The organism is Allobosea sp. RAF48 (assembly GCF_052114025.1).
Lineage (GTDB): Bacteria > Pseudomonadota > Alphaproteobacteria > Rhizobiales > Beijerinckiaceae > Allobosea.
Genome location: NZ_JBFRDZ010000026.1, coordinates 1 through 46348, shown reverse-complemented (window position 1 = coordinate 46348; position 46348 = coordinate 1). Strand labels below are relative to the sequence as shown.

43 protein-coding genes are annotated in these 46348 nt (G+C 66.9%); 33 read left to right on the top strand and 10 right to left on the bottom strand.

From position 1 onward, the window contains the following. The coding region (locus tag AB4Z10_RS28320) for a HAMP domain-containing protein (RefSeq protein ID WP_441473734.1) at positions 1 to 1142 on the bottom strand (1142 nt) is incomplete at its 3' end. A gap of 380 nt (positions 1143 to 1522) precedes the next feature. Here AB4Z10_RS28320 and hslV point away from each other — a divergent pair. From hslV to trmB, 17 genes are all read left to right on the top strand, one after another. Then, complete coding sequence (gene hslV / locus AB4Z10_RS28315; RefSeq protein ID WP_441473733.1) at positions 1523 to 2092, top strand: ATP-dependent protease subunit HslV; 570 nt, start codon at positions 1523 to 1525, stop codon at positions 2090 to 2092. A 52-nt stretch (positions 2093 to 2144) separates the two neighbouring features. Continuing rightward, entirely contained in the window at positions 2145 to 3455 is a 1311-nt protein-coding gene (gene hslU, locus AB4Z10_RS28310; protein WP_441473732.1) for an ATP-dependent protease ATPase subunit HslU, read from the top strand. Next, a complete protein-coding gene (gene murJ, locus AB4Z10_RS28305) occupies positions 3455 to 5029 on the top strand; it encodes a murein biosynthesis integral membrane protein MurJ (RefSeq protein WP_441473731.1) in 1575 nt (524 codons plus the stop codon). The genes hslU and murJ overlap by 1 nt, the downstream gene beginning before the upstream one ends. 46 nt (positions 5030 to 5075) lie before the next feature. After that, a complete protein-coding gene (gene trpS / locus AB4Z10_RS28300) occupies positions 5076 to 6122 on the top strand; it encodes a tryptophan--tRNA ligase (protein WP_441473730.1) in 1047 nt (348 codons plus the stop codon). An 84-nt stretch (positions 6123 to 6206) separates the two neighbouring features. Continuing rightward, positions 6207 to 6701: a universal stress protein gene (locus tag AB4Z10_RS28295; RefSeq protein ID WP_441473729.1), complete on the top strand. Its 495-nt coding sequence runs from the start codon at positions 6207 to 6209 to the stop codon at positions 6699 to 6701. 186 nt (positions 6702 to 6887) lie between these two features. Then, on the top strand, positions 6888 to 7448 hold the full coding sequence (locus AB4Z10_RS28290; RefSeq protein WP_441473728.1) for a NifU family protein: 561 nt from the start codon (positions 6888 to 6890) through the stop codon (positions 7446 to 7448). A gap of 54 nt (positions 7449 to 7502) precedes the next feature. Continuing rightward, positions 7503 to 8186, top strand: a complete 684-nt coding sequence (tsaB, locus tag AB4Z10_RS28285; protein WP_441473727.1) for a tRNA (adenosine(37)-N6)-threonylcarbamoyltransferase complex dimerization subunit type 1 TsaB — start codon at positions 7503 to 7505, stop codon at positions 8184 to 8186. 104 nt (positions 8187 to 8290) lie between these two features. Further along, positions 8291 to 8734, top strand: a complete 444-nt coding sequence (locus tag AB4Z10_RS28280; protein WP_441473726.1) for a GNAT family N-acetyltransferase — start codon at positions 8291 to 8293, stop codon at positions 8732 to 8734. A gap of 78 nt (positions 8735 to 8812) precedes the next feature. Then, on the top strand, positions 8813 to 9613 hold the full coding sequence (locus AB4Z10_RS28275; RefSeq protein WP_441473725.1) for a lysophospholipid acyltransferase family protein: 801 nt from the start codon (positions 8813 to 8815) through the stop codon (positions 9611 to 9613). Between the two features lie 107 nt (positions 9614 to 9720). Next, on the top strand, positions 9721 to 11100 hold the full coding sequence (miaB, locus tag AB4Z10_RS28270) for a tRNA (N6-isopentenyl adenosine(37)-C2)-methylthiotransferase MiaB (RefSeq protein ID WP_441473724.1): 1380 nt from the start codon (positions 9721 to 9723) through the stop codon (positions 11098 to 11100). Between the two features lie 144 nt (positions 11101 to 11244). Then, entirely contained in the window at positions 11245 to 12426 is a 1182-nt protein-coding gene (locus AB4Z10_RS28265) for a PhoH family protein (RefSeq protein ID WP_441473737.1), read from the top strand. Beyond that, entirely contained in the window at positions 12423 to 13004 is a 582-nt protein-coding gene (gene ybeY / locus AB4Z10_RS28260) for an rRNA maturation RNase YbeY (protein ID WP_441473723.1), read from the top strand. The genes AB4Z10_RS28265 and ybeY overlap by 4 nt, the downstream gene beginning before the upstream one ends. Then, on the top strand, positions 13001 to 13990 hold the full coding sequence (locus tag AB4Z10_RS28255) for a hemolysin family protein (RefSeq protein ID WP_441473722.1): 990 nt from the start codon (positions 13001 to 13003) through the stop codon (positions 13988 to 13990). Before ybeY ends, AB4Z10_RS28255 begins: the two co-directional genes overlap by 4 nt. Continuing rightward, entirely contained in the window at positions 13990 to 15582 is a 1593-nt protein-coding gene (gene lnt, locus AB4Z10_RS28250) for an apolipoprotein N-acyltransferase (RefSeq protein ID WP_441473721.1), read from the top strand. The genes AB4Z10_RS28255 and lnt overlap by 1 nt, the downstream gene beginning before the upstream one ends. Before the next feature lie 129 nt (positions 15583 to 15711). After that, entirely contained in the window at positions 15712 to 16125 is a 414-nt protein-coding gene (locus tag AB4Z10_RS28245; protein WP_441473720.1) for a helix-turn-helix domain-containing protein, read from the top strand. Positions 16126 to 16281: 156 nt separating this feature from the next. Continuing rightward, complete coding sequence (gene metK / locus AB4Z10_RS28240; RefSeq protein WP_441473719.1) at positions 16282 to 17487, top strand: methionine adenosyltransferase; 1206 nt, start codon at positions 16282 to 16284, stop codon at positions 17485 to 17487. A gap of 193 nt (positions 17488 to 17680) precedes the next feature. After that, on the top strand, positions 17681 to 18376 hold the full coding sequence (trmB, locus tag AB4Z10_RS28235) for a tRNA (guanine(46)-N(7))-methyltransferase TrmB (protein WP_441473718.1): 696 nt from the start codon (positions 17681 to 17683) through the stop codon (positions 18374 to 18376). On the opposite strand, the gene AB4Z10_RS28230 is transcribed toward trmB, so the two are convergent. After that, positions 18351 to 19439, bottom strand: a complete 1089-nt coding sequence (locus tag AB4Z10_RS28230; RefSeq protein WP_441473717.1) for a DUF2336 domain-containing protein — start codon at positions 19437 to 19439, stop codon at positions 18351 to 18353. The two genes, trmB and AB4Z10_RS28230, sit on opposite strands and share 26 nt — an antisense overlap. A gap of 217 nt (positions 19440 to 19656) precedes the next feature. Here AB4Z10_RS28230 and rimP point away from each other — a divergent pair, with 217 nt between their 5' ends. From rimP to truB, 6 genes are all read left to right on the top strand, one after another. Then, on the top strand, positions 19657 to 20352 hold the full coding sequence (gene rimP, locus AB4Z10_RS28225; protein ID WP_441473716.1) for a ribosome maturation factor RimP: 696 nt from the start codon (positions 19657 to 19659) through the stop codon (positions 20350 to 20352). A 5-nt stretch (positions 20353 to 20357) separates the two neighbouring features. Next, a complete protein-coding gene (gene nusA, locus AB4Z10_RS28220; protein ID WP_441473715.1) occupies positions 20358 to 21950 on the top strand; it encodes a transcription termination factor NusA in 1593 nt (530 codons plus the stop codon). A gap of 14 nt (positions 21951 to 21964) precedes the next feature. Next, positions 21965 to 22657, top strand: coding sequence for an RNA-binding protein (locus tag AB4Z10_RS28215; protein WP_441473714.1), 693 nt, complete (start codon positions 21965 to 21967; stop codon positions 22655 to 22657). Beyond that, entirely contained in the window at positions 22654 to 25491 is a 2838-nt protein-coding gene (infB, locus tag AB4Z10_RS28210; RefSeq protein WP_441473713.1) for a translation initiation factor IF-2, read from the top strand. Before AB4Z10_RS28215 ends, infB begins: the two co-directional genes overlap by 4 nt. A 136-nt stretch (positions 25492 to 25627) precedes the next feature. Continuing rightward, positions 25628 to 26086 (top strand): 30S ribosome-binding factor RbfA, encoded by a 459-nt coding sequence (gene rbfA, locus AB4Z10_RS28205; RefSeq protein ID WP_441473712.1) that lies wholly within the window; start codon positions 25628 to 25630, stop codon positions 26084 to 26086. Next, positions 26076 to 27023 carry a tRNA pseudouridine(55) synthase TruB gene (gene truB / locus AB4Z10_RS28200; RefSeq protein ID WP_441473736.1) on the top strand — a complete coding sequence of 316 codons (948 nt, stop codon included), beginning with the start codon at positions 26076 to 26078 and terminating at the stop codon, positions 27021 to 27023. Before rbfA ends, truB begins: the two co-directional genes overlap by 11 nt. Before the next feature lie 123 nt (positions 27024 to 27146). On the opposite strand, the gene hemA is transcribed toward truB, so the two are convergent. From hemA to AB4Z10_RS28175, 5 genes are all read right to left on the bottom strand, one after another. Further along, positions 27147 to 28358: a 5-aminolevulinate synthase gene (hemA, locus tag AB4Z10_RS28195; protein ID WP_441473711.1), complete on the bottom strand. Its 1212-nt coding sequence runs from the start codon at positions 28356 to 28358 to the stop codon at positions 27147 to 27149. An 81-nt stretch (positions 28359 to 28439) separates the two neighbouring features. Further along, entirely contained in the window at positions 28440 to 29699 is a 1260-nt protein-coding gene (locus tag AB4Z10_RS28190) for an allantoate amidohydrolase (protein WP_441473710.1), read from the bottom strand. Between the two features lie 60 nt (positions 29700 to 29759). Further along, entirely contained in the window at positions 29760 to 30275 is a 516-nt protein-coding gene (locus AB4Z10_RS28185; protein WP_441473709.1) for an invasion associated locus B family protein, read from the bottom strand. A gap of 171 nt (positions 30276 to 30446) precedes the next feature. Next, the gene (locus AB4Z10_RS28180) at positions 30447 to 31193 is read right to left on the bottom strand and encodes an SDR family NAD(P)-dependent oxidoreductase (RefSeq protein WP_441473708.1); all 747 of its coding nucleotides are present in this window, start codon (positions 31191 to 31193) and stop codon (positions 30447 to 30449) included. Positions 31194 to 31362: 169 nt separating this feature from the next. Continuing rightward, the gene (locus tag AB4Z10_RS28175; RefSeq protein ID WP_441473707.1) at positions 31363 to 32472 is read right to left on the bottom strand and encodes an AbrB family transcriptional regulator; all 1110 of its coding nucleotides are present in this window, start codon (positions 32470 to 32472) and stop codon (positions 31363 to 31365) included. A gap of 212 nt (positions 32473 to 32684) precedes the next feature. Here AB4Z10_RS28175 and AB4Z10_RS28170 point away from each other — a divergent pair, with 212 nt between their 5' ends. From AB4Z10_RS28170 to AB4Z10_RS28150, 5 genes are all read left to right on the top strand, one after another. Further along, on the top strand, positions 32685 to 33749 hold the full coding sequence (locus AB4Z10_RS28170) for a DMT family transporter (protein ID WP_441473706.1): 1065 nt from the start codon (positions 32685 to 32687) through the stop codon (positions 33747 to 33749). A 134-nt stretch (positions 33750 to 33883) separates the two neighbouring features. Further along, positions 33884 to 34927: a GMP reductase gene (locus AB4Z10_RS28165; RefSeq protein ID WP_441473705.1), complete on the top strand. Its 1044-nt coding sequence runs from the start codon at positions 33884 to 33886 to the stop codon at positions 34925 to 34927. A 200-nt stretch (positions 34928 to 35127) separates the two neighbouring features. Beyond that, complete coding sequence (locus AB4Z10_RS28160; protein WP_441473704.1) at positions 35128 to 36159, top strand: amino acid ABC transporter substrate-binding protein; 1032 nt, start codon at positions 35128 to 35130, stop codon at positions 36157 to 36159. Between the two features lie 133 nt (positions 36160 to 36292). Further along, positions 36293 to 37456 carry an amino acid ABC transporter permease gene (locus AB4Z10_RS28155; protein WP_441473703.1) on the top strand — a complete coding sequence of 388 codons (1164 nt, stop codon included), beginning with the start codon at positions 36293 to 36295 and terminating at the stop codon, positions 37454 to 37456. Then, complete coding sequence (locus AB4Z10_RS28150; RefSeq protein ID WP_441473702.1) at positions 37453 to 38496, top strand: amino acid ABC transporter permease; 1044 nt, start codon at positions 37453 to 37455, stop codon at positions 38494 to 38496. The genes AB4Z10_RS28155 and AB4Z10_RS28150 overlap by 4 nt, the downstream gene beginning before the upstream one ends. A 190-nt stretch (positions 38497 to 38686) precedes the next feature. Here AB4Z10_RS28150 and AB4Z10_RS28145 read toward each other — a convergent pair whose 3' ends face one another. After that, entirely contained in the window at positions 38687 to 39235 is a 549-nt protein-coding gene (locus AB4Z10_RS28145; RefSeq protein ID WP_441473701.1) for a GcrA family cell cycle regulator, read from the bottom strand. Positions 39236 to 39778: 543 nt separating this feature from the next. On the opposite strand from AB4Z10_RS28145, the gene AB4Z10_RS28140 reads away from it, so the two are divergent. From AB4Z10_RS28140 to AB4Z10_RS28130, 3 genes are read left to right on the top strand one after another with little or no spacing between them, the layout of a single operon-like run. Beyond that, a complete protein-coding gene (locus AB4Z10_RS28140) occupies positions 39779 to 40999 on the top strand; it encodes an aspartate aminotransferase family protein (protein WP_441473700.1) in 1221 nt (406 codons plus the stop codon). Positions 41000 to 41037: 38 nt separating this feature from the next. Beyond that, entirely contained in the window at positions 41038 to 41958 is a 921-nt protein-coding gene (gene argF / locus AB4Z10_RS28135) for an ornithine carbamoyltransferase (protein WP_441473699.1), read from the top strand. Further along, positions 41958 to 42962 (top strand): Hsp33 family molecular chaperone, encoded by a 1005-nt coding sequence (locus AB4Z10_RS28130; protein ID WP_441473698.1) that lies wholly within the window; start codon positions 41958 to 41960, stop codon positions 42960 to 42962. Before argF ends, AB4Z10_RS28130 begins: the two co-directional genes overlap by 1 nt. Positions 42963 to 43154: 192 nt before the next feature. Here AB4Z10_RS28130 and argE read toward each other — a convergent pair whose 3' ends face one another. Beyond that, the gene (gene argE / locus AB4Z10_RS28125) at positions 43155 to 44333 is read right to left on the bottom strand and encodes an acetylornithine deacetylase (RefSeq protein ID WP_441473697.1); all 1179 of its coding nucleotides are present in this window, start codon (positions 44331 to 44333) and stop codon (positions 43155 to 43157) included. Continuing rightward, positions 44330 to 44722 (bottom strand): Co2+/Mg2+ efflux protein ApaG, encoded by a 393-nt coding sequence (apaG, locus tag AB4Z10_RS28120; RefSeq protein WP_149131783.1) that lies wholly within the window; start codon positions 44720 to 44722, stop codon positions 44330 to 44332. Before apaG ends, argE begins: the two co-directional genes overlap by 4 nt. 298 nt (positions 44723 to 45020) lie before the next feature. On the opposite strand from apaG, the gene AB4Z10_RS28115 reads away from it, so the two are divergent. Together AB4Z10_RS28115 and AB4Z10_RS28110 are read left to right on the top strand one after the other, a co-directional pair. Further along, positions 45021 to 46109 (top strand): 2'-deoxycytidine 5'-triphosphate deaminase, encoded by a 1089-nt coding sequence (locus AB4Z10_RS28115; RefSeq protein WP_441473696.1) that lies wholly within the window; start codon positions 45021 to 45023, stop codon positions 46107 to 46109. Positions 46110 to 46216: 107 nt separating this feature from the next. Further along, on the top strand, positions 46217 to 46348 hold a 132-nt coding region (locus AB4Z10_RS28110), incomplete at its 3' end, for an NAD-dependent epimerase/dehydratase family protein (RefSeq protein ID WP_441473735.1).

The window sequence follows — 46348 nt, the reverse complement described above, 5'->3', positions numbered from 1 at the left end:
GTGGTCTGGATCGTCGCCACCGTGGCCGAGAGGCGGTCGACCGTCTCGTTGATCGCGCCCTTCAGATCGGCGAAGCGCCCGCGATAGGCCGTCTCGACCCGGTTGGTCAGGTCGCCACCCGCGATCGCCGACAGCGTCTGCGCAAACTCTGTCGTCGCAGAATCAACCACCACGTTGATCTCGTTGATGCCGGCCACCAGCCGCTGCATCTGCTCGTCGGCGTCATCGATCTGCAACCGGGCGGAGAAATCGCCTGCCGCTGCCGCAGCGACAACCTCGCCGACATCCGACACCACCGCTTCCATCGACTGCGCCCGCGCCAGGCGGGCGGCCGCCGCGGCGCGTTCCTGCTCCTGCAGCAGCGCGACCTGCTCGGTGCTCTCGCGCAGCACCGAGACCGCGCGCGCCATGGCGCCGATCTCGTCCGGACGATCGGCATGAGGCACGTCGATGCGGGTATCGCCGGCCGTGAGCTTCTCCATCACCTCGCTGAGATCGAGGATCGGGCGCGTGATCGAACGCTGCGCGAAGACGAGGGCCACCCCAACGGACATCAGCAGGGTTGCGAGCAGGACGAGCGGCATGAGCCACTGGACCTGACGGGTAAAGGCCGTCGCCTCGTCGCCGACGAGGATGCCAGCCTTTTCGACGCGTTGGCTGAAGCCGATCAGCAGGTCGTTGAGGGCTTTCCGGTTGGCGCGATTGGCCTCGTTATTTCCCTGGACACTGGCCGCCTCCGGCGAAACCTGGCGTCCGAGCCGGGCTGTTTCAACGCGGAAGGCAATGAATTCCTCGACGGATTTGGTGATCTGCGCGATCGTCTCCCGCTCTTCGGCCGACGCGACCGTCTGCAGCTCGGCCACGAATTTGCGCAGCGTCGGAATGCGATCGTCGATCCCCTTGGCGTAAGCTTCGGCTTCCTGCGGCGTCTTGGCCATGTAGATGCCGCGCGACTCCATCACCACGGCCGTGACGACGCCGTTGATCCGCTGCGTCAGCAGCGCGACATTACCCTGGGTTTGAGAACGCGTATTCAGGTCATCCGCCTTTTGCAGACCGTAGATACTGATGATCGCGGAAATAATGGCTCCGCCCGCGACGATGGCGAGCATGGCGAGAATCTTCAGGCGGATGGATTTCATGACAACGGTCCCAAGGCGACCTCCTGAACGAGGCGGTCGTTTCCACAAGGCGACCATTCGTCGTTAACAATAAAAAACTGCTTAAAAATTGATCGATTCGATCGCCCTGATTTTGGGCTCGTTCACGCTCGAAATGTCCTCGACGTGTCGAAGAGTTTTCCTCTGGCAGCGAAGTCGATAGTCGGAATTAAAGCAGTTTACACTTGAACTATTCGATGGCTCATGCACCGGATTCCGGTGACCTGTCACGGGCGGCGCCCGCCGTGATCCGGCGCCAAAACCCTGCTTTGCAGGGACGGCGCGCGCGTGCCCCCTTGATAGAGCGGGCTCGCCTGAACATGTTGGCGTCTTCCGCAGTCCAGTTCCGGTTCACGATTGCCATGTCCGAACACAGCAATGTCCCTGTGATGCACGCCACCACCATCCTGATGGTGCGCAAGGCCGGGCGGGTCGTCATCGGCGGCGACGGGCAGGTCTCGCTCGGCCAGACGATCATGAAGGGCAATGCGAAGAAAGTTCGCCGCCTTGCCAAGGGGCAGGTGATTGCCGGCTTCGCCGGGGCGACGGCCGATGCCTTCACCCTGTTCGAGCGGCTCGAGAGCAAGCTCGAGCAATATCCCACGCAATTGCTGCGCGCCTGCGTCGAGCTCGCCAAGGACTGGCGCACGGATCGCTATCTGCGTCGGCTCGAGGCGATGCTGCTCGTCGCCGACAAGGAGGTTTCGCTGCTGATCTCCGGCACCGGCGACGTGCTGGAGCCGGAGGCGGGCGAGCACGGCGCGGTGATGGCCATCGGCTCCGGCGGCAACTATGCCCTGTCGGCAGCGCGCGCTCTGATCGATATCGAGCCCGATGCCGAGATGATCGTGCGCAAGGCGATGAAGATCGCCGGCGACATCTGCGTCTACACCAACCACAGCCTCGTCATCGAGACGCTGGAGGCGGCGTGATCGCCGTAGCCAAGGCGCTTCCCAAGGCATTTCACCCGGATATCGTACCGTAATGACCAGCTTTTCCCCCCGCGAGATCGTTTCCGAGCTCGACCGTTTCATCGTCGGCCAGAAGGACGCCAAGCGCGCCGTTGCGGTCGCGCTGCGTAACCGCTGGCGCCGGCAGCAGCTCGAAGGGCCGCTGCGCGAGGAGGTCTCGCCGAAGAACATCCTGATGATCGGGCCGACCGGCTGCGGCAAGACCGAGATCGCGCGCCGCTTGGCCAAGCTCGCCAACGCGCCCTTCATCAAGGTCGAGGCGACCAAGTTCACCGAGGTCGGCTATGTCGGCCGCGACGTTGAATCGATCGTGCGCGACCTCGTCGAGATTGCTATCGCGCTGGTGCGCGAGAGCCGCCGCAAGGACGTCCAGGCCAAGGCTCACCTCGCCGCCGAGGAACGCGTGCTCGACGCTTTGGTCGGCGCGAATTCCAGCCAGGCGACGCGTGATTCCTTCCGCCGCAAGCTGCGCGACAACGAGCTCGACGGGAAGGAGATCGAGGTCGAGGTGGCGGCGGGCGCCGGCGCGGCCACGCCGATGTTCGAGCTTCCCGGCATGCCGGGCGCTTCGATCGGCGCGATCAACCTCTCCGACATGTTCGGCAAGGCTTTCGGCCAGAAGGGCAAGCCGAAGCGCATGCTGGTCAAGGACGCCTACCAGCCGCTGCTGGCCGAGGAGAGCGACAAGCTGATCGACCAGGAGGCGATCGTGCAGGCCGCGATCCGCGAGGTCGAGGAGAACGGCATCGTCTTCCTCGACGAAATCGACAAGATCTGCGCCCGCGAGGGCAAGGGCGGCGCCGATGTCTCGCGCGAGGGCGTGCAGCGCGACCTGCTGCCGCTGATCGAGGGCACGACCGTCGCCACCAAGCACGGCGCGGTCAAGAGCGACCACATCCTCTTCATCGCCTCGGGTGCGTTCCACGTCTCCCGCCCCTCCGATCTTCTGCCGGAGCTGCAGGGCCGTCTGCCGATCCGCGTCGAGCTCAACCCGCTCGACATCGAGGATTTCAAGCGCATCCTCACCGAGACCGAGGCGAGCCTGATCAAGCAGTCGGTCGCGCTGATGGCGACCGAGGAGGTCAGCGTCGAATTCAAGCCCGACGCGATCGATGCCATCGCCCGCATCGCCGTCGACGTGAACTCCACGGTCGAGAACATCGGCGCCCGCCGGCTCCAGACCGTGATCGAGCGCATCCTCGACGACATCTCCTTCACCGCGCCGGACCGCTCTGGCGAAACCGTGATCATCGACGCGGCCTATGTCGAGGCCCGCATCGGGGATCTGGCGAAGAACGCCGATCTGAGCCGGTTCATCCTCTGATGGACGAGCCGGCCGCGTCTGCGCCGGAAGCCTCCTCCCGGCTCGCCCGCGATTCGGCCGTTGTCGGAGCCGCCACGGTCGCCTCGCGCCTGCTCGGTTTCGCGCGTGACGTGCTGATCGCGCGCCTGCTCGGCGGCGGGCCGGCCGCCGACGCCTTCCTCGCGGCGCTGCGCCTGCCCAATCTCGTGCGGCGCGTGCTCGGCGAGGGCGGGTTGAACGCGCCCTTCGTGCCGCTCTACCTGGCCGTCAAGGCGGACAGGGGTGAGAAAGCTGCGCGGCGATTCGCCGGTGAGGCGGCTGGCCAGCTCGGCCTGCTGCTGCTCGTGCTCGTCGCGTTCGGCGAGCTCTTCGCGCCCTGGCTCGTGCTCGGCCTTGCCGGCGGCTTCGCCGACGAGCCCGAAACGCTCGCAATGGCCGCCTCCTATACGCGGCTGATGCTGCCTTTCCTGCTGCTGACGACGCTTGCGGCGCTGCTTGCGGCGCTGCTCAACGCCGAGCGCCGCTTTGCGGTCGCAGCCCTCGCGCCCGCGCTGATGAATGCGATCCTGCTCGGCGTCCTGCTCGCCCTGCATGTGATGGGTGCAGGGCCGGAGGACGGGGCGCGCTGGCTCGCGCTCTGCGTCAGTCTGACCGGGCTCGCCCACCTGGCCATGATCCTTGCGAGCCTGCGCGGCTCCGGCCTGCCGCGTCCAAGCCTGCGCTGGTCGCCGGAGATGACCCGGCTGATCCGTACCGGCGGCGCGACGCTGCTGGCGGCCTCCGCGGCCCAGCTCGTTTTGCTGGTCGCGACACAGATCGCTTCGTCCGAGCCGGGCGCGGTGGCGGCGCTCTACTATGCCGACCGCGTCTTCCAGCTCCCGCTCGGCTTCGTCGGCGTGGCGATGGGCACGGTCGTGCTCTCCGACATGGCGCTGGCGGCGACCCGAGGCGGGCCGGATGCCATGCTCGGACAGTCGCTGGCGCTCGGCCTCGCGCTCGCTTTGCCCGCGGCGACCGCGCTCGTCGCGCTGGCCGAGCCGATCGTTTCGGTGCTGTTCGAGTACGGGCGCTTCGATGTCGGCGACCGCGAGCGCACAGCTGCGGCGCTCGCCGCTTTCGGCTGCGGCCTGCCCTTCGCCGTCGTGGCGAAGGTCTTCGGCCAGGTCTATTTCGCACGCAGCCGGCCGCGGCTGCCGCTGATCTCGGGCGGCCTGGCGGTACTCGTCGCGCTGCTTGCCGGGCTTCTGCTGCCGGGCGGTCGCGATGCGGCGCAGATGGCGGCCCTGGCGGCGACGCTCGCCTTTGCCGTTCAGGCGCTCATGCTTGGTATCGCCCTGCTGCGCGACGGCATCTGGCGGCCGAGCCTGGGCAATCTACGCCCCATCGCCGCAAGCCTCGCCGCCAGCGCGCTCATGCTCGCCGTGCTGGCCCTCCTGCTGGGCCTGCTGGCGGAGCCGCTGATGACGGAGCAGCCGGCATTCCGCCGCATCGGCGCGCTCGGCCTGCTCTGCCTCGCAGGCCTTGTCAGCTACGGCACGGCGGGCTGGGTGCTCGGCGCCTTCGGCGCTCTCCCCTTGCGCAAGCGGCGGGCTTGAGCCAGAAGCGCCGCTTCCCTCCTCCATCGTGACGACGGAGTGCCCCATGTCGGGTTTTCATCAGCGCGTTTTCTCAGGCATGCAGCCGACCTCGACGCTGCATCTCGGCAATTATTTGGGCGCACTGACCAATTGGGTGGCGATGCAGAAGACGCATGAATGCGTGTTTTGCGTCGTCGACATGCATGCGATCACGATGTGGCAGGATCCGGCCGACCTGAAGCGCGCCATCCGCGAGGTCACCGCCGCCTATATCGCGGCCGGCATCGATCCGCAGAAGAGCATCATCTTCAACCAGAGCCAGGTCTCGGCCCATGCCGAACTCGCCTGGATCTGCAACTGCGTCGCGCGGCTGGGCTGGATGAACCGCATGACCCAGTTCAAGGAGAAGGCCGGCAAGGATCGCGAGAATGCCTCGCTCGGCCTCTATGCCTATCCGAGCCTGATGGCGGCCGACATCCTGCTCTACAAGGCGACGCATGTGCCGGTTGGCGAAGACCAGAAGCAGCATCTGGAGCTCACCCGCGACATCGCCCAGAAGTTCAACAATGACTTCGCGCCGCAGATCGCCGAGCTGGGCCTGGGCACGGGCGAACTTGGCTTCTTCCCGCTCCCGGAGCCGATGATCCTGGGGCCGGCCCAGCGCGTCATGAGCCTGCGCGACGGCACCAAGAAGATGTCGAAATCGGATGCCTCCGACTATTCGCGCATCAACCTGACGGACGATGCCGACGCCATCGCCCAGAAGATCCGCAAGGCCAAGACCGACCCGGAGGCGCTGCCCTCCGAGGCGAAGGGGCTCGAGGGGCGGCCCGAGGCCGAGAACCTCGTCGGCATCTATGCCGGCCTCTCGGGCATGGCGAAGGGCGATGTGCTGAACGAGTTCGGCGGCGGCCAGTTCTCGCGCTTCAAGGCGGCTCTGGTCGATCTCGCGGTCGAGAAGCTCGCGCCCATCGCCGTGGAGATGCGCCGCCTGCTGGCCGAGCCGAAGCATATCGACACGATCCTCGGGGAAGGCGCGGCCCGGGCCGATGCCATCGCCGCGCCGATCATGCGCGAGGTCAAGGACATCGTCGGCTTCGTGCGCAGCTGACAAGGCACTTGGGGCGACGGGCTTGCGCCGGGGTGCCGGCGCAGGCCACCATGCTCGTCCCTCAAGCGGCGGCAGGACAGTTTCATGGTCAAGAAACGACGGTCCTACGAGACGGGCCATCGGCCGAAGTTTCTCGCGGTGGTCGACGATACCGAGGAATGCGCCAAGGCGATTCGCTTCGCCGCACGCCGCTGCGCCCGCCTCGGTGCGGCGATCGTGCTGCTCGCCGTGGCTCCGCCGCCCGAGCACGAGACCTGGCTCGGCGTCGGCGACGTGATGCGGGCGGAAGCCGAGGCCGAGGCCGAGAAGCGGCTCGACGCGGCTGCTGTCGCGGTACGGACGCTCGCCGGCCTCGAGCCGGAGCGCGTCGTGCGTATCGGCGACAAGGCCGGAGAGCTGGTCAAGCTGATCGAGGAGGACGAGGACATCTCGCTCCTGGTGCTCGCCGCTGGCACGGGGCGTGACGGCCCGGGCCCGCTGGTCAGCGCGCTCGCCGGCAAATCCTCGGCGAGCTTCCCGGTTCCCGTCGCCATCGTGCCGGGGCATCTGGAGGACGAGGAAATCGACGCGCTCGCCTGACCGTCATAGTGAGCGCAGCGAAGCAATCCAGGGGGGCTGCGTGAGACGTTCAACCCAGTCCTCCTGGATGGCGTCGTCGCTTTGCTCCTCGCAATGACGGCGCCCTTCGTGCTGGAATGATTCCAGTGACGCGCTTATATCGAGACTAGGAACGGCGACCTTGAACCGCCGGTACCGGAGGTATCAATGTTCATCCAGACCGAAGCGACGCCGAATCCGGCGACCTTGAAGTTTCTGCCCGGCCGCATCGTCATGGGCAGCGGCACGCTCGACCTGCGTGACGGCGATGACGCCGCCCGCTCGCCGCTGGCCCAGCGCCTGTTCGGTGTTTCCGGCGTTTCCGGCGTCTTCCTCGGCTCGGACTTCATCACCGTCACCAAGTCGGAAGGCGAGTGGCCGCATTTGAAGCCGGCGATCCTCGGCGCGATCATGGAGCACTTCATGTCCGGCGCTCCGGTGCTGGCCGAGAATTCCGCCGCCGATCTCGACGAGGAAGGTGAGTTCTTCGCTCCGGAAGATGCCGAGACGGTCGATACGATCAAGGATCTGCTCGAAACCCGCATCCGCCCGGCGGTGGCCGGCGACGGCGGCGACATCACCTTCCGCGGTTATCGCGACGGCACGGTCTATCTCGTCATGAAGGGTGCCTGCTCGGGCTGCCCTTCCTCCACCGCGACGCTCAAGCACGGCATTCAGAACCTGCTGCGCCATTTCCTGCCGGAAGTGCGCGAGGTCGAGGCGGTTTGAGCTGGCCAGGGGATGAGCGCGTGACCGGCCGGGCTTTCGCGGAATGAAGATCTGATGCGCATTCTCGCGATCGATACGGCGTTGGGGGCCTGCTCGGCCTGTGTCCTGGAGGCCGGTGAGACCGAGCCGCTGGCGCACGAACAGCTCGCGATGGACCGCGGCCATGCGGAGGCGCTGATGCCGCTGGTCGAGCGGGTGATGAAGGCCGTCGACGGCGGCTTTTCCTCGCTGGGCCGCGTCGCGGTCACCGTCGGTCCCGGCAGCTATACCGGGCTGCGGGTCGGGGTCAGCGCGGCCCGCGCCATCGCTTTCGCGGCCGGCATCCCGGCCGTCGGTGTCACCACAGTCGCCGCCTGCGCCGCCCCGCTGATCGGCCGCGAATCCGGCCGCGTCATCGCGGCGGCGCTCGATGCCAAGCACGGCCAGGTCTGGTTCCAGGCGCTGACCTCGGAAGGCAAGCCGCTCGTTTCGCTCCGGCAGGTCAGCTATCGCGACGCGGCACGTGCCATCGGCGCCGGCCCCGTCAGCCTCGTCGGCTCCTCGGCGCTGGCCGTCGCCAACGAGGCCTGGGCGATCGGTCTCGACGCGGTGGTCGTCGACGATACGAAGGCGCCGGACATTGCCTGGGTTGCGCGCCTCGGCCTGATCGCCGATCCGGAGACCGCGCCGCCGCGTCCCCTCTACCTGAAGGCGCCGGAGACGACGCCGCAGGACAAAGCCCGCCTGCCGCGCCGGTGAACGCCTCCTCCAAATGGTGGTTGCCGAAACATCAATCCGTGCGAACAAACGGCATGGATTGGCTGCGCAAGCTTCTGCACCCTGATTCGGCGCCTGCGCGTACGATGCGACTCGATGCCGGCTACGCCCGGCAGGTCGCGATCCTGCACCATCAGGGCGGCTTCGCGCGTGGCTGGGAGCCGGCCGAATGCGCCGCGCTGATCGCCGATGCCGGCGTCGCCGCCGATGGCGTCTTCGGCAGGAGCAGCGATCCGGCTGGCTTTGTGATGTCGCGCAAGGCGGCCGACGAGGCCGAGATTCTCAGCATCGTGGTCTCCCCCGCCAGCCGGCGCGACGGCCTCGGCCGCGCCCTGCTCTCGGCTCACCTTGCCAGGCTCGCGGAGGATGGCGTCGCGCACGTCTTCCTCGAGGTCGAGGAAGGCAATCTGGCCGCGGAGCGCCTCTATCGGCATTTCGGCTTCCGCGAGGTCGGCCGCCGCAAGGGGTATTACCCCAAGGCCGATGGCAGCCGCGCCACCGCGATCGCGATGCGCCTCGATCTCACGTGACTTTGCTGAATAATCGCGCCATTGACGCGCTCCGACCAGCGAAATGTTCTCCCTGCCGATGACCGGACCCGTCCGCGCATGAAAGACCTCCGCGTCGGTGCGCTCTTTCGCCTTGCCCTGCTCATCGGCGGCACGTTCGGGCTCGTCCTGTTCCAGCTCGTCGTGATGCGGGTCGCGCCGAAATACCGCGGCGTCCTGCCGTTGCACTTCCATCGCCTGACCTGCCGGTGCCTGGGCGTGCGCCGCCGGGTCAGGGGGCTGCCGCCGCCGGCCGGGACAGGGGCGCTGATCGTCGCCAACCATGTCTCCTGGCTCGATATCGGTGTCCTCGGCGCCGAGCGTGAGCTGGCCTTCGTGGCGAAGAGCGAGGTCGGCCAATGGCCCGTGGTCGGCTTCCTCGCCAATCTCCAGCGCACGGTCTATATCGACCGGCAACGTCGCGGTGCGACCGCAGGTGTTGCCGCCGCGATGGGCGCCCGCATCGCCGCCGGAGAGGAAGTTGTGCTCTTCGCCGAGGGCACGACCAGTGACGGCACGCGCATCCTGCCCTTCCGCTCCTCGCTGCTTGGCGCGGCGCATCAGGCCATGGGCGACATCGAGACGGATGTCACGGTCTACCCGCTGACCATCACCTATACAGGCTGGCAGGGGCTGCCGGGGGGGCGCATCGAGCGCGCTGCGCTTGCCTGGTACGGCGACACCGAGCTCTGGCCGCATCTGAAGCTGGTGCTGGAATGCGGGGCGATCGATGTCGAGCTGGTCTGGGGTGAACCGATCGTGATGGGCCGCGCGATGTCGCGCAAGGCTGCGACGCGACGGGCGGAGGATGCGGTACGCGCGGCGCGGAACGAGGCCGTCACGGGCCGGCCTGCCGTCTGAGACGGGTTGGCGCACGGCTTGCCTGTTGCGATGTCAGTGAAGCCGGGCCGTTTCCAAGGCGCCCGATCCGCAGTAAAGAAAACGTTTTGGAGACCCGATCCGCGACGATGAAGAAAGTCCATATCAAGTCCTTCGGATGCCAGATGAACGTCTATGACGGGCAGCGCATGGCCGACATCCTGAGCCACCAGGGCTATGAGGAAACGGCAACGCCGGAGGGCGCGGATCTGATCCTGCTGAACACCTGCCATATCCGTGATCGCGCGGTGCAGAAGGTCTACTCCGAGCTCGGCAAGCTGCGCGACATCAAGAACGCCCAGGCGGCCGAGGGGCAGGAGACGAAGATCGTCGTCGCCGGCTGCGTCGCCCAGGCCGAGGGCGCCGAAATCCAGCATCGCCAGCCTGCCGTCGATCTCGTGGTCGGGCCGCAGGCCTATCACCGCCTGCCGGAATTGCTGGCCGAGGCAACGAGGAAGCGGGTCGTCGACACCGACCTGCCGATCGAGGACAAGTTCGGCTTCCTGCCGGCGCCGAAGCCGCAGATCATCCGCGCCCGCGGCGTTTCCGCCTTCGTCACGGTCCAGGAGGGTTGCGACAAGTTCTGCGCCTTCTGTGTCGTGCCCTATACCCGCGGCGCCGAGTTTTCGCGCCCCGTCGCCCAGGTTCTCGCCGAGGTCGAGCGTCTTGCCGAGGCCGGCGTGCGCGACGTCACGCTGATCGGCCAGAACGTCAACGCCTATCATGGCGAGGGACCGGATGGGGCGGTCTGGGGTCTGGCGCGGCTGATGCGCCGCGTTGCCGAGGTGCCGGGCATCGCCCGCATCCGCTACACGACGAGCCATCCGCGCGACATGGACGATGACCTCATCGCCGCCCATCGCGACCTGCCGCAGGCGATGCCCTTCCTGCATCTGCCGGTGCAGGCCGGATCGGACCGCATCCTCGCCGCGATGAACCGCAAGCACACCGGCGACGAGTATCGTCGCCTGATCGAACGCATCCGCCAGGCGCGTCCCGATATCGCGCTCTCGTCGGATTTCATCGTCGGTTTCCCCGGCGAGACCGACGCCGATTTCGAGGATACGATCCGTCTGGTCGACGAGATCGGCTTCGCCTCGAGCTATTCCTTCAAGTACTCGCCGCGCCCCGGCACGCCGGCGGCCGAGCTCGACGCACAGATTCCGCGCGCGGTGATGGATGAGCGCCTCTACCGGCTGCAGGAGCGCATCGAGCATCACCGCCAGGCTTTCAACGCCGCGATGGTCGGGCGAACTGTGGATGTCTTGCTGGAGCGGGCCGGCCGCCATCCCGGTCAGCTTGCCGGAAAGTCACCGTATCTGCAGGCTGTGCAGATCGAGAGCGAGACGAATCAGATCGGCGACATCGTCCAGGTGACGATCGAGCGTGCGGGTTCCAATTCGCTCTTCGGCCGGCTGGCGGAAGCAGGGCGGACGGATGGAACGGGTGGAAAGGACATGGCCGCTTGAGCGCGCTGCGGTTCGTGCCCATCTCCTGCTGGAAGGCTCTCGCCTGTCATCAGGCTGAGATTGTTGCGTTCGGATATGCTGCGAGACGACCCGGCCGGGCGCTCCTGCCCGACGGGAACGGGCGCAAAAGCCCTCTCTACGGAGATGACGCATTTGGCACAGGCTGATTCGACGACGCAAAGACCCGACCGGACCCCGCGACGCGAGGTGTCGCCAGCCCGCCCCGAGGGCGCGGGCCGCGACGGGTTGCCGGCCACCGAGGTCGTGCTGTCCTTCGATGACAACCGCCTCGCCAGCCTTGTTTTCGGCCAGTACGACCAGAATCTCGCTCATCTCGAGCGCAGGCTCGGCGTCGTGGTCAATCCCAACGGCAACCACGCCACGGTGAAGGGGCCGCGCGAGACCGCCGAGCAGGCGGGCCGCGTCCTGAAGACGCTCTACGCCCGCGCCAAGGCCGGCGCCTCCGTCACCCTCGGCGAGGTCGATGGTGCCATCGAGGAGAGCAATATCCAGCGCTCGCTCTTCCCGGCGGCGGATGTCGGCAAGGCCTCCTTCGATGCCGTGGTCACCCGCAAGCGCGGACCGGTCAGGGCGCGCAACGCGGCGCAGGACGCCTATCTGCGCCAGCTCAAGCGTCACGAACTGGTGCTCGCGGAAGGCCCGGCAGGCACCGGCAAGACCTGGCTCGCGGTCGGTCACGCCGTCTCGCTGATCGAGCAGGGCGTGGTCGAGCGCATGATTCTGTCGCGCCCGGCGGTGGAGGCGGGCGAGCGGCTCGGCTTCCTGCCCGGCGACATGCGCGAGAAGGTCGACCCCTATCTCCGGCCGATCTATGACGCGCTCAACGATTTCATGGAGGCGCGCCACGTCGAGCGCGGTCTCCAGACCGGCATGATCGAAATCGCGCCGCTCGCCTTCATGCGCGGCCGTACCTTGAGCAACGCCGTCGTGCTGCTCGACGAGGCACAGAACGCCACCTCGATGCAGATGAAGATGTTCCTCACGCGCCTCGGCGAAGGCTCGCGCATGATCATCACCGGCGATCCCTCCCAGATCGACCTGCCGCCGGGCCAGCGCTCCGGGCTCGTCGAGGCTGTGAAGCTGCTCAAGGACGTCGACGGCGTCGGCTACGCCCGCTTCGAGGAGGGGGATGTCGTCAGGCATGAACTGGTGCGACGCATCGTCATGGCTTATGAGACGGCGTCGCGCCATGAGCGCGAGGAACGGGAGGAGCGCTTGCGCAATCCCGATTCGCCCGCGGATTTCCACCGCGAGGGCGACAGCGAAGGGCTGAAGCGGATGTTGGCGCGGGAGCGGCCGCGATGAATGATCGACCTCGCGGGCGGCGCTCGGCGCCGCGACCCGAGACGATGTCACTCGATCTCGATCTGAGGGCTCAGTCGCGCCGGTGGCAGGCCGTGGGCAATCTCGCGAGCCTGCGGGCAGTGATCAGCGAGGCGCTGGCCGCGGGCCTTGCCGTGGCGCCGCGCAAGCCCATGGCGGGGGCCGAGCTCAGCCTGTTGCTGACCGACGACAAGCGCATCCGCACCGTCAACCGCGACTGGCGTGGCTTCGACAAGGCGACGAACGTGCTGTCCTTCCCGGCGGCCCCGCCGGAACGCATTTCGGCCAGCCCGCTGCTCGGAGACATCGTTATCGCCTTCGAGACGGTGGAGCGCGAAGCCCGGGCGGAAGGCAAGGACATCGCCGACCATCTGCGCCATCTGGTCATTCATGGCCTGCTGCATCTGCTCGGCGAGGATCATGAGACCGACGACGAGGCGCGCCGCATGGAAGCCCTCGAAGTCGAGGCGCTCGCCAGCCTCGGCATCGCCGACCCCTATGCCGATGGCGAGCTCATCGCCGCGCCGGCCCCTTCCAGCATACAGTCCCCGCAGCCATGAGCGACGACAGTCGACAATCCCAGTCTGAAACCAATGGCCGCGGCTTCGGCCATTGGCTCGGCCAATTCCTCGAACGTCTCGGCCTGCGTGCCGGCGGCACGGCGCGTGAAGAGATCGTCGAGGCCCTGGCCGAAGCGAACGGCGAGCTCGCCGATATTTCCGCCCAGGAGCGTGCGATGCTCAGCAATGTGCTGAGCCTGCGCGAGCGCCGTGTGAGCGACGTCATGATCCCCCGCGCCGACATCGTCGCCGTGCCGGCGGACGCGACGCTGGACGAATTGCTCGCGCATTTCCGGACTGCCGGCCATTCGCGCCTGCCGGTCTTCGACGATACGCTCGACGATCCGCGCGGCATGGTCCACATCCGCGACTTTCTGGAATATATCGCGGAGAAGGCCCGCCCCGAAGGGGACGAGCCTTCCGAAGACGGAAGCAAGCTTGCCGTCCCGCACGACCTTGCCGCGGTCGACCTGACGCCACCGCTCTCGGCGACGAAGCTGTTGCGACCGGTGCTCTATGTTCCACCCTCGATGCCTGCGGTCGATCTTCTGGTCCGCATGCAGGCGACGCGCACCCACATCGCGCTCGTCATCGACGAATATGGCGGCACCGATGGACTGGTCTCGATCGAGGATCTGATCGAGATCGTCGTCGGCGACATCGAGGACGAGCACGATCTCGAGGAGATCCCGATCGCACCGACCGGCGAGGGCAGCTTCGCCGCGGATGCGCGCGCGACGCTGGAGGAACTCAAGCGTGCGACCGGCGTCGATCTCTCTCGGAACGAGGTGGCCGATGACATCGACACGCTGGGCGGTTTGATCGTGACCTTGGCCGGGCGTGTTCCGGCGCAGGGCGAGATCGTCGAAGGGCCGGAAGGGCTGACCTTCGAGATCCTCGATTCCGATCAGCGCCGCGTGAAGCGCCTGACGATCCATCGCCGCAGCCAGACGGCCCCCGAAGAAACGGCGATGGAGCCTGGCTGATGCGCGTAGCGGGGCTTGCGGAAGCCGTCATTCTCGCTTGGGGATGGCGCAAGCGGCTCATTGCGCTTTTCGCGGGAGCAAGCGGTGCGCTTGCCTTGCCGCCCCTCGATCTCTGGCCGCTCGTCATTGTCCCGATGACAGTGGCGGTCTGGCTCCTTGACGGTGCGGTTGGCACCACTGCCGTCGGCCGCTTCCGTGCAGCCTTCGCTGCTGGCTGGTGGTGGGGCTTCGGATTCTTCCTCGCCGGATTGTGGTGGCTCGGCGCCGCCTTCCTCGTCGAAGCCGACAAATTCGCCTGGGCGATGCCGTTGGGGGTCGTCGCGCTGCCGGCTTTTCTGGCGATCTTTCCGGCCCTGGCTTTTGGCGCCGCTCGCCTGTTCTGGCCCGAAGGAGCCCGGCGCATTCTCGTCCTGGCCGCAGCGCTGGCGATGAGCGAATGGCTTCGCGGCCATGTGCTGACCGGCTTTCCGTGGAACGTCTACGGCATGATGCTGGCGGGGGAGATCCATCTCGCCCAGTTCGCTTCGCTCGCAGGCCTGTACGGCCTGACGCTGCTCGCTGTCGCCATTGGTGCAGCGCCGGCGGTGATCGGCACGGCCAAGACGCCGGCTGGTCGGTGGGTGGCTCCGCTGATCGCGCTGGCCGCTGTCGCGGCGTTATTCGGTTTTGGCGTCTGGCGCATCCCGTCCGGTCCGTCGCCGGTCGTGGCGGGCGTGAAGCTCCGGCTCATGCAGCCCAACCTGGCGCAAGACGCCAAGTTCAACGGCCGCAACGGCGAAGCCATTCTCAACCAGTATCTCGCGCTGAGCGATCGGGCGACGAGCCCGACGACGCCCGGCCTGCAATCGGTCACGCATCTGATCTGGCCGGAATCCGCCTTCCCCTTCCTGCTGGGCCGCACGCCGGGTGCGCTGTCCCGCATCGCGGCCGCCCTGCCGCCCGACGTGACCCTGATCACGGGCGCCGCGAGGGCTGGCGAAATGCTGCCGGGAGAGGGCAGGCCGCCGATCTACAATGCGATTCAGGTCGTCAACGACGAGGGCGTCATCGTCGCGAGCTACGACAAGCTCCATCTGGTCCCCTTCGGCGAGTATCTTCCGCCTTTTCTCGATGCGCTGATCCGCCGCGTCGGACTCTCCGAATTCGTTTCCGTTCCCGGCGGGTTTGCAGCTGGAACGAGCCGGGCGCCCCTTGCGGTCAAGGGACTTCCCGTAGCGGCTCCGCTGATCTGCTATGAGGCCGTTTTTCCGGGAGAGGTCGCTCCGCGCGGGCCCCGCGCAGGTTTTTTCCTGAATGTGACCAATGATGGCTGGTTCGGCCAGACCAGCGGCCCCTATCAGCACTTTGCCCAGGCGCGGCTGCGCAGCGTCGAGGAAGGCCTGCCGCTCGTCCGGGTCGCCAATACCGGTATCTCCGGGGTGGTCGATGCCTATGGCCGGGTCGTCGCGAGCCTGCCTCTGGGCGTGGAGGGCGTACTGGATGCCCCACTCCCGCGCAGCGGGCCGGTGACACCCTATTCCCGGGGTGGGGATGCCGTTTTCGCCGGCATGCTGCTCGTTTTTTTGATGCTTTCTCGCTTCAAAAAAAGCTGATCATCCCATTTGGAACAAATTTTGCGAGAAAGAGTGGACCGTCCGTGACGGCTATAATACACCAACGTTTCCGCGCCGACCAGGATGGCGGCTCCTGGTCATGACGACTGACGTAAGAGCAGGTTAATCATGATCAAGAAAGTCCCCAACCCGGTCGACAAGCATGTTGGTAGCCGCGTCCGCATGCGTCGAATGCTTGCCGGTATTAGCCAGGAAAAGCTGGGTGACGCACTGGGTCTGACCTTTCAGCAGGTTCAGAAATACGAGAAGGGTTCTAATCGAATCAGCGCGAGCCGTCTGCAGCAGATTGCCAAGATGCTCGACGTGCCGGTGTCCTTTTTCTTTGATGGCGCGCCCACGGGCGACATGCCGGCTGGCGGTTTCGCCGATTCCGCGGCGACGGCATATATTTCGGACTTCCTCGCGACCAGCGAAGGCGTGCAGCTCACCAAGGCCTTCACGCGCATCAAGAACGGCCGCGTCCGGAGGCGGATCATCGATCTCGTCGAGGCGCTGGCCGAGCAAGACACTGAAAATGCGTGATTCCGAGGTGTTTTCGTTCGTTTTGACGAACGTGCCTTTCTATTAACGGATTTTTCCACTTGACGCCGAACGCGTCCGCTGCGATGACGGCGCGTTTGTTGAGGCTGGTGTCATGCGCCAGCCTTTTCCATGTGCTGATTCAGGGATCCTCCGACCGTGTCACGCCAGAATTATCTGTTTACCAGCGAGTCCGTCTCCGAGGGACATCCCGACAAGGTCTGCGACCGCATTTCCGATGAGATCGTCGATCTCTTCTTCAAGGAAGCGGCAAAGGCCGGCTACGAGCCGTCCAAGGTCCGCGTTGCGGCCGAGACGCTGGCGACCACCAACCGTGTCGTGATCGCCGGCGAGGTCCGCACCCATCTCGACGAGAAGCAGATCAAGTCGAAGGTGAAGTCGGCCGCCCGCAAGGCGATCCGCAACATCGGCTACGAGCAGTCCGGCTTCCACTGGAAGACCTGCAAGATCGACGTGCTGCTGCATCCGCAGTCGGCCGATATCGCGCAGGGCGTCGACGAGGCCGGCAACAAGGATGTCGGCGCCGGCGACCAGGGCATCATGTTCGGCTACGCCAGCCGCGAGACGCCCGAGCTGCTGCCCGCCCCGATCTACTACGCCCACAAGATCCTCGAGACCCTGACGCTTGCCCGCAAGAAGGGCGAGGGCGACGCCGCCAAGCTCGGCCCCGACGCCAAGAGCCAGGTCACGGTCAAGTACGAGAACGGCAAGCCGGTCGGCGTCACCCAGATCGTGCTCTCGACCCAGCATCTCGACGAGTCGCTGAGCTCGGCCGACGTCCGCAAGATCGTCGAGCCCTATATCCGTGAGGCCCTGCCGGAAGGCTGGATCTCGAAGGACACCGTCTGGCACATCAACCCGACCGGCAAGTTCGTGATCGGCGGTCCCGACGGCGACGCCGGCCTTACCGGCCGCAAGATCATCGTCGACACCTATGGCGGCGCAGCCCCGCATGGCGGCGGCGCCTTCTCCGGCAAGGATCCGACCAAGGTCGATCGTTCGGCGGCCTATGCGGCGCGCTACCTCGCCAAGAACGTCGTCGCGGCCAAGCTCGCCGACCGCGCCACGATCCAGCTCTCCTATGCCATCGGCGTCGCCAAGCCGCTGTCGATCTATGTCGACCTGCATGGCACCGGCAAGGTCGACGAGGCCAAGCTCGAGGACATCCTCGGCAAGCTCGTCGATCTGTCGCCGAACGGCATCCGCAACCATCTCGGCCTCAATAAGCCGATCTACGCCAAGACCTCGGCCTATGGCCATTTCGGCCGCAAGGCCGGCCGCGACGGCTCCTTCTCCTGGGAGAAGACCGATCTCGTCGACGCGCTGAAGAAGGCCGTCAACTGAAACGACCTCGCCGGGTCATGAGCGAGAAGGCCGGGGTCCACCCGGCCTTTTTCTTTGACTTGATGGATGAGGTCGCTGAAACACCGCCGTCATCGCGGGCGTGACGCGGGATCCGTCGGAGGTCTCCGGATCTCCGCGTCGCTGCGTCCGGAATGACGGCGCTCTATCGGATAATGCGGTACGAACACGGATCATGACCCACGACCCCGACCACGACGAAAGGGCTTTCTACGGCCGCCGCAAGGGCAAGGCGCTGCGCGACGGCCAGAGCCACCTGATCGAGCACACCCTGCCGCGGCTGCGCTTGCCCGAGGGCGAGATCGCCGATCTGAAGGCGCTCTTTCCCGGGCCTGTCGAGGCCGTGCGGCTCGAGATCGGCTTTGGTGGCGGCGAGCATCTGCTGATGCGGATGCGCGAGAGCCCGCAGATCGGCTTCATCGGGGTCGAGCCATTCATCAACGGTATGGCCAAGTTCCTCGCCGTCGCCGAGCGGGAGGGGCTGACGAATATCCGCGTCTGGGACGACGATGCCGCTTTGCTACTGCCGCGTTTCCCGGCTGGCAGCCTTGATGCGATCGACCTGCTCTATCCCGATCCCTGGCCGAAGCGCCGCCAGCGCAAGCGTCGCTTCGTCTCAGAGCACACTCTCTCCTTGTTCGCGCGCGCGCTTCGTCCCGGCGGCCGCTTCCGCTTCGCCAGCGACATCGACGATTATGTCGGCTGGACGCTGTCGCGGCTGCTGGTCTCGCCCGATTTCGACTGGACGGACGAGCGGCCGGGAGACTGGCGCACGCCCTATCCCGGCTGGATTCGCACCCGCTACGAGGCGAAGGCGGTTCGCGAGGGCCGCATCTCCAGCTATCTCACGGCTTTGCGTCGCGCATCCTGAGGAAGCCGAGCACGCGCTGAGCCGTGCTCTGGGCGAGGTTGCGGAAGCTTTCGCGGGCGCGATCAAGGGCGGCTTGCGATTTGCCGAAGTCCTTGCGCAGCGAGATCAGGGCTGCCGTCGTTTCCCAAGACCAGCCGAGCCCGCGCGCGACGATCAGGACGGCCTCCCTGTCGCTGCCGAGGATGACCTGCTCGCTCGCCGGCAGGCCGAGCTGCGCCAGCACCGCGACGGCGCAGGTGGCGTGCTCGGTCGCGCCCTGCCGCGCGAAATCGCGCACCTTGGCCTCGTCGAGCAGCCCGGCTTCGTTCAGCTCGCGGATCTCGACGAGCGCGGCGCTGATGGCGCCCAGTTCGCCGGGCATCTGGCCGCCGGCCGCGATGGCGTCGGCGCCGCGTTCGACCGCACCGTCGACGTCCCCGGCCAGCGTCGGCTCCAGGCTCTCGCTCAGGCGGCGGCGTGCGGAATTCTTGGCGGCGGTCATCAACTGCCCAACCAGCTCCGGCGGGATATCGCGCCGCAAGCCGAGTGTCGCCTGGAGTGCATCGTCTTGGGCCGCGCGCATCACCAGAACGCCCATTCCATGACGCGAGAACCGCGCCGTCTGATTGGCTGCAACCGCATGGGTGACGACCCGTCCGCCGCGCAGGATCAGGAAATCGGTGACGGGCTCCCCGAGATCGGGCCGCTCGGTGATGGCGAGCATGTGGTCGCGGCCCTTGGCTGCCGACACCGCGACAAGATCCTGGTCGGTCAGCCGCGGCGACTGCACCAGGACGGGGCGCGCCACCGCGATCTCGTCGAGGGCGAGTTGGCGCACGACGCCGCTCGGCGCGTTCGGCACAGGCGAAATCCGTTCCGAGAGCTCGATCCGGGCGCGCAGCTCGATGGCTCGCGACAGCCGCCCGATGACCGCGTCGAAGACGCCGACCTGCTGTTCGTCCATGTCGGTCGCCGTGGCGAGGAAGAGATCCGTCAGGCGTGACAGGATGACGGCGCGCTCGTCACCCGAGCCGCGTGCCATCGTCGCCTCGAGATCCCGCAGCAACGTTGCGACCGTACTCATACTCTGTCCTCGACCGCTATCCCGTCGGCCAGACTGGCAGGCAAGGATGACCATTGGGTTATCGCCAACGCTCGGAGCTTGCATATCGGGGCGATGCGGACTAAATAGCGGCCAACAGCTCTGGTATCGGTTAACGCCGATGATCAAGAGCGGGCCGGCCGGCCCGCTCTTTTTTATTGGCCGCAACCCGCCGGAGGCAGACGGGACGGCCCGGACCATGAACGAACCAAGCGAACCGACAGCAGCGCCCAATCAGGAAGCGCGCCTCGTCGTCGAGAACGGCGTGGCTGCGCGCGTCGCCGCGATCGTCGAGCCGGCGATCGCCGATCTCGGCTATCGGCTGGTGCGCGTGCGCGTCACTGCTCAGAACGGCTGCACCGTGCAGATCATGGCCGAGCAGCCGGACGGCTCGATGACCGTCGAGGGCTGCGAGGAGATCAGTCAGGCGATCTCGCCGGCGCTGGACGTCGACGATCCCATTCAGGCGGCCTATCATCTCGAGATCTCATCGCCGGGGATCGACCGGCCGCTGGTGCGCGCGAGCGATTTCGAGCGCTGGGCCGGCCACCTCACCAAGATCGACACGAGCGAGCCGGTCGCGGGCCGCAAGCGCTTCCGCGGCATCCTGCGCGGCGCTTCCGGTCAGGACGCTCTGCTGACGCGGGACGACGCCAAGAGCGAGGAAGAGCGCGACGTCGCCATTCCGATGCGGCTGATCGCCGAGGCCCGGTTGGTGTTGACCGATGCGCTCGTCACCGAATCGCTGCGTCGCGGCAAGTCCGGCCTGCCGCCGGAGATGCCTGCCGCCGATGAGATCGCCGGCCCGAAGAAGGGCCGAGGGAAATCGCTGGGACCGCGGCCGGGCAAGACCGGCAAGACGGCCCCGCAGAACAACGACACTGAAGAGGAGTGAGCGTCATGGTCGTCAGCGCCAACAGGCTCGAACTGCTGCAGATCGCCGACGCAGTCGCGCGCGAGAAGTCGATCGATCGCCAGATCGTCGTCGACGCCATGCAGGATGCCATCGCCAAGGCCGCCCGCTCGCGCTACGGCGCCGAGACCGACGTCCATGCCGAGATCAGCACCAAGACCGGCGAGCTGCGCCTGGCCCGCCACCTCCAGGTGGTCGATACCGTCGAGAATCCGGCGGTCGAAATTACCGTCGACGAGGCCAAGCGGCACAACCCGGCCGCCCAGGTTGGCGACGTCATCGCCGATCCGCTGCCGCCCTTCGATTTCGGCCGCATCGCGGCCCAGTCGGCCAAGCAGGTCATCGTCCAGAAGGTGCGCGAAGCTGAGCGCGACCGCCAGTACGACGAGTACAAGGATCGCATCGGCGAGATCGTCAACGGCGCGGTCAAGCGCGTCGAATACGGCAACGTCTTCGTCGATCTCGGCCGTGGCGAGGCGATCATCCGCCGCGACGAGATGATCCCGCGCGAGACCTTCAAGGTCGGCGATCGCGCGCGCGCCTATGTCTACGATGTGCGCCGCGAGCCGCGCGGTCCGCAGATCTTCCTCTCGCGCACCCATCCGCAGTTCATGGCCAAGCTCTTCGGCCAGGAAGTGCCTGAGATTTATGACGGCATCGTCGAGGTGAAGGCGGTCGCCCGTGATCCGGGCTCGCGCGCCAAGATCGCGGTCATCAGCCGCGATTCCTCGATCGATCCGGTCGGCGCCTGCGTCGGCATGCGCGGTTCGCGCGTGCAGGCCGTGGTCGGCGAACTGCAGGGCGAGAAGATCGACATCATCCCGTGGTCGCCGGACGTTGCGACCTTCGTCGTCAATGCGCTGCAGCCGGCCGAGGTCGCGAAGGTGGTGCTTGACGAGGAAGCCGACAAGATCGAGGTCGTCGTGCCGGACGAGCAGCTCTCGCTCGCCATCGGCCGCCGCGGCCAGAACGTGCGCCTCGCGTCGCAGCTCACGGGCTGGGACATCGATATTCTGACCGAGCAGGAAGAGTCGGAGCGCCGCCAGAAGGAGTTCGTGCAGCGCACCGAGATCTTCATGAACGCGCTGAACGTCGACGAGACGGTCGGCCAGCTGCTGGCCTCGGAAGGCTTCCGCAATGTCGAGGAGCTCGCCTACGTCGAACTCAGCGAGCTCGCCTCGATCGAGGGCTTCGACGAAGAGACCGCCGGAGAAATCCAGACCCGCGCGCAGGAACATCTCGCCACGATCGAGGCTGAGCTCGACGAGAAGCGTCGGGCTCTCGGAGTCGAGGACGCCTTGCGCGAGGTCGAGGGCATCACCACTTCCATGATGGTCGCGCTCGGCGAGAACGATGTGAAGACCGTCGAGGATCTCGCCGGCTGCGCCACCGACGATCTGGTCGGCTGGACCGAGCGCAAGGACGGCGAGTCGACTCGCCATGCCGGCTATCTCGATGGCTTCGATCTCTCCCGCCAGGATGCCGAAGCCATCATCATGGCCGCGCGCGTCCACGCCGGCTGGGTCGAGGCGCCGGCCGAGGAGCCTGAGGCGGAGGCCGGCGAGGAGGCCGAGGCCTGAGTGGAGCCCTCGCGGTGAAAGCGGCGGCGCAGAAGGAAGGGCCGGAGCGGAGCTGCGTCGTCACACGGGCCGTCAAGGCACCCGACGACCTGATCCGCTTCGTCGCCGGGCCGGACGGCGTGCTCGTGCCGGATCTGCGGCGCAAGCTTCCCGGACGCGGCGTCTGGGCGAGCCTCAGCCGCAAGACCGTTGCCGAGGCGATCAAGCGGAAAGCCTTCGAGCGTTCGCTCAAGGCGAAGGTCGCGGTTCCGGCGGATTTGCCGGATATTGTCGACGGACTGATGTACCGCGACACGCTGCAGGCGCTGTCGATGGCCAACAAGGCTGGGCTGGTTACCGCTGGCTTCGCCAAGGTTGAGGCGCTGATCGAAACCGGCCGTTGTCTTGCGGTAATCGCCGCGAGCGATGGCGCCGAGGACGGCAAGCGCAAGATCGGCCAGGCTGTCCGCCGGTTGGCGGCGGCTCGCGAGGCCGAGGGGCTCAAGGCCCGCGAATTGCCCGTCGTCGCGATTTTCGCGGCAGCGGATTTGGAATTGGCGTTGGGGCGCGCACATGTGATACATGCCGCGCTTGCTCCGGGACCAGCGGCCGAGGGCGTACTCTCGCGCTGGCGTCGGCTCGTCCGGTATCGGACGGACGATACCGCCGCATCCGACCCGAACGATATTGAAGACACGACCGAACCGGCAGGACCGAACGCGGAATGACCGATACCAAAAACCCGGGCGACAAGACTTTGACCGTCAACCCGCCCAAGACCCTGTCGCTGAAGCGGCCTGTCGAGCAGAGCACTGTTCGACAGAGCTTCTCGCATGGGCGTTCGAAGCAGGTCGTCGTCGAGGTCAAGCGCCGCGCCGCCGGTCACGAGGTGAAGGAACCGGTCGCGCCACGCGCTCCGCAGGCTCCTGCCCCGCAGGCGGCTCCGCAGCGCCCGGCTGCCCCGAGCCCGCAGGCTCCGCAGCGCCCGGCTGGCAGCATGCTGCTGCGCACCCTCTCCGACGAGGAGAAGGACGCCCGTCAGCGCGCTCTCGCCGAAGCGCGCAGCACCGAGGCCGAGGCGCGCCGCGTCGCTGAAGAGGAGGCACGCCAGCGCGCAGCCGCCATTGAGCGCGAGCGCCAGGAGCGCGATGCCGCCGCTGCCCGCCAGCGCCAGGAAGAGGATCGCCGCCGTCAGGAGGACGACCAGAAGCGTCGCGCCGAGAGCGCTGCTCGCCAGCGTGATGAGCAGGTTGTTCGCCCGGCTGCACCGCCCGCCGCTCCGCGCGAGGCAGCCCCCCCGGCCCAGGCGCCCGCGCCGCAGCCGACCCAGTATTACGGCCGTCCGGCCCCGTCCGGCCCGCGCGAGTTCACGCCGCGCTCGCCCGGTCCAGGTCGCGACGTTGGCGCGCGTCCGCCGCGGCTGGACTCCCGTCCGCCTCGTTCCGATTCGCCGCGTCCGCCGCGTGTGGATTCCTCGGCCCCTGCAGAGCCGGCTGTTGCTCGTCCGACCCGTCAGGCTCCTCCGTCGAGCGGCGCCCCGCGCAATCGCTCGGATGACGTCGATGTCAAGGCCGCGTTCCGCCGTCCCGGCCTGGGCGCCGGTGCCGGCCGCGGCCCCGCTCCGGCGGCGCCCAAGACTCCGAAGACCACCAACGACAAGCCGCGCGGTCGCCTGACGCTATCGACGGCGACCGGGAGCGAGGACGAGCGGACACGTTCGGTCGCCTCGTTCCGCCGGCGCGTGCAGCGCATGACCGGCCATCGGGCTTCGGACGTGCAGAAAGAGCGCGTGATGCGCGAGGTGATCATCCCCGAGACGATCACCATCCAGGAACTCGCGAACCGCATGACGGAGCGCGGCGTCGATGTCATCCGCCTGCTGATGAAGCAGGGCGCGATGCACAAGATCACCGACGTGATCGATGCCGACACCGCCCAGCTCATCGCCGAGGAAATGGGCCACACCGTCAAGCGCGTCGCCGAATCCGACGTCGAGGAAGGCCTGTTCGACACGCCGGATACCGACGAGACCCTGGAGTCGCGGCCTGCGGTCGTGACCATCATGGGCCATGTCGACCACGGCAAGACCTCGCTGCTCGACGCGATCCGCAAGACCAAGGTCGTCACCGGCGAGGCCGGCGGCATCACCCAGCATATCGGCGCCTATCAGGTGACGACCCCGCTGGGCAGCCAGGTGACCTTCATCGACACCCCCGGCCACGCCGCCTTCACGGCGATGCGCGCCCGCGGCGCCAAGGTGACGGACGTCGTCGTGCTGGTCGTGGCAGCCGATGACGGCGTCATGCCGCAGACGGCCGAGGCGATCCATCATGCCAAGGCGGCCGGCGTGCCGCTGATCGTGGCGATCAACAAGGTCGACAAGTCCGACGCCAACCCGGATCGCGTCCGCGCCGAACTGCTGCAGTACGAGATCCAGGTCGAGACCCTCGGCGGCGAGACCCTCGAAGTCGAGGTCTCCGCCAAGACCGGCCACAACCTCGACAAGCTGCTGGAAGCGATTGCGCTGCAGGCCGAGGTGCTCGATCTCAAGGCCAATCCCCATCGTCCGGCCGAAGGCACGGTCATCGAGGCCAAGCTCGACCGCGGCCGTGGCCCGGTCGCGACCGTGCTCGTCCAGCGCGGCACGCTGCGCACCGGCGACATCGTCGTGGCGGGTGCCGAATGGGGCCGCGTCCGCGCCCTGATCGCCGATACCGGCGCGCAGGTGAAGGAGGCTCCGCCCTCCATGCCGGTCGAGGTACTCGGTTTCAACGGCACGCCCGAGGCCGGCGACCGCGTTGCGGTGGTCGAGTCCGAGGCCCGCGCCCGCGAGATCACGGAGTACCGCGAGCGTCAGCGTCGCGATCGTCAGGCAGCCCGTGGCGCCGCCTCCGGCGCCGGCCGCTCGCTCGCCGAGATGATGCGCGAGCTCAAGGAGGGCGCTGGCCGCAAGGAGTTCCCGCTGGTCGTCAAGGGCGACGTGCAGGGTTCGGTCGAGGCCATCGTCGGCGCGCTTGAGAAGGTCGGCAACGACGAGGTTCGCGCCCGTGTGCTCTCTTCGGGCGTCGGCGCCATCACCGAGTCGGATGTCACGCTCGCCCAGGCTTCGGGCGCGGTCGTGGTTGGCTTCAACGTCCGTGCGCATAAGGAAGCGCGCGAGGCGGCCGACCGGGCCGGCGTCGAGATCCGCTACTACAACATCATCTATAACCTCATGGATGATGTGAAGGATGCGATGTCGGGCCTGCTGGCGCCGACCCTGCGCGAGACCATGCTCGGCAACGCGTCGATCCTCGAGATCTTCAACGTCTCGAAGGTCGGCAAGATCGCCGGCTGCCGCGTCACCGACGGCACGATCGAGCGCGGCGCCAATGTCCGCCTGATCCGCGACAACGTCGTGGTTCACGAGGGCAAGCTCGGTCAGCTCAAGCGCTTCAAGGACGACGCCAAGGAAGTTGTGGCCGGCCAGGAATGCGGCATGTCCTTCGAGAACTACCAGGACATGCGTGTCGGCGACGTGATCGAGTGCTATCGCGTCGAAGAGATCAAGCGCAGCCTCTGAGAATGGGGCGGCTTGTCCGGGCTTGACCCGGGCAGCCTATCCCTGTTCATCCGCGCTCCCATAGAGATGGCCGGGCCTCGTGCCCGGCCAATGACGTTGACCCGTCCATCCGGTCCGATCCCGGAAAACGAGAACCATGGCCAAACCTGCAAAACCTTCCGGCCCTTCCCAGCGGCAATTGCGCGTCGGCGAACTGATCCGCCATGCGCTGGCCGACATGCTCGCGCGCGGTGACATCCATGACGATGTGCTGGCAAAGCACGTCGTCACTGTGCCTGAGGTGCGCCTCTCGCCCGATCTGAAGCTCGCCACCGCCTACATCATGCCGCTCGGCGGGCAGGATATTAAGCCGGTGCTCAAGGCGCTCGAGGCCAATAAGCGCTATATGCGCGGTGAGATCGCCCATCGCGTGAACCTGAAATACGCGCCGGACATCCGCTTCCGTGCCGATGAGAGCTTCGCCGAGGCCGAGCGTATCGACGCTCTGCTCGATACCGATGCCGTGCGCCGCGATACGCAGGTCCAGCGCCTGAAGATCGACCAGGACCACGAAGACCAAACCTCCGAAGACGACCGCCGTGACGATGACCGCTGAGAATCCATCCGAAACCGTCCAGGATCAGGGCGCCGCTCCGGCGCCGCGTCCGAAGAAGCGCGACGTTCATGGCTGGGTCGTGCTCGACAAGCCGATCGGCATGACCTCGACCCATGCGGTCAGCGTCGTGAAGAGGGCTTTTTCCGCCAAGAAGGCCGGCCATGCCGGCACGCTCGACCCGCTGGCGTCCGGCCTGTTGCCGATCGCGCTCGGCGAGGCGACCAAGACAGTTCCCTTCGTCATGGATGGCCGCAAGGCCTATCAGTTCACCGTCTCTTGGGGCACGCAGACCGATACGGACGACACCGAGGGCCGGGTGATCGCGACCTCGGAGCAGCGTCCGGACGAGGCCGCCATCGCAGCCCTGCTGCCGCGTTTCACCGGCACCATCCTGCAGACCCCGCCGAAGTTCTCGGCGATCAAGATCGCCGGCGAGCGCGCCTATGACCTCGCCCGCGACGGCGAGGAGGTCGAGCTGCAGGCCAGACCCGTCGAGATCGATGCGCTGGCCATCGTCAGCCATGACGGCGCCACGACGACCTTCGAGGCCGAATGCGGCAAGGGCACCTATGTCCGCGCCATCGCCCGCGATCTCGGCCTTGCGCTCGGCTGCCTCGGCCATGTCGCGCATCTGCGCCGCACCCGCGTCGGCCCCTTCACGGTGGCTGAAGCGGCGAGCGTCGAGACACTGCGCGAAAGCCCGGAGAGCGCGCTGGCGGCCCTTCAGCCGGTCAAGGCGGCGCTGACGCTGATCCCGGAGATCGTGATCCACCGCGATGCCGCTGCCCGCATCAAGCGCGGCCAGAGCGCCCTGCTCCGCGGCGCCGGAGCGCCCATCGAGTTGAAAGCCGCCTATGCCACCTGCGCCGGCACGCTGATCGCGACCGGCTCGGTCGAGAACGGCGAATTCGTCCCGCACCGCGTCTTCAATCTCTGAGATTGTCGGTCTCGCAAGGCGTCATGATCGGGCTTAACCCGAGCATCTCGTGCCGGAGGAGGCTCCGGCGCCTTCTCGTCCGGAGATTCTCGGGTCTAGCCCGAGAATGACACCTCTGCAGCTTCAGGCCGCGCGCTTCAGCCCGTCCCGCGCCCAGATCGCGCCGAGCGCGGCGACCAGACGGTCGATATCGGCGTCGGAATGGAAGGGCGAGGGCGTGATCCTCAGCCGCTCCGTGCCGCGCGGCACGGTCGGATAGTTGATCGGCTGGACATAGATGTCGAAGCGCGCCAGCAACTCGTCGCTGATCGACTTGCAGGCCTTCGCCTCCCCGACCATCACCGGCACGATGTGGCTGGGATTCGGCAGATGCGGAATGCCCGCCGCGTTGAGCTTGCCGCGCAGTGCCGCGACGCGATCCTGCTGGCGCTCGCGCTCGGCCGAGCTCTCCTTGAGATGCCGGATCGCTGCGATGGCGCCCGCCGCCACCGCCGGCGGCAGAGAGCTGGAAAAGATGAAGCCGGAGGCGAAGCTGCGGATGAAGTCGCAGAGCGCGGCCGAACCGGTAATGTAGCCGCCGATCACGCCGAAGGACTTCGCCAGCGTCCCCTGGATCAGGGTCAGCCGGTCGGTGAGGCCGTCGCGCTCGGAGATGCCGCCCCCGCGCGGCCCGTAGAGCCCGACGGCATGGACTTCGTCGAGATAGGTCATCGCGCCGAATGCGTCGGCGATGTCGCAGAATTCCCTGATCGGCGCGATGTCGCCATCCATCGAATAGACCGACTCGAAGGCGATCAGCTTCGGCCTGTTCGGATCGAGCGCGGCGAGCTTGCGGCGCAGATCGTCAGGGTCGTTATGGGCGAAGATATGCTTCTCTACGCGCGAATGGCGGATGCCCTCGATCATCGAGGCATGGTTGAGCGCGTCCGTCAGGACGACGCAGCCGGGAAGCCTGGCTGCGAGCGTCGAGAGCGAGGCCCAGTTGGACGTATAGCCGGAGTTGAACAGCAGCGCCGCTTCCTTGCCGTGCAGATCGGCGAGCTCGCGCTCCAACAGGACATGGTAGTGATTGGTGCCGCCGATGTTGCGGGTGCCGCCTGCGCCTGCGCCGCAGCCATCGAGCGCCTCATGCATCGCGGCGAGAACCTTCGGATGCTGCCCCATGCCGAGATAGTCGTTCGAGCACCAGACGGTGACTTCGCGCGGCCCGCTCTCGCCGTGATAGGTGGCCAGCGGGAAGCGGCCGGCCTGCCGCTCCAGATCGACGAAGACGCGATAGCGGCCCTCGCGGTGCAGCCCCTCAAGTTCCCGGCGGAAGAAGTTCTCGAAATCCATGGCCAGCCTCCTGCGGCGCGCCTCTCCTAGGCCTTTCCGGTTTCTCGCGGAATGGCGCGCGGTGTCGCGGCTGGAATTCTTCTACTTTGACCGTTCGGCCAGTTCCAACAGCGTTTCGATCAAGACTTTGATAGCGATGCCGGCGTCTTCCTCGCTCATGTTCTCGAGCGGCGAATGGCTGATGCCTTTCTCGTTCCGCACGAACAGCATGGCCGCCGGCGCGATCGCCGCCATGGTCATGGCGTCATGCCCTGCACCGGACGGGAGCTTGCGGCCGGCGATATTACTGCCAGTCCTGGCGATGCCGGCCACGAAGGCGTCCTGCAGGCGCAGGTCCATCGGGACCGCATCGGCCTTCGCATAGGGCACGATCTCGAGCCCGACGCCGCGGCGTGCCGCGATCTCGGCAAAGCGGCTGCGGATCGCGGCTTCCATTGCTGCGAGCGTCTCGTTTTTCGGTGCGCGGAAATCGATGGTGAACTCGGCCGCACCGGGCACGACATTGGTCGCGCCGGGCTCGGCCCTGAGCACACCGACCGTTCCGACGGCGAGTTCATGGCCAGCCGCGATCTCCTCCAGCGCCAGCGCCATCTCGGCGGCGGCCGTCAGCGCGTCCTTGCGCAGCGCCATAGGCACGGTGCCGGCATGGCCGGCCTCGCCGGCGACGCGCACCCGGGCCCGGCTCTGGGCGTTGATGGCGGTGACGATGCCGACCGGCTCGTTCTCCGCCTCCAGCACCGGGCCCTGCTCGATATGGACTTCAAGATAGGCCTGGATCGATCCGGGCTTGCGAGCGAGGGCCGCGATGCCGTCGGGGTTTCCGCCGAAGGCGACGAGCGCATCGCCGAGCCTCACGCCCTCGCTGTCGCGCGCTTCCAGCCATGCCGGATTGTAAGCGCCCGCCAGGGCTTCCGAGGTCGACAGATGCGTCGGGAAGCGGACATTCTCCTCGTCGCCGAAACCCAGGATCTCGAGCGGGAACGGCAGGCTGATCCCTGCATCGCGCAGCGCCTGCGCCGCGAGGATGCCGGCGACGACTCCGAGGTTGCCGTCGAAGCGGCCGCCATCTTTGACCGTGTCGATATGAGAGCCGATCAGCACGGCGGGCGCGCCGGGCACCGTGCCCTCGCGCCGTCCCTGCACCGAGCCGGCGGCGTCGATGAAGGCGGTGAGCCCGGCCACTTCCATCGCGCCCTTGACCCATTCGGCCGCCTGCCGATGCGCCGGCGAGAGATAGAGCCGGGTCAGCTTGCCCGGCTCGTCGCTGAAGCGGTTGAGGCCGGCAAGCGCGGCAAAGGCGCGGGCACCGAGGACGGCGGCGGAAGGAAGCATCTGCGTCATGGCGCGAGGTTAGTGCAGGATACGAAAAACTGGGAACCGGTTTTTCGCAAAGGTCCTGTTCTAGCTCTGTGCCGCCCCCGTATTGCAGCGCTGCATCATGCGGGAGGCGGCTGTGACGCCGGCAAGCGAGAAGGTGTAGGTCGTCGCATTGCCGCGGGCGGAGCGCGCTTCCAGCACCATGCTGTTGCCCGCCCGCATCGCAGCGAGCAGCGCCGGTTCGCGTTCCAGCCGCTCGAGCCAGGCGTTGTTGCCTTCGGTCAGCATGCGGAAACTGTCGTCGCCGATGGTGACGGTCACGACCGAGTTCTTGGCGAAGTCGTAGCCGGTCTGGAAGCTCGATTCCGTATTGCTGTCGCTGCCGCCCGTCTGCATGAAGAAAAACACTTCCCCGTGGCGCAGGCTGGAAGGTTCTTCAGTCGATGGCGTGCTCATGATGAAGCAACGCTGCGTATCGCCTTGCTCATAGGTCGCCGCGCTCCAGTTGCTGAACCGTCCGAGCGATTTGGCGGTGACGGCTTGAGCTGCCGAGGCCGTCAGAAGGACGAGGGCAGCCGTTGAGAGCGCCATCTTGATCATCGTTTTATCTCCTTTTGCCCCTTCAGGGTGAAAAGAGAGCCTTACCGAGGCGTAAACATGATCAAGATATTTGTGCGTCTATCTGGCGCAGGGTGGGGCGCGGGCATTCAGGCGCTGCGCCGGACCAGGGAAATCCTCCCGGCCGGCGCAGCTCGATCTTCGGCGTTCGCGTCAGTAGGTCGCCCGTCCACCCGAGAGGTCGAAGACGCCGGCGGTGGTGAAGCTGTTTTCGGCCGAGGCCAGGAAGGCGACCATCGAGGCAACCTCCTCCGGCAGCAGGAAGCGCCCGCGCGGGATCTTGGCCAGCATGTAGCCGATATGCTCCTCGCTCATCTGGTCGAAGATGCGGGTGCGTGCGGCAGCCGGGGTGATGCAGTTCACGGCGATGTCCTTGTCGGCGAGCTCCTTGCCGAGGGATTTCGTCAGCGCGATCACCGCCGCCTTCGAGGCCGAATAGGCCGAGGCGTTAGGGTTGCCTTCCTTGCCGGCGATCGAGGCGACGAGGACGATGCGGCCGTAGTTGCGCTTGACCATGCCGGGAATGACCGACCGGCAACAATGCAGCGTGCCGTCGACATTGAGCTTCATGACGCGCGCCCAGTCCTCGAGCGGGTATTCCCAGGTCTTGTGGTTGGGGCCGGCGATACCCGCGCTGGTGACGAGGATGTCGATGCTGCCGAGCTTCGCTTCGAGCGCGTCGCTCGCCTTCTGCACGGCGGCTGCGTCCGTCACGTCCACGGCGACGCCGATGGCGCCATGGCCGATCTCGGCGGCGGCCTTCTCCGCGAGCGCTCCGTCGACATCCCAGATCGCGACCGTCGCGCCGCTGGCGGCGAAGCGCTCAGCGACGGCCCGCCCAATCCCCTGCGCTCCGCCGGTGACGATGGCGACACGGTTCTTTAAATCGATTTGGTTCATGTTCGTCAGCCTCCCCTGTCGTTCGAATCACCCTAGCTTCGCCGAGCGGCACCGGCCAGAGGACGCCCCGCTTTCGACGGCTGGTGCAGACCGGTCATGCAAAACGCCAAGATGCCGGAATTGTCGGAGGCGCCGGCCCGCTTGGTCGCCGGAGCCGGTTGGCGCGGCGCTATTCCGCCGGCGCGTTCTTCTCGCGGCGGCCGATCAGCCCGAAGATCGGCCCGGCCGAGACCATCACCAGGAAGACGCGGACGATGTGGTGCGCCGCGACGAAGGCGACTTCGGTGTGCAGCGCCAGCGCGATCAGGCTCATCTCGGCGAGGCCGCCCGGCGAATAGGCGAGGATCAGCGGCACATGGCCGTGCACCGAGACGAGCGCGACCAGCCAGGCGAAGCTCAGGGTCAGCGCGAGCAGGATCACGGTCGAGCCGACCGAGAGCAGCAGCACACGCAGGATGATGCGCGGGGCCGTGCCGACGAAGCGGCAGCCGATGGTAACGCCGAGCACAAGCTGCGCCGCATTGACGATCTCCGCCGGCGGCACCGCCGCGCTGAGGCCGGTGACATGGACGATCGCGCTGACCAGCATCGGTCCGAGCAGGTATTTAGCCGGCAATTTGAGCCAGTGACCGGCGATCACGCCGAGGATGCCGCAGCTGATGAGCCAGAGTTCGGAGCCGAGCGGCGTCTGCGCGAACGATGGTCCGGCGACACGCCCGCCCCCGAGGGAGACGCCGCCGATCCATTGCACGATGAAGGGCAGGGTCATGACCACCAGCAGGATGCGGGCGGAGTGGATCAGGGCGATGATACGGGCATCGCCGCCCTTCTCCTCGCCGACCGTCACCATCTCGATGAGCCCGCCCGGCATGCCGGAAAAGAAGGCGGTGACCGGGTCGAAGCCGGCAACGCGGCGGAAATAGCCGACGCAGCACAGGCCGCAGGCGACCATGAACAGCACGAGCCCGGCCAGCGTCGGCAGCCAGTTCGGCAGCTGAGCTACGACATCGGGCTTGAAGGAGGCGCCGAGCATCACGCCGATCACCGCCGTCATCGGCGGCCGGATCACCGGCGGCGCGGCGACGCGCAGCTTGATCAGCGCTGCGGCCGTGCAGAACACCATCGAGCCCAGCATCCAGGGCAGCGGCAGCCGCGCCTGCACGAACAGCCAGCCCCCGAGTCCGCCGAGCGCCAGTGCCAGGGCGAAACGCCGATAGGGGAAGCAACTCGGCGCCAGGGCCCGAACACCGTTCGCGAAATCCTCGAGCAGAACTTTCAAGCGCGTGCTCCGCGGCACAGAAACCGGAGCCCTCCTAGAGCCTGTTGGTGAGGTTGCCCACCCCCTGGCGGGAAATGACGGCTCCGCTCCGGCCGCGCCGACGGCACAACCCGGTCATGTGACATTGTCATTGGCCGGATTGCCGCGCTTCATCAATGATTTGCGCGAAGCGGAAACGCGGGACCGGCCGATGCCGGCCAAGTCGAGGGGCGATGAGCGAGGATCGGCAGGCCGGCCGGCAAAGCCGGACGGATGTGGAAGGCGAAGCGCCCGCCTGGCAGGAGCCGGCTGCGCCGCCGCTCGCCGACGAGTTGGTCGCACCCGACGCGCCCGGTCCGATCGTCCTCGCCGAGGTGCCGGGGGGCCGCAGACAGGCCCTGCGCCGGCTGCGGCACTGGTGGCGTGGCGCCAGCCCCAATCTGCGGGGCTCGGTCTTCATGATCTCGGCCTTGCTGGTCTATGCGGTGATGGTCGCCGGCATCAAGCATGTCGGCCAGGCGATCCCGCTGGTGCAGATCCTGCTGATCCGGCAGGTGATCATGACCGCGATCCTGCTCGCCTTCGCAGCGGGCAGCTTGCGCCGTGCGCTGCATACGGAGCGTCTCGGCCTGCAGATCTTCCGCAGCGTGATCACGCTGCTCTCCATGCTTTGCGGCTTCACCGCCGTGGTCAAGATTCCGCTCGCGCAGGCGACGGCGATCGGCTTCAGCCAGGTGCTCTTCGTCACCATCGCCGCGGTGCTGGTGCTGAAGGAAGCGGTCGATGGCCGGCGCTGGGCCGCCACGATCATCGGCTTCGTCGGCGTGCTGATCATGCTGCGTCCGAGCAGCGAGGGGCTCGATATCTATGCGCTGCTCTCCGTCGCCGGGGCCATCTTCGGCGCCGGCATCACCGTCAGCGTCCGCAAGCTTGCGGCAAGCGAGCGCACGGACACCATCCTGCTCTACCAGGGCATCGTGCTGATCGCCCTGCTCGCCGTGCCGTGCTGGCTCTGGTGGCAGCCGCCGACGCCGAACCAGTGGTTCTGGCTTGTCGTCCTGAGCGTGTTCGGCACCGCCGGGCAGTGGCTGATCACCCGCGCCTATCAGGTCGGCGAGGCGGCAGCGCTGGCGCCGCTCGACTTCAGCCGCCTGCTGCTGGCGAGTTTCACCGGCTTCGTCTTCTTCGCCGAGATACCGGCGCTCACCACCTGGATCGGCGCTGTCATCGTGATCGGCGCAACGCTCTACACCATCCGCAAGAACGCGAGGCCGCCGGTCTCGCCTGCCTCGGCCTGAGCCGGAAGACCCCGGATTGCATCGCGAGGGGCCGGGCGCTATGTGTCGGCGCACGCCTCTTCCGCGTGCGTCACCCGAGCAAAAGCCCTCGGGATTCCGGCTCCAGCCCCCCGGAACGCCACCAGAGGCCAATCATGCGCATCGAAAACGACCCGAAGCTCGACTTCCGCGACGTGCTGATCCGTCCGAAGCGTTCGACGCTCGGCAGCCGCGCCGAAGTCGATGTCGAGCGCAGCTTCCGCTTCGCCCATACGGGCAAGGAGTGGAAGGGCTTCCCGCTGATCGCCGCCAACATGGACGTGGTCGGCACGATGAGCATGGCGCGGGCACTGCTGAAGCACGGCGCCATGGTGGCACTGCACAAGCACTACAGCGCCGAGGAGCTGATCGCCTTCTTCCGCGAGCCGGGATCGGCCAACGCATTCTACTCGCTCGGCACGACCGACACCGACCATGACAAGCTCAAGGCGGTCCATGCTCAGTCGCCGATCAGCAAGATCTGCCTCGACGTCGCCAACGGCTACACCGAGAAGTTCGTCGACACGGTCAAGGCCACGCGCGCCGCTTTCCCGGAGGCGGCGATCATGGCCGGTAATGTGGTCACCGGCGACATGACCGAGGCGCTGCTGCTCGCCGGGGCCGATATCATCAAGGTCGGCATCGGCCCGGGCTCGGTCTGCACCACCCGCAAGATGACTGGCGTCGGCTATCCCCAGCTCTCGGCGATCATCGAATGCTCCGATGCCGCGCACGGGCTCAAGGGCCTGGTCTGCGGCGATGGCGGCCTGACCGTGCCCGGCGATGTCGCCAAGGCCTTCGGTGGCGGCTCCGACTTCGTGATGATGGGCGGCATGCTCGCCGGCCATGACGAATGCGAGGGCGAGATCCGCTACGAGGAGCGCGGCGGCGAGAAGGTGCCGGTCGCCATGACCTTCTACGGCATGTCCTCCGACACCGCGATGAACAAGTATTCCGGCGGCGTCGCCAAGTACCGGGCATCCGAGGGCAAGACGGTCGAGGTGCCCTATCGCGGCCCGGTCGAGGGCACGATGCAGGAACTGATGGGCGGCGTGCGCTCGGCGATGACCTATATCGGCGCGGTCAGCCTCAAGGAGGTGGCCAAGCGCACCACCTTCATCATGGTCGGCAGCCAGCTCAACACCGTGTTCGGCAACTGAGCCGTTCGGCTCAGGCCGCCGGAACGCCGGCCGCGATCAGCCTTCCGAAATCTCGGCTGCACGGGCCTCCTGACAGCCTTCGACAGGGTTCAGGTGCCGCGCCGAAGCGAGCACGTGCCGGGTGCTATCGCTTTCGGTGCGGCTGTTGCATAGTCCCGCTTCCAGCACAGAAGGCCGCCAATGGCTTCGGGGAGACGGATATGACCATCAGAATTTTGAGCGTGGCGGGCGTGCTTGCCGCCGGAATCTCGCTTGCGCAGGCGCAGCAGCTCGCCCCGAGCCCGACGCTGGATGCGGTCAAGGCACGCGGCAATCTCGAATGCGGCGTGCATCTCGGCCTGCCCGGCTTCTCCTTCGCCAATGACAAGGGCGAGTGGACCGGTCTCGACGTCGACTACTGCCGGGCGCTCGCCGCCGCGGTGCTCGGCGATGCCAGCAAGGTGAAGTACACGCCGACCTCGGTGCAGCAGCGCTGGCCGATTCTGCAATCGGGCCAGGTCGATGTGCTCTCACGCAACTCGACCATCACCTTCTCGCGCAACGCCACGCTCGGCCTCAATTTCCAGGGCATCAATTTCTACGAGGGCCAGACCTTCGTCGTCCGCAAGTCGACGGGCGTGAAGGAAGCCGCTGGCCTCGACGGCGCCTCGGTCTGCGTCGCTGCCGGCTCGACCGAGGAGAAGAACGCGGCCGACTGGTTCCGCGAGCGCAATCTCAAGGTCACCATCACCAATTTCCAGAAGAACGACGACGCCATCACCGCCTATGATTCGGGCCGCTGTGACGCCTATACGGCCGGCGTGGGCGCCCTTGCCGGCCAGCGTGCCAAGCTCAAGAACCCCGACGAGCACATCATCCTGACCCAGCCGATCTCGAACGATCCGCAGGGCCCGGTGACGCGCTGGGGCGACGAGCGCTGGCAGCTCATCGTGCGCTGGGTGCTGAACGGCACGATCGCCGCCGAGGCGCTCGGCGTCACCTCCAAGAACGTCGACGACATGAAGGCCAATTCGAAGAACACGGAAGTGCGCCGCCTGCTCGGCGCCGAGGGTGGCTTCGGTGCGATGATGGGGCTGTCGAACGACTGGATGTACAACGCGATCAAGCAGGTCGGAAACTACGGCGAAAGCTACGAGCGCACCGTCGGCATGGGCTCGCCGCTGAAGCTCGAGCGCGGCCAGAACCAGCTCTGGACCAAGGGCGGCCTGCTCTTCACCCCGCCCTTCCAGTGAGAGCCGCTTGAAGCACGTCATGGCCGGGCTTTGACCCGGCCATCTCGGAAACCAGGCTGAGCGTCACGAGATTCCCGGGACTGCGCTTCGCGGCGCCCGGGGATGACGCCCGCGACTCCCGATCGAGGCCGGCGTGAGCAGCTTCTTCTCTCTCATCAACGACAAGCGCGTCCGCGACTGGATTTACCAGATCGCGGTCGTCGTCTTCCTCGTCGGCATGACCGTCTTCTTCGTGCGCAACGCCTCGGAGAACATGGTCAAGGCCGGCATCGCCTCCGGCTTCGACTTCCTCTGGCGCACCTCCGGCATCGAGGTGCCCTTCGTCCTGACCGGCTATACCCAGGCCGACAACATCCTCGGTCTGTTCTGGGTCGGCGTCGCCAACACCATGCTGGTGACGGTGATCGCGATCGTGCTGGCGACGCTGCTCGGCTTCGTCGTCGGCATTGCCCGGCTGTCCTCGCACTGGCTGATCTCGACCATTGCCGGGGCCTATATCGAGTTCGTCCGCAACATCCCGCTGCTGTTCTTCGTGCTGTTCTGGTATTTCGGCATCATCGCGGCGTTACCGGCTCCGCGTCAGAGCATAAGCCTGTTCGGCGTCGCCTTCCTCAACAATCGCGGCGTGACGATCCCGCTTCCAGAAGGGCTGGAGAATTTCCGGGTCGCCGGCCTCGTGATCCTCGTCAGCGTCCTCGTCTACTGGGCTTTCGCGATCTGGGCGCGCCGGCGCCAGGAGCGTACCGGGCTGCACGCACCGACGCTGCGGGTCGGCCTCGCCCTGCTGCTCGCCATCCCGCTGCTGGCTATCGTCTGGGCGACGCTGGCGACGCGCTGGGACGTTCCGGCACTGCGCGGCTTCAATTATCGCGGCGGTTTCGCCGTCATCCCTGAATTCGTCGCGCTGCTCGCGGCACTCGTCACCTATACGGCGGGCTTCATCGCCGAGATCGTGCGCGGCGGCATCCAGTCGGTCTCGCATGGGCAGACCGAGGCCGGATCGGCCCTGGGGCTGCGCCCGGGGCAGATCCTGCGCCTCGTCACCATCCCGCAGGCGCTGCGCGTGATGATCCCGCCGCTGACCAACCAGTATCTCAACGTGCTGAAGAACTCGTCCTTCGGTGCGGCCATCGCTTATCCCGACGTGGTCAGCCTGTTCATGGGCTCGGCGCTCAACAATACCGGCCAGGCCATCGAGATCATCGCCATGACGCTCGCCGTCTATCTCGTCATCGGCCTGGCGGTGTCGGCGATCATGAACTGGTACAATGCCCGTATCGCCCTGGTGACGCGATGAACCGCGCCTCGTCCCTCTCCCTCTGGCGTGAACGCCTGTTCGGCACGCCCTTCACCGGCTTCGTCAGCGTGGTCCTGGCGCTTGCCATCGCCTGGGTCGCGGTGCCGCTGATCCGCTGGGCGCTGATCGACGCGACCTGGGTCGGCACGACGCGGGCCGATTGCGCGCCCGGCGGTGCCTGCTGGGTCTTCATCCGCGCCCGCTTCGGCCAGTTCATGTACGGGCTCTATCCCCCGGACCAACGCTGGCGGGTTGATATCGCGGGCATCGCCTTCGTCCTCGGCATCGCGGCGGTCGTCTTCGCCCCGCAGCGGCTCAGGCTGAAGCTCGGCATCGCCATGCTCGTGATCCTGCCGCCGCTCGGCATCTGGCTGCTCTCGGGTGGGTTCGGCTTGCGCTATATCGAGACGCGCGAATGGGGCGGGCTGATGCTGACCCTGTTCATCTCGATCTATTCGAGCCTGATCGCGATCCCGCTCGGCATCCTCTTCGCGCTCGGGCGCCAGTCGCAGTTGCGCGTCATCCGGCTGATCAGCATCGTCTTCATCGAGTTCTGGCGCGGCGTGCCGATCATTGCCGTCATCTTCCTGGCCTCGCTGCTGCTGCCGCTGATCCTGCCGGGCGGCATCGGCATCGACCGGCTGGCGCGCGCCGTGATCGGCCTTGGCTTCGTGATCGCCGCCTATATGGCGGAAGCCGTGCGCGGCGGCCTGCAGGCGCTTCCCAAGGGCCAGCGCGAGGCGGCCACAGCGCTCGGCCTCAACTACTGGAAGGCGACGGGCCTCATCGTCCTGCCGCAGGCGCTGCGCATCTCGCTGCCGGCGATGACCAACGAGTTCATCGCGCTGATCAAGAACACCACGCTGGTGCTGGTGGTCTCGATCCTCGACCTGCTCGGCATCGCCCAGGCCTCGCTCGCCGATCCCAACTGGGTCGGCATGAACATGGAGGCCTATGCCTTTTCCGGCGCGATCTACTGGCTGATCTGTTTCGCGCTCTCGCGCTGGAGCCGATCGCTGGAGAACCGTCGGCGCCTTTGAGGGAGTGGACTCCTGCCGTCATTCCTCAGCGCGGCGAAGCGCAGACCCGGGAATCTCGTGACGAGACGCCACCGGCGGCTCCTTCGGCCAGAGAGGGGCGGGGCAAGGCCGACCCATGACGTGCTTTCCGGGCGCGCAATAAAAAACCGGCCCGAAGGCCGGTTTTTCTGTGTCCGAGATTGCTCGCGCCTCAGGCCCGTACCTTGCTCCGGTCGCGCCGGCGGTCGGCGGCGGGCTGGTAGGCGATGCGCGAGTGGTGGCTGCAATAGGGCAGGCCGGTCTGCGAGCGCGCGCCGCAGAAACGGAAATCCGGGGTCGTCGGGTCGCCCATCGGCCAGCGGCACATATACTCGCGCAGTTCCATGATGGTGACGCGCTCCGAGAACGGGATCACCACATCCTCGGAAGGCAGCGGCGCAGTCTCGGCCTCGAGTTCGGCCTCCGGCGCGAAGGCGGGGGCCAGCGCGTGGGCGCCGCGCGTGGCGTTCGCGGCCGGGCTCGCCATCGGATGGCTCGGCGAGCGCGGCGGCGCCTTGCGGGGTGCGGCATTGCGCGGCGCGGCCGGCTGGGCCGCACTCTTGGCTCGGCCAGAAAGGCCGAGACGGTGAACCTTTCCGATCACCGCATTGCGCGTGACATTGCCCAGCTCGGCGGCGATCTGGCTGGCGCTCAGCCCATCGCTCCAGAGCTTCTTGAGCAGTTCGACGCGTTCGTCAGTCCATGCTCCGGCTTCGTTCATCCGCATCACCTGTCTTGTCCGGCCAGCCCTTGCGAGGCCAGCCTTTAAGGGCGCTTCGTGACGGAATCCGGGATCAGCGGCCTTGTCACGGGGACAATGCCGTTGCTGCCGCAACAGACGGTACAGGGGACGCCGCACGAAATGTCGTATCTGACAAGGCAGACCATACAAGCTGCGGTGACTCGCGAACAAGAGTCGGCGAATCCGAAAACAGCTTTTCCCCAGGCGATTCGCGATTGCGCCGTCAAGCGAATCCTTTCGGCAACACCGACAGCGCGGCTTTGAATTGACAGCTCCGGCCGCCTTAAGCATATTTATCCACAAGGTGACGCCGCCCCGTTCGGGCGGCGCTTATGTTTGCGGATCAAGGCCCCGAACGATGCGGATGACGGCGCGACGAGAGGTCAGGAGCTGGGTGCGACGATAACGTCGTCCCCGGGTCGTATCATGGCTGCATGCCAGCAGCACCCATCCCGGATCGTCGTTCTCAATCCAGCGCCCATCCGTTCTCACCCCGTCTCCCTTCGCGAGGATTTTCGCCCCATGGCTCCCGCTCCTGCTTCCGCCAGCCAGTCCGTGCTCGTGCCGACCTATGCCCGCGCCCCCGTCGCCTTCGAGCGCGGTGAAGGCCCCTGGGCGATCACGGCTGACGGCACGCGGTATCTCGATTTCGGCGCTGGCATCGCGGTCAACGCGCTCGGCCACGCCCATCCGCATCTCGTCAAGACGCTGACCGAGCAGGCTGGCAAGATCTGGCACACCTCGAACCTCTATGGCGCGCCGGACGGCGAACGCCTGGCGCGGCGGCTCTGCGAGGCCACCTTCGCCGAGCGCGTCTTCTTCACCAATTCGGGCGCCGAGGCGAACGAGTGCGCCATCAAGATGGCGCGGAAATATCACGCCGCGAAGGGCCATCCCGAGCGCTACCGCATCATCACCTTCGAGGGTGCCTTCCACGGCCGGACGCTGGCGACCATCGCTGCCGGCGGCCAGCAGAAATATATCGACGGCTTCGGCCCCAAGGTCGAAGGCTTCGATCAGGTTCCCTTCGACGACGAGAAGGCGCTGCGGGCCGCGATCACGCCCGAGACGGCCGCGCTGATGATCGAGCCGATCCAGGGCGAGGGTGGCCTGCGCTCCGTACCGGCCCGTTTCCTCAAGCTCCTGCGCGAGCTTTGCGACGAGCACGGCCTGCTGCTGATCTTCGACGAGATCCAGACCGGCGTCGGCCGCACCGGCAAGTTCTTCGCCCATGAGATGTACGGCGTCATGCCGGACATCATGTCGATCGCCAAGGGCATCGGCGGCGGCTTCCCGATGGGCGCCTGCCTCGCGACGGAGGAAGCCGCTTCCGGCATGACGCTCGGCACGCACGGCACCACCTTCGGCGGCAACCCGCTCGCCATGGCGGTGGGCAATGCCGTGCTCGACGTCGTGCTGGCGCCGGGCTTCATCGAGAATGTCGGCAAGATCTCGCTGCGGCTGAAGCAGTCGCTGGCCGAGTTGAAGGACAAGCATCCGGAGGTCGTCGCCGAGATCCGCGGCGAGGGGCTGATGTTGGGCCTCAAGCTCCACACGCCGAACACCGACTTCGTCAACGAGGCCCGTGCCCAGGGTCTGCTCGTGGTCGGCGCCGGCGACAATGTCGTGCGCCTGCTGCCGCCGCTGATCATCACCGAGGCGGATGTCGCCGAGGCGGTCTCGCGGCTCGACAAGGCCGCGGGCGCCGTCGAGGCGACGCTGAAGCGCCCCGCTGCCGAATAAGTTCAACCCACCCACCCCGCGAAGCGAAGGAAGCGCCCGTGACGCGCCATTTCCTCGATCTCTCCGATTTCTCCGGCAGTGAGCTGCGCGCGATCCTGCGCGCCGGCGAGGAGATGAAATCGCGACGCCGTACACCGGCCGCTGCGGGGGATCGCCTGCTCGAAGGCAAGGTCATCGCCATGATCTTCGAGCAGCCTTCGCTGCGCACGCGCGTATCCTTCGACGTCGGCATCCGCGAGCTCGGCGGCTCGCCGATGATGGTCGCGGGCCATGAGATCGAGCTCGGCGAGCGCGAGACGATCGCCGACACCGCCCGCGTGCTCTCGCGCTATGTCGATGCGATCATGATCCGCATCCTCGATCACGATTCGCTGGTCGAGATGGCGAAATATGCGACCGTGCCGGTGATCAACGGGCTGACCAAGCGCCAGCATCCCTGCCAGGTGATGGCCGATGTCATGACCTTCGAGGAGCGCAAGGGCTCGATCCAGGGCAAGCGCATCGCCTGGACCGGCGACACCAACAACGTGCTGACCTCCTGGGTCCATGCCGCCGGCCGGCTCGATTTCGAGCTCGCCATCGCGACGCCCGAGGAACTCGCGCCGCCTCCGGCCCTGATCGCCTGGGCCAAGAAGCAGGGTGCGAAGCTCTCGCTGACCAGCCGGCCCGAGGAAGCGGTGGAGGGCGCCGATTGCGTCATCACCGATTGCTGGGTCTCGATGGGTGACGAGGAAGGCACGCGCCACAACCTCCTGCGGCCCTATCAGGTCGACGAGAGGCTGATGGACCGTGCCGAGAAGGACGCGATCTTCATGCATTGCCTGCCGGCCTCGCGCGGCGAGGAGGTCACCGACCAGATCATGGATGGCCCGCAATCGGCAGTCTTCGACGAGGCCGAGAACCGGCTGCATGCGCAGAAGGGCATCTTGGCCTGGTGCTTCGGCGGAGTGGCGGCCTGATGGCCGCCAACGACGCAGGCGTCACCGCGGGGCTCGACGATCGGGTCGTGCCCTTCGCCGTGCCCGATCTCGACGTGCGCGGCCGCGTGGCGCGGCTGGGCCCCTCGATCGACACGATTCTCGAGCGGCACGACTATCCCGCGCCGGTCTCGCGCGTGCTGGGCGAGGCGGCTGCGCTGACCGTGCTGCTCGGCACGGCGCTGAAGTTCGAGGGCCGCTTCCAGCTCCAGACCAAGAGCGACGGCGCCATCTCGATGATGGTGGTCGACTTCAACGCGCCGGACAATTTCCGCGCCGTCGCCCATATCGACGAAGCCAAGCTCGCCGAGGCGATCGCTCGCGAGAAGCTCTCGACCGGCGAGTTGCTGGGCGAGGGGCATCTCGCCATGACCGTCGACCAGGGCACGACGACGACCCGCTATCAGGGCATCGTCGCGCTGAAGCGGCAGGGGCTCGAAGAGGCGGCGCATCAGTATTTCCGGCAGTCCGAGCAGATCCCGACCCGGGTACGGCTCGGCGTGGGCACGGTCACGACCGGCGGCCGGCCGCAATGGCGCGCCGGCGGCATCCTCGTCCAGTTCATGCCGCATTCGCCCGATCGCCTGCGCGCGGCCGACATCCATCCCGGCGATGCGCCCGAGGGGCATGAGATCCTGACCGGCAGCGACCCCGACGGCATCAGCGATGATGCCTGGATGGAAGCGCGCTCGCTGGTCGAGACGGTCGAGGACCATGAGCTGCTCGACCCGATGCTGGAGAGCGAGCGCCTGCTCTATCGGCTCTTCCATGAGCGCGGCGCCCGTGTCTTCGAGCCGGCCCTTGTCCGCGAGGCCTGCCGCTGTTCACGCGAGCGCGTGCTGACGATGCTGCGCGGCTTCTCTCCCGAGGACCGCCGCGCGATGATCGCCGATGACGGCAAGCTCGGCGTCACCTGCGAGTTCTGCTCGCGGCGCTACAGCTTCGACCCGGCCGAGGTCGAGGACGGATTGTCAGCGGGGCTGTGACCTCGACGTCATTCTCGGGCGCCGCAAGGCGGCGACCTGGGAATCTCCAAGCACGGCACTCCCGTCATGGTCGGGCTTGTCCCGACCATCCACGTCTTCGGTTCGCCGACCGAAGGCTGTGTTCAAGACGTGGATGCTCGCCACAAGGGCGAGCATGACGACGAGAGGGCGGCGTGAGCGCCAGCGGGCAGCCTAACCCTGCCGGCACTCCGCCATCAGCTTGCGCATGAACGCCTCACCGGCCTGGAGCTGCTCCAGCGTGATGTATTCGTCGGGCTGATGCGCCTGGTCGATCGAACCGGGCCCGCACACCACGGTCGCCAGCCCCGCATGCTGGAAATGCCCTGCCTCTGTCGCATAAGCGACCGCGATGGTGTGGTTGCGCCCGGACAGGCGCATGGCGAGCCGCTCGGCCTCCGAGCCCGGCTCGGGCGCGAGCCCCGGCACATCCGAGGTCATTTCCGTCTCGATCGCCGCGCTCGATGCGGTCGAGCGCATGCGCGCCTGAACCTTGTCCGACACGCCGGCAAAGCGTGCGGGACCCGCCTCGGGATCGGAGGTCGGCAGGGTGCGGATCTCCCAGAGGATCTCGCTGTGATCGGCCAGGATGTTGCGGGCGATGCCGCCATGGAACGAGCCGATATGGACGGTGTCGTAGGGCGGGTCGAAGCGACCGCTGGCATCCAGCTTCTGCTTGGCGTCCTCGGCCATGTGGTCCAGCTCGGCCGCGAGCAGCGCGCCGGCATGGACGGCGCTGGCGCCGAGCTGCGGCTTGGAGGAATGCGCGGCGAAGCCCTTGATGACGGTCTGGAACGTTCTGACGCCCTTGTGCGCGTCGCAGATGTCGAGCGAGGTCGGCTCGCCGACGATGACCGCGCGCGGCCGCGGCAACGTCTTGCCCATCGCGGCGATGCCATCGACGACGCCGAGGCAGGTCACCTCCTCGTCATAGGACAGGAACAGGTGGATCGGCGTGTTGAGGTCGGCGGCGAGGAAATCCGGCACGAGCGCAAGCCCAAGCGCGAGGAAGCCCTTCATGTCGACGGCGCCGCGGCCATAGGCGCGGCCGTTCTCGACGTGCAGCGTGAACGGGTCGCGGCTCCAGGCCTGGCCGGTAACCGGCACGACGTCGGTATGCCCCGACAGCACGACGCCGCCGCGATCCTGCGGGCCGACAGTCGCGAACAGCGCCGTCTTGTCGCCCGCTGCATTCGGGAAGCGCACGGACGGCACGCCCCAGCCGGCGAGATAATCCTCGACGAAATCGATCAGCGGCAGGTTGGATTTGTCGCTGACCGTGTCGAAGGCGACGAGGCGGGCGAGCATCTCGAGCGGCGTGTAGCGCTGCCCGGTTTGAGCGGAGGCGGTCAATGCAGAACCTTCTTCACATAGGGGGAGTCGAGCGGGAAGAGCGGCACTTCCACGTCGAAGATCGTGCCGCTCTCATCCTGCATGGCGTAGAAACCGTGCATCGAGCCGTCCGGCGTCGTCAGCGGACAGCCGGAGGTGTAGTTGAAGCTCTCGCCCGGTCTAAGCACCGGCTGCTTGCCGACGACGCCCTCACCGCGCACCTCGTGCATCTCGCCGCGCCCGTCGGTGATGAACCAGTGCCGAGTCATCAGCTGAATGGTCTGCGTCGAAAGATTCACGATCTCGATCGCGTACGCCCAGAAATAGCGGCCCTGCGCATGCGAGGATTCCGCTTCCAGGAAGGACGGCGCCACGGTCACACGCACGCCGCGCGTCTGTGCCTGATACATGGTCGAGGCTCCGGCTAGATCGCCGCGCGTCGTTCCGGACGCAAAGTGGCGATCTATCTCTTTGTTGTCGCATCGGATTTGCCCGAAAAGTGGAATCCACTTTTCGGTCCGATTCTCTAGCCTGTGACGACATCTGCCGCCACGGCTCAGTTATCGGCCTGCCGGCGGCAGCGTCAATGCGTCCCCGTCCTGATTCTGGCGTGGACAACCCTGTGGCTATTGCCCGCACGCACTCGGCCGTGCTTGGCCTTTCCGGAGCGCTTCGCTAGCTATGATCGATTATCCTCGCGGACCTTGCATGCTGCCCTTCACGCCCGGCATCCAGCCAGACAGCTCCATCCGCGCCTTCATCGAGCAGGGCACGATCAGGCTCGCCCGGCCGCCTGCCGAGGGGCAGATCCAGCCGGCGAGCCTCGATCTGCGGCTGGGCGATCGCGCTTATCGCGTCCGCGCCAGCTTCCTGCCCGGCCCCGAGCGCACGGTGCGCAGCCGGATCGATGATCTCTCGCTGCATGAGATCGATCTGACGCGCGGCGCGGTGCTGGAAACGGACTGCGTCTATATCGCCGAGCTGATGGAAGGCCTGAAGCTGCCCAAGGGCCTGCGCGCCGCCGCCAATCCGAAGAGCTCGACCGGCCGTCTCGACGTCTTCACGCGTGTCATCACCGATCGCGCGCGTGAATTCGACTTGGTCGAGGATGGCTATGAGGGGCCGCTCTTCATCGAGATCTCGCCGCGCACCTTCCCGGTGCTCGTGCGGTCCGGCTCCAGGCTCTCGCAGATCCGCTTCCGCGCCGGCGAGACGAGGCTCGATGACCGCGCTCTGGAAGATGTCCATATGCGCGAGACGCTGGTCAGCGCCGCCGAACCTTCTTTCCAGGGGGGCGTCGCCGTCAGCGTCGACCTCTCGGGTTTCGACGGGCTGCTCGGCTATCGCGGCAAGCATCACACCGCGCTGATCGATGTCGATCGCGTCGGCGCCTATCGTGCCGTCGACTTCTGGGAGCCGATTCCGGCCGACGGCTCGCGCAGCATGATTCTCGACCCTGGCCAGTTCTACATCCTCGCCTCCAAGGAAGCCGTGCACGTCCCACCGGACTATGCCGCGGAGATGACGCCCTTCGATGCGCTCGTCGGCGAATTCCGGGTGCACTATGCGGGTTTCTTCGATCCCGGCTTCGGCCACGGCGCCGCCGGCGGACAAGGTGCGCGCGCCGTGCTTGAGGTCCGCTCCCGCGATGTGCCCTTCATCATCGAGGACGGCCAGATCGTCGGAAGGCTGGTCTACGAGACCATGGCGGCGCGGCCGGAGGCGCTCTATGGCGCCGGGCTGAAATCGAACTATCAGGGCCAGGCTCTCAAGCTCTCCAAGCATTTCAAGGGCTGACCGGGACGAGAGGCGGCGAAGGCGCGATGCTTGACACGCCGTCCCAAGGCTGGTCCTTGCCCTGAGCCTTGCGGCTGAAGACACCGGCTTTCTCGGAGTTCTGCGGCGTGCCCTTGCGTTATCTCGTCACCGGCGGCGCCGGGTTCATTGGTTCGGCGGTTGTGCGGAAGCTGATCGGTGAGACCGGGCATGAGGTCTGCGTCGTCGACAAGCTGACCTATGCCGGCAATCTGGCCTCG

Excerpts from the sequence above, each read along its gene's own strand:
- hslV (WP_441473733.1), top strand. The coding sequence starts at position 1,523 with ATGTCCGAACACAGCAATGTCCCTGTGATGCACGCCACCACCATCCTG.
- hslU (WP_441473732.1), top strand. The coding sequence starts at position 2,145 with ATGACCAGCTTTTCCCCCCGCGAGATCGTTTCCGAGCTCGACCGTTTC.
- murJ (WP_441473731.1), top strand. The coding sequence starts at position 3,455 with ATGGACGAGCCGGCCGCGTCTGCGCCGGAAGCCTCCTCCCGGCTCGCC.
- trpS (WP_441473730.1), top strand. The coding sequence starts at position 5,076 with ATGTCGGGTTTTCATCAGCGCGTTTTCTCAGGCATGCAGCCGACCTCG.
- AB4Z10_RS28295 (WP_441473729.1), top strand. The coding sequence starts at position 6,207 with ATGGTCAAGAAACGACGGTCCTACGAGACGGGCCATCGGCCGAAGTTT.
- AB4Z10_RS28290 (WP_441473728.1), top strand. The coding sequence starts at position 6,888 with ATGTTCATCCAGACCGAAGCGACGCCGAATCCGGCGACCTTGAAGTTT.
- tsaB (WP_441473727.1), top strand. The coding sequence starts at position 7,503 with ATGCGCATTCTCGCGATCGATACGGCGTTGGGGGCCTGCTCGGCCTGT.
- AB4Z10_RS28280 (WP_441473726.1), top strand. The coding sequence starts at position 8,291 with ATGCGACTCGATGCCGGCTACGCCCGGCAGGTCGCGATCCTGCACCAT.
- AB4Z10_RS28275 (WP_441473725.1), top strand. The coding sequence starts at position 8,813 with ATGAAAGACCTCCGCGTCGGTGCGCTCTTTCGCCTTGCCCTGCTCATC.
- miaB (WP_441473724.1), top strand. The coding sequence starts at position 9,721 with ATGAAGAAAGTCCATATCAAGTCCTTCGGATGCCAGATGAACGTCTAT.
- AB4Z10_RS28265 (WP_441473737.1), top strand. The coding sequence starts at position 11,245 with ATGACGCATTTGGCACAGGCTGATTCGACGACGCAAAGACCCGACCGG.
- ybeY (WP_441473723.1), top strand. The coding sequence starts at position 12,423 with ATGAATGATCGACCTCGCGGGCGGCGCTCGGCGCCGCGACCCGAGACG.
- AB4Z10_RS28255 (WP_441473722.1), top strand. The coding sequence starts at position 13,001 with ATGAGCGACGACAGTCGACAATCCCAGTCTGAAACCAATGGCCGCGGC.
- lnt (WP_441473721.1), top strand. The coding sequence starts at position 13,990 with ATGCGCGTAGCGGGGCTTGCGGAAGCCGTCATTCTCGCTTGGGGATGG.
- AB4Z10_RS28245 (WP_441473720.1), top strand. The coding sequence starts at position 15,712 with ATGATCAAGAAAGTCCCCAACCCGGTCGACAAGCATGTTGGTAGCCGC.
- trmB (WP_441473718.1), top strand. The coding sequence starts at position 17,681 with ATGACCCACGACCCCGACCACGACGAAAGGGCTTTCTACGGCCGCCGC.
- AB4Z10_RS28230 (WP_441473717.1), bottom strand. The coding sequence starts at position 19,439 with ATGAGTACGGTCGCAACGTTGCTGCGGGATCTCGAGGCGACGATGGCA.
- rimP (WP_441473716.1), top strand. The coding sequence starts at position 19,657 with ATGAACGAACCAAGCGAACCGACAGCAGCGCCCAATCAGGAAGCGCGC.
- nusA (WP_441473715.1), top strand. The coding sequence starts at position 20,358 with ATGGTCGTCAGCGCCAACAGGCTCGAACTGCTGCAGATCGCCGACGCA.
- infB (WP_441473713.1), top strand. The coding sequence starts at position 22,654 with ATGACCGATACCAAAAACCCGGGCGACAAGACTTTGACCGTCAACCCG.
- rbfA (WP_441473712.1), top strand. The coding sequence starts at position 25,628 with ATGGCCAAACCTGCAAAACCTTCCGGCCCTTCCCAGCGGCAATTGCGC.
- truB (WP_441473736.1), top strand. The coding sequence starts at position 26,076 with ATGACCGCTGAGAATCCATCCGAAACCGTCCAGGATCAGGGCGCCGCT.
- hemA (WP_441473711.1), bottom strand. The coding sequence starts at position 28,358 with ATGGATTTCGAGAACTTCTTCCGCCGGGAACTTGAGGGGCTGCACCGC.
- AB4Z10_RS28190 (WP_441473710.1), bottom strand. The coding sequence starts at position 29,699 with ATGACGCAGATGCTTCCTTCCGCCGCCGTCCTCGGTGCCCGCGCCTTT.
- AB4Z10_RS28185 (WP_441473709.1), bottom strand. The coding sequence starts at position 30,275 with ATGATCAAGATGGCGCTCTCAACGGCTGCCCTCGTCCTTCTGACGGCC.
- AB4Z10_RS28180 (WP_441473708.1), bottom strand. The coding sequence starts at position 31,193 with ATGAACCAAATCGATTTAAAGAACCGTGTCGCCATCGTCACCGGCGGA.
- AB4Z10_RS28170 (WP_441473706.1), top strand. The coding sequence starts at position 32,685 with ATGAGCGAGGATCGGCAGGCCGGCCGGCAAAGCCGGACGGATGTGGAA.
- AB4Z10_RS28165 (WP_441473705.1), top strand. The coding sequence starts at position 33,884 with ATGCGCATCGAAAACGACCCGAAGCTCGACTTCCGCGACGTGCTGATC.
- AB4Z10_RS28160 (WP_441473704.1), top strand. The coding sequence starts at position 35,128 with ATGACCATCAGAATTTTGAGCGTGGCGGGCGTGCTTGCCGCCGGAATC.
- AB4Z10_RS28150 (WP_441473702.1), top strand. The coding sequence starts at position 37,453 with ATGAACCGCGCCTCGTCCCTCTCCCTCTGGCGTGAACGCCTGTTCGGC.
- AB4Z10_RS28145 (WP_441473701.1), bottom strand. The coding sequence starts at position 39,235 with ATGAACGAAGCCGGAGCATGGACTGACGAACGCGTCGAACTGCTCAAG.
- AB4Z10_RS28140 (WP_441473700.1), top strand. The coding sequence starts at position 39,779 with ATGGCTCCCGCTCCTGCTTCCGCCAGCCAGTCCGTGCTCGTGCCGACC.
- AB4Z10_RS28130 (WP_441473698.1), top strand. The coding sequence starts at position 41,958 with ATGGCCGCCAACGACGCAGGCGTCACCGCGGGGCTCGACGATCGGGTC.
- apaG (WP_149131783.1), bottom strand. The coding sequence starts at position 44,722 with ATGTATCAGGCACAGACGCGCGGCGTGCGTGTGACCGTGGCGCCGTCC.
- AB4Z10_RS28115 (WP_441473696.1), top strand. The coding sequence starts at position 45,021 with ATGCTGCCCTTCACGCCCGGCATCCAGCCAGACAGCTCCATCCGCGCC.